Origin of the sequence: Streptomyces malaysiensis subsp. samsunensis, from assembly GCF_024519315.1 — a bacterium.
In the GTDB taxonomy this organism is placed as follows: Bacteria; Actinomycetota; Actinomycetes; order Streptomycetales; family Streptomycetaceae; genus Streptomyces; species Streptomyces malaysiensis.
Genome location: NZ_JANIIC010000031.1, coordinates 1 through 57,671, shown reverse-complemented (window position 1 = coordinate 57,671; position 57,671 = coordinate 1). Strand labels below are relative to the sequence as shown.

General features: G+C 71.2%; 47 protein-coding genes and 1 riboswitch (1 of these 48 running past the window's edge). Of the genes, 18 read left to right on the top strand and 29 right to left on the bottom strand.

What is annotated here, in order from left to right; all coding sequences use genetic code 11:
- From NQU54_RS25235 to icmA, 4 genes are all read left to right on the top strand, one after another.
- On the top strand, positions 1 to 311 hold the end of the coding sequence (locus NQU54_RS25235; protein WP_257633117.1) for an MFS transporter. Its footprint begins 1,051 nt before the window's first position; the window shows 311 of its 1,362 coding nt (coding positions 1,052-1,362); its start codon lies beyond the left edge, outside the window; it ends in the stop codon at positions 309 to 311.
- Between the two features lie 32 nt (positions 312 to 343).
- Positions 344 to 853, top strand: coding sequence for a MarR family winged helix-turn-helix transcriptional regulator (locus NQU54_RS25230; RefSeq protein WP_257633116.1), 510 nt, complete (start codon positions 344 to 346; stop codon positions 851 to 853).
- 111 nt (positions 854 to 964) lie between these two features.
- Positions 965 to 1,297 carry a DUF3817 domain-containing protein gene (locus NQU54_RS25225; RefSeq protein ID WP_069866756.1) on the top strand — a complete coding sequence of 111 codons (333 nt, stop codon included), beginning with the start codon at positions 965 to 967 and terminating at the stop codon, positions 1,295 to 1,297.
- A gap of 141 nt (positions 1,298 to 1,438) precedes the next feature.
- Entirely contained in the window at positions 1,439 to 3,139 is a 1,701-nt protein-coding gene (gene icmA, locus NQU54_RS25220) for a coenzyme B12-dependent isobutyryl-CoA mutase large subunit (protein ID WP_257633115.1), read from the top strand.
- Here the strand turns inward: icmA and NQU54_RS25215 are convergent.
- On the bottom strand, positions 3,115 to 3,792 hold the full coding sequence (locus tag NQU54_RS25215) for a TetR/AcrR family transcriptional regulator (protein ID WP_069866752.1): 678 nt from the start codon (positions 3,790 to 3,792) through the stop codon (positions 3,115 to 3,117). The two genes, icmA and NQU54_RS25215, sit on opposite strands and share 25 nt — an antisense overlap.
- A 138-nt stretch (positions 3,793 to 3,930) precedes the next feature.
- Between NQU54_RS25215 and NQU54_RS25210 the strand changes: the two genes are divergently transcribed.
- From NQU54_RS25210 to NQU54_RS25195, 4 genes are all read left to right on the top strand, one after another.
- Positions 3,931 to 4,902: a tetratricopeptide repeat protein gene (locus tag NQU54_RS25210; protein ID WP_257633114.1), complete on the top strand. Its 972-nt coding sequence runs from the start codon at positions 3,931 to 3,933 to the stop codon at positions 4,900 to 4,902.
- 564 nt (positions 4,903 to 5,466) lie between these two features.
- Entirely contained in the window at positions 5,467 to 6,084 is a 618-nt protein-coding gene (locus tag NQU54_RS25205) for a DUF6230 family protein (RefSeq protein ID WP_069866748.1), read from the top strand.
- A 137-nt stretch (positions 6,085 to 6,221) separates the two neighbouring features.
- Positions 6,222 to 6,752 (top strand): DUF6114 domain-containing protein, encoded by a 531-nt coding sequence (locus NQU54_RS25200; RefSeq protein WP_257633113.1) that lies wholly within the window; start codon positions 6,222 to 6,224, stop codon positions 6,750 to 6,752.
- Positions 6,730 to 8,097, top strand: a complete 1,368-nt coding sequence (locus NQU54_RS25195; RefSeq protein ID WP_257633112.1) for a hydrogenase expression protein HypF — start codon at positions 6,730 to 6,732, stop codon at positions 8,095 to 8,097. The genes NQU54_RS25200 and NQU54_RS25195 overlap by 23 nt, the downstream gene beginning before the upstream one ends.
- 111 nt (positions 8,098 to 8,208) lie before the next feature.
- On the opposite strand, the gene pyk is transcribed toward NQU54_RS25195, so the two are convergent.
- The 3 genes from pyk to pta form a co-directional block, all read right to left on the bottom strand.
- Positions 8,209 to 9,636, bottom strand: a complete 1,428-nt coding sequence (gene pyk, locus NQU54_RS25190; protein ID WP_257633111.1) for a pyruvate kinase — start codon at positions 9,634 to 9,636, stop codon at positions 8,209 to 8,211.
- A 72-nt stretch (positions 9,637 to 9,708) separates the two neighbouring features.
- Complete coding sequence (locus tag NQU54_RS25185; RefSeq protein WP_257633110.1) at positions 9,709 to 10,854, bottom strand: acetate kinase; 1,146 nt, start codon at positions 10,852 to 10,854, stop codon at positions 9,709 to 9,711.
- Entirely contained in the window at positions 10,851 to 12,956 is a 2,106-nt protein-coding gene (gene pta / locus NQU54_RS25180; protein ID WP_257633109.1) for a phosphate acetyltransferase, read from the bottom strand. Before pta ends, NQU54_RS25185 begins: the two co-directional genes overlap by 4 nt.
- 224 nt (positions 12,957 to 13,180) lie before the next feature.
- Here pta and NQU54_RS25175 point away from each other — a divergent pair, with 224 nt between their 5' ends.
- From NQU54_RS25175 to NQU54_RS25160, 4 genes are all read left to right on the top strand, one after another.
- Positions 13,181 to 14,206 (top strand): ATP-dependent 6-phosphofructokinase, encoded by a 1,026-nt coding sequence (locus tag NQU54_RS25175; protein ID WP_069866736.1) that lies wholly within the window; start codon positions 13,181 to 13,183, stop codon positions 14,204 to 14,206.
- A 373-nt stretch (positions 14,207 to 14,579) separates the two neighbouring features.
- Positions 14,580 to 15,317 carry a hypothetical protein gene (locus NQU54_RS25170; protein ID WP_257633108.1) on the top strand — a complete coding sequence of 246 codons (738 nt, stop codon included), beginning with the start codon at positions 14,580 to 14,582 and terminating at the stop codon, positions 15,315 to 15,317.
- On the top strand, positions 15,263 to 16,585 hold the full coding sequence (locus NQU54_RS25165) for a hypothetical protein (protein ID WP_257633107.1): 1,323 nt from the start codon (positions 15,263 to 15,265) through the stop codon (positions 16,583 to 16,585). The genes NQU54_RS25170 and NQU54_RS25165 overlap by 55 nt, the downstream gene beginning before the upstream one ends.
- Complete coding sequence (locus tag NQU54_RS25160; protein ID WP_257633106.1) at positions 16,576 to 17,739, top strand: hypothetical protein; 1,164 nt, start codon at positions 16,576 to 16,578, stop codon at positions 17,737 to 17,739. Before NQU54_RS25165 ends, NQU54_RS25160 begins: the two co-directional genes overlap by 10 nt.
- A gap of 286 nt (positions 17,740 to 18,025) precedes the next feature.
- On the opposite strand, the gene NQU54_RS25155 is transcribed toward NQU54_RS25160, so the two are convergent.
- The 3 genes from NQU54_RS25155 to NQU54_RS25145 all read right to left on the bottom strand — a co-directional run bounded on the left by NQU54_RS25155 (position 18,026) and on the right by NQU54_RS25145 (position 22,522).
- Positions 18,026 to 18,919, bottom strand: coding sequence for a carbohydrate ABC transporter permease (locus NQU54_RS25155; protein WP_372506021.1), 894 nt, complete (start codon positions 18,917 to 18,919; stop codon positions 18,026 to 18,028).
- Between the two features lie 138 nt (positions 18,920 to 19,057).
- Positions 19,058 to 20,269, bottom strand: a complete 1,212-nt coding sequence (locus tag NQU54_RS25150) for an LCP family protein (protein ID WP_257633105.1) — start codon at positions 20,267 to 20,269, stop codon at positions 19,058 to 19,060.
- A gap of 120 nt (positions 20,270 to 20,389) precedes the next feature.
- Positions 20,390 to 22,522, bottom strand: coding sequence for a bifunctional polysaccharide deacetylase/glycosyltransferase family 2 protein (locus tag NQU54_RS25145; protein WP_257633104.1), 2,133 nt, complete (start codon positions 22,520 to 22,522; stop codon positions 20,390 to 20,392).
- Positions 22,523 to 22,679: 157 nt separating this feature from the next.
- On the opposite strand from NQU54_RS25145, the gene NQU54_RS25140 reads away from it, so the two are divergent.
- Positions 22,680 to 23,465 carry a methyltransferase domain-containing protein gene (locus NQU54_RS25140; protein WP_257633103.1) on the top strand — a complete coding sequence of 262 codons (786 nt, stop codon included), beginning with the start codon at positions 22,680 to 22,682 and terminating at the stop codon, positions 23,463 to 23,465.
- Positions 23,466 to 23,621: 156 nt separating this feature from the next.
- On the top strand, positions 23,622 to 24,734 hold the full coding sequence (locus NQU54_RS25135; protein WP_257633102.1) for an ABC transporter substrate-binding protein: 1,113 nt from the start codon (positions 23,622 to 23,624) through the stop codon (positions 24,732 to 24,734).
- Between the two features lie 40 nt (positions 24,735 to 24,774).
- On the opposite strand, the gene NQU54_RS25130 is transcribed toward NQU54_RS25135, so the two are convergent.
- The 6 genes from NQU54_RS25130 to NQU54_RS25105 form a co-directional block, all read right to left on the bottom strand.
- Positions 24,775 to 26,238 carry an FAD-dependent monooxygenase gene (locus NQU54_RS25130; RefSeq protein WP_257633101.1) on the bottom strand — a complete coding sequence of 488 codons (1,464 nt, stop codon included), beginning with the start codon at positions 26,236 to 26,238 and terminating at the stop codon, positions 24,775 to 24,777.
- Between the two features lie 33 nt (positions 26,239 to 26,271).
- Complete coding sequence (locus NQU54_RS25125; protein ID WP_257633100.1) at positions 26,272 to 26,880, bottom strand: acyl-CoA-like ligand-binding transcription factor; 609 nt, start codon at positions 26,878 to 26,880, stop codon at positions 26,272 to 26,274.
- A gap of 54 nt (positions 26,881 to 26,934) precedes the next feature.
- Positions 26,935 to 28,119: a methyltransferase domain-containing protein gene (locus NQU54_RS25120; RefSeq protein ID WP_257633099.1), complete on the bottom strand. Its 1,185-nt coding sequence runs from the start codon at positions 28,117 to 28,119 to the stop codon at positions 26,935 to 26,937.
- Positions 28,116 to 29,081 (bottom strand): ATP-grasp ribosomal peptide maturase, encoded by a 966-nt coding sequence (gene tgmB / locus NQU54_RS25115; protein ID WP_257633098.1) that lies wholly within the window; start codon positions 29,079 to 29,081, stop codon positions 28,116 to 28,118. Before tgmB (NQU54_RS25115) ends, NQU54_RS25120 begins: the two co-directional genes overlap by 4 nt.
- A 4-nt stretch (positions 29,082 to 29,085) precedes the next feature.
- Positions 29,086 to 29,382, bottom strand: a complete 297-nt coding sequence (tgmA, locus tag NQU54_RS25110) for a putative ATP-grasp-modified RiPP (RefSeq protein WP_102937250.1) — start codon at positions 29,380 to 29,382, stop codon at positions 29,086 to 29,088.
- 65 nt (positions 29,383 to 29,447) lie between these two features.
- A complete protein-coding gene (locus NQU54_RS25105; RefSeq protein WP_257633097.1) occupies positions 29,448 to 29,909 on the bottom strand; it encodes an ATP-binding protein in 462 nt (153 codons plus the stop codon).
- 194 nt (positions 29,910 to 30,103) lie between these two features.
- Here NQU54_RS25105 and NQU54_RS25100 point away from each other — a divergent pair, with 194 nt between their 5' ends.
- A complete protein-coding gene (locus tag NQU54_RS25100; RefSeq protein ID WP_257633096.1) occupies positions 30,104 to 30,985 on the top strand; it encodes a helix-turn-helix domain-containing protein in 882 nt (293 codons plus the stop codon).
- Between the two features lie 3 nt (positions 30,986 to 30,988).
- Positions 30,989 to 31,177: a DUF397 domain-containing protein gene (locus NQU54_RS25095; protein ID WP_257633095.1), complete on the top strand. Its 189-nt coding sequence runs from the start codon at positions 30,989 to 30,991 to the stop codon at positions 31,175 to 31,177.
- Here the strand turns inward: NQU54_RS25095 and tgmB (NQU54_RS25090) are convergent.
- The 8 genes from tgmB (NQU54_RS25090) to NQU54_RS25055 form a co-directional block, all read right to left on the bottom strand.
- Positions 31,119 to 32,090, bottom strand: a complete 972-nt coding sequence (tgmB, locus tag NQU54_RS25090) for an ATP-grasp ribosomal peptide maturase (RefSeq protein WP_257633094.1) — start codon at positions 32,088 to 32,090, stop codon at positions 31,119 to 31,121. The two genes, NQU54_RS25095 and tgmB (NQU54_RS25090), sit on opposite strands and share 59 nt — an antisense overlap.
- A gap of 8 nt (positions 32,091 to 32,098) precedes the next feature.
- Positions 32,099 to 32,290 (bottom strand): putative ATP-grasp-modified RiPP, encoded by a 192-nt coding sequence (gene tgmA, locus NQU54_RS25085; protein WP_257633153.1) that lies wholly within the window; start codon positions 32,288 to 32,290, stop codon positions 32,099 to 32,101.
- 291 nt (positions 32,291 to 32,581) lie between these two features.
- The gene (locus tag NQU54_RS25080; RefSeq protein WP_257633093.1) at positions 32,582 to 32,749 is read right to left on the bottom strand and encodes a hypothetical protein; all 168 of its coding nucleotides are present in this window, start codon (positions 32,747 to 32,749) and stop codon (positions 32,582 to 32,584) included.
- An 8-nt stretch (positions 32,750 to 32,757) separates the two neighbouring features.
- Positions 32,758 to 32,915, bottom strand: a riboswitch (cyclic di-AMP (ydaO/yuaA leader).
- A gap of 249 nt (positions 32,916 to 33,164) precedes the next feature.
- Positions 33,165 to 34,082 carry a carbohydrate ABC transporter permease gene (locus tag NQU54_RS25075; RefSeq protein ID WP_257633092.1) on the bottom strand — a complete coding sequence of 306 codons (918 nt, stop codon included), beginning with the start codon at positions 34,080 to 34,082 and terminating at the stop codon, positions 33,165 to 33,167.
- A 13-nt stretch (positions 34,083 to 34,095) separates the two neighbouring features.
- A complete protein-coding gene (locus tag NQU54_RS25070) occupies positions 34,096 to 35,472 on the bottom strand; it encodes an extracellular solute-binding protein (RefSeq protein WP_257633091.1) in 1,377 nt (458 codons plus the stop codon).
- A 153-nt stretch (positions 35,473 to 35,625) separates the two neighbouring features.
- Positions 35,626 to 36,627, bottom strand: a complete 1,002-nt coding sequence (locus tag NQU54_RS25065; protein WP_069866703.1) for a chitinase — start codon at positions 36,625 to 36,627, stop codon at positions 35,626 to 35,628.
- Positions 36,628 to 36,909: 282 nt separating this feature from the next.
- Positions 36,910 to 37,620 carry a response regulator gene (locus NQU54_RS25060; protein WP_069866701.1) on the bottom strand — a complete coding sequence of 237 codons (711 nt, stop codon included), beginning with the start codon at positions 37,618 to 37,620 and terminating at the stop codon, positions 36,910 to 36,912.
- Between the two features lie 748 nt (positions 37,621 to 38,368).
- Positions 38,369 to 39,991, bottom strand: a complete 1,623-nt coding sequence (locus tag NQU54_RS25055) for a sensor histidine kinase (protein ID WP_257633090.1) — start codon at positions 39,989 to 39,991, stop codon at positions 38,369 to 38,371.
- Positions 39,992 to 40,154: 163 nt separating this feature from the next.
- Here NQU54_RS25055 and NQU54_RS25050 point away from each other — a divergent pair, with 163 nt between their 5' ends.
- On the top strand, positions 40,155 to 41,594 hold the full coding sequence (locus NQU54_RS25050; RefSeq protein ID WP_257633089.1) for a cation:dicarboxylate symporter family transporter: 1,440 nt from the start codon (positions 40,155 to 40,157) through the stop codon (positions 41,592 to 41,594).
- 470 nt (positions 41,595 to 42,064) lie between these two features.
- Here NQU54_RS25050 and NQU54_RS25045 read toward each other — a convergent pair whose 3' ends face one another.
- Positions 42,065 to 42,259, bottom strand: a complete 195-nt coding sequence (locus tag NQU54_RS25045; protein WP_257633088.1) for a hypothetical protein — start codon at positions 42,257 to 42,259, stop codon at positions 42,065 to 42,067.
- A 255-nt stretch (positions 42,260 to 42,514) separates the two neighbouring features.
- Between NQU54_RS25045 and NQU54_RS25040 the strand changes: the two genes are divergently transcribed.
- Positions 42,515 to 45,577 (top strand): AfsR/SARP family transcriptional regulator, encoded by a 3,063-nt coding sequence (locus NQU54_RS25040; protein ID WP_257633087.1) that lies wholly within the window; start codon positions 42,515 to 42,517, stop codon positions 45,575 to 45,577.
- 57 nt (positions 45,578 to 45,634) lie between these two features.
- Here NQU54_RS25040 and glgB read toward each other — a convergent pair whose 3' ends face one another.
- From glgB to NQU54_RS25005, 7 genes are all read right to left on the bottom strand, one after another.
- Positions 45,635 to 47,827 (bottom strand): 1,4-alpha-glucan branching enzyme, encoded by a 2,193-nt coding sequence (glgB, locus tag NQU54_RS25035; RefSeq protein WP_257633152.1) that lies wholly within the window; start codon positions 47,825 to 47,827, stop codon positions 45,635 to 45,637.
- Positions 47,828 to 48,586: 759 nt separating this feature from the next.
- Positions 48,587 to 50,134 (bottom strand): maltokinase N-terminal cap-like domain-containing protein, encoded by a 1,548-nt coding sequence (locus tag NQU54_RS25030; RefSeq protein WP_257633086.1) that lies wholly within the window; start codon positions 50,132 to 50,134, stop codon positions 48,587 to 48,589.
- 468 nt (positions 50,135 to 50,602) lie between these two features.
- Positions 50,603 to 52,339: a maltose alpha-D-glucosyltransferase gene (treS, locus tag NQU54_RS25025; protein WP_257633085.1), complete on the bottom strand. Its 1,737-nt coding sequence runs from the start codon at positions 52,337 to 52,339 to the stop codon at positions 50,603 to 50,605.
- On the bottom strand, positions 52,336 to 54,330 hold the full coding sequence (locus NQU54_RS25020) for an alpha-1,4-glucan--maltose-1-phosphate maltosyltransferase (protein ID WP_257633084.1): 1,995 nt from the start codon (positions 54,328 to 54,330) through the stop codon (positions 52,336 to 52,338). Before NQU54_RS25020 ends, treS begins: the two co-directional genes overlap by 4 nt.
- Before the next feature lie 279 nt (positions 54,331 to 54,609).
- Positions 54,610 to 55,845: a S8 family peptidase gene (locus NQU54_RS25015; protein ID WP_257633083.1), complete on the bottom strand. Its 1,236-nt coding sequence runs from the start codon at positions 55,843 to 55,845 to the stop codon at positions 54,610 to 54,612.
- A gap of 68 nt (positions 55,846 to 55,913) precedes the next feature.
- Positions 55,914 to 56,777, bottom strand: coding sequence for a helix-turn-helix domain-containing protein (locus NQU54_RS25010; protein WP_257633082.1), 864 nt, complete (start codon positions 56,775 to 56,777; stop codon positions 55,914 to 55,916).
- 94 nt (positions 56,778 to 56,871) lie between these two features.
- A complete protein-coding gene (locus NQU54_RS25005; protein WP_257633151.1) occupies positions 56,872 to 57,666 on the bottom strand; it encodes a pectate lyase in 795 nt (264 codons plus the stop codon).
- Positions 57,667 to 57,671: the final 5 nt, after the last annotated feature.

The following is a 57,671-nucleotide window of genomic DNA, read 5'->3' as shown; positions in this document are numbered from 1 at the left end:
CGTCGTTCGGCTGGGCGCTGGCCCTCCAGGTGCTGACCGGCTGCGGTATCGCCTACAGCCTGGGCCTGGACCAGTGGTTCTTCGCCGCCGTACCGGATGAGCTGCGTGGCCGGGCGATGACGGTGCTGACGGCCGGGCTGATGACCGCGCAGGGTCTCGGCATGGCGGTGGCGGGCGCGGTCGCCGAGTTCGTACCGGTCCATGTGGTGGCCGCGGCCGCGGGCGGCTGCGGGGCGCTGTGCTCGCTGCTGGTGGCGCTCGAGGTGCGGCGCACGGTTTCCGGGCCCGCCCGAATTGTGAGATTGGGCTGACCACGATATGACCGGCCGGTAGGGTCGGTGGTGTGCCGAAGCCGCTCAGCCTGTCGTTCGACCCCATCGCCCGCGCCGATGAGCTCTGGAAGCAGCGGTGGGGGTCCGTGCCCTCCATGGCCGCGATCACCTCGATCATGCGGGCCCACCAGATCCTGCTCAGCCAGGTGGACGCGGTCGTCAGACCGTACGGACTGACCTTCGCCCGCTATGAGGCGCTGGTGCTGCTCACCTTCTCCAAGGCCGGTGAGCAGCCCATGTCCAAGATCGGCGAGCGGCTGATGGTCCACCCGACCTCGGTCACCAATACGGTGGACCGCCTGGTCACATCGGGTCTGGTCGACAAGCGGCCGAACCCCAACGACGGCCGCGGCACCCTGGCCTCGATCACCGAGCGGGGCCGTGAGGTGGTCGAGTCGGCCACCCGCGACCTGATGGCGATGGAATTCGGGCTCGGGGTCTACGACGCCGAGGACTGCGGCCAGATCTTCGAGCTGCTGCGTCCGCTGAGGGTCGCCGCGCAGGACTTCGACGAGGACTGAGGACCACCGGCCCGGGACGGCCGGGGACGGCCGGGCCAGGGCGGCCGGGGACGGCCGGTGAAGACCGGGGGCGGCGGAGATCGCCCCGGAACGGGCGGTTACGCTCGGGGCATGAAACGCAGCGTGCTGACCCGCTACCGGGTCATGGCCTACATCACCGCAGTGATGCTGCTCGTGCTCTGCACCTGCATGGTGTTCAAGTACGGCTTCGACACGGGCGAGGACCTCACGCTCGTGGTCTCCCAGGTCCACGGCGTGCTCTACATCGTCTACCTGGTCTTCGCCTTCGACCTCGGATCCAAGGCCAAATGGCCGTTCGGCAAGCTGCTGTGGGTCCTGGTCGCGGGCACCATCCCGACGGCCGCCTTCTTTGTCGAGCGCAAGGTCACCCACGAGGTGGAGCCGCTGGTCAGCGGCGCCGAGCCGGCGCCCGCACAGGTCTGACCCGCACGGTTCCGCAGTGGTCCGCGCGTCCCGTCCGGGTCCGGGCGAGGCGCGCGGCCGGCGCGGTGGCGGCCACCCGATCGGCCGGGTGTGGTGAGTCTCGCGTCGACAATTAGTAGGACGTCCAAGTACTTTTGAACCATGGACGCCGAAGGCATTGAGGCGGGCCGCCGACGCTGGCAGGCCCGGTATGACGCGGCACGCAAGCGCGACGCGGACTTCAGCACGCTGTCGGGGGACCCCGTCGAGCCGGTCTACGGGCCCGCCACGGGCGACACCGTGGAGGGGTTCGACCGGATCGGCTGGCCCGGCGAGTTCCCGTTCACCCGTGGCCTCTACGCCACCGGATACCGGGGCCGGGCCTGGACCATCCGCCAGTTCGCCGGGTTCGGCAATGCCGAGCAGACCAATGAGCGCTACAAGATGATCCTGAAGGCGGGCGGCGGCGGGCTCTCGGTCGCCTTCGACATGCCGACCCTGATGGGCCGCGACTCCGACGACCCGCGCTCGCTCGGCGAGGTCGGCCACTGCGGTGTCGCCATCGACTCCGCCGCCGATATGGAGGTCCTCTTCAAGGACATCCCGCTCGGCGACGTCACCACCTCGATGACCATCAGCGGTCCGGCCGTCCCCGTCTTCTGCATGTACCTCGTCGCCGCCGAGCGCCAGGGCGTGGACATCTCGCGGCTCAACGGCACCCTCCAGACGGACATCTTCAAGGAGTACATCGCACAGAAGGAGTGGCTCTTCCCGCCCGAGCCGCATCTGAAGCTCATCGGCGACCTGATGGAGTACTGCTCCGAGGGCATCCCGGCGTACAAGCCGCTGTCCGTCTCCGGCTACCACATCCGCGAGGCCGGTTCGACGGCCGCGCAGGAGCTCGCGTACACCCTCGCCGACGGCTTCGGCTATGTGGAGCTCGGCCTCTCCCGGGGGCTGGACGTCGACACCTTCGCGCCCGGGCTGTCCTTCTTCTTCGACGCGCATGTGGACTTCTTCGAGGAGATCGCCAAGTTCCGCGCCGCCCGCCGGATCTGGGCCCGCTGGATGCGCGATGTCTACGGGGCGACCACCGAGAAGGCGCAGTGGCTGCGGTTCCACACCCAGACCGCCGGGGTCTCGCTCACCGCCCAGCAGCCGTACAACAACGTCGTACGCACCGCGGTGGAGGCCCTCGCGGCGGTTCTCGGCGGCACCAACTCCCTGCACACCAACGCCCTGGACGAGACCCTCGCCCTGCCCAGCGAGCAGGCCGCCGAGATCGCCCTGCGCACCCAGCAGGTGCTGATGGAGGAGACCGGGGTCCTCAATGTGGCCGATCCGCTGGGCGGTTCCTGGTACATCGAGGCGCTGACCGACCGGATCGAGGCCGACGCCGAGAAGATCTTCGAGCAGATCAAGGAGCGCGGCCGCCGTACGGTGCCGGCCGGGCAGGAGCCGCGGTGGCCGATCACCGCCGGCATCCTCCAGGGCATCGAGGACGGCTGGTTCACCGGTGAGATCGCCGAATCCGCCTTCCGCTACCAGCGGGCCCTGGAGAAGGGGGACAAGAAGGTCGTCGGCGTCAACTGCCACGAGGGCTCGGTCACCGGCGATCTGGAGATCCTGCGGGTCAGCCACGAGGTCGAGCGCGAGCAGGTGCGGGTGCTGGGCGCCCGTAAGTCCGGCCGTGACGAGGCCGAGATCGCCAAGGGGCTCGAGGCGATGATCGCCGCCGCCCGTGAGGGCTCCAACATGATCGGGCCGATGCTGGCCGCGGTGCGCGCCGAGGCGACGCTCGGCGAGATCTGCGACGCCCTCCGCGACGAATGGGGTGTCTACACGGAGCCGGCCGGCTTCTGAGCCCCCTCCGGGGCGGGCCCGGTGGCCGCCGTGCCGCCGGATTCCGCCCCGGTCAGCCCGTACAGCAGCAGATCCGTGAAGTCCCGCGCCCAGCGCGGGTCCACCGGTTCCGCGCTGACCAGTAGCCGGTGGAGCACCGTCCCGGCCACCGCGTCGAAGATCAGATCCGCGTTGCGGGCGGCCGCCTCCGGGTCCTCCTCGTACGGCAGCTCACCGCGGAGCCGGGCCCGCTCCCGGCCGACCGTGACCAGCCGCTTCTGCCGGTCCACGATCGCCGAGCGCACCCGGCACCGCAGCGCCTCGTCATGCATGGCCTCGGCGATGACGGCCATCAGCGCGGTGCCCGTCTCGGGGCGCTCCAGCAGCGTCCCCAGCCGGATCACCGCGGCCTCCACATCGGCGTGCAGACTGCCGTGGTCGGCCGCTTCCAGATGTTCGTCGAAGACCGCCGCGACCGCGTCCACCACCAGCTCGCACTTGCTCGCCCAGCGGCGGTAGAGCGTGGTCTTGGCGACTCCCGCACGGGCCGCCACATCGCTCAGCGTCAGCTTGGCCCAGCCCAGTTCCATCAGGGCGGCACGCGTGGCGCCCAGGATGGCGCGGTCGGCCTCGGCGCTGCGCGGGCGCCCGGTGCGGCGTGCGGACGGGCTCATGCGCGGCACCCTACCCGCCAGTACCGCACATCGTCCCGGGTGAGTTACGCTACGGCTCGTAGCGTAAGGGTGTGCCACGGCCGGGCCATCGGCCGGTGCGCTTTTCCCTTCGCCGTGGGAAGAGGGGAGGATGGGACCATGCAGCCACGGAACATGTCCATGAGTGGAGTGGTCGACCTCGCCGCGGTGAAGGCGGCCGGAGAAGCGAAGCAGAAGGCGGAGCGGGCACGGGCCGAGGCGGCCCGTACCGGGGGCGGAGTCACGCCCGGCCGTCTGATCTTCAATGTCGACGAGGCGGGTTTTCAGCAGGACGTCCTCCAGCGCTCCACCGAAGTGCCGGTCGTGATCGACTTCTGGGCCGATTGGTGCGAGCCGTGCAAGCAGCTCGGCCCCGTCCTGGAGCGGCTGGCCACGGAGTACGCGGGGCGGTTCGTCCTCGCGAAGATCGACGTCGACGCCAACCAGATGCTCTTCCAGCAGTTCGGTGTCCAGGGCATCCCCGCGGTCTTCGCGGTGATCGCGGGCCAGCCGGTGCCGCTCTTCCAGGGCGCCGCGCCCGAGGCACAGATCCGCCAGGTGCTGGACCAGCTGATCCAGGCCGCGGAGCAGCAGTTCGGCATCGTGGGTACACCTGTCGAACCGGGCGCCGAGGCCGAGGCCGACGAGCAGGTCGAGCAGGCCGTGCCCGAGTCGCCGCGGGACATCGCGCTCGCCGCGGCCCATCAGGCGCTGGACGCCGGTGACCTGAGCGGTGCGGTGCGCGCGTACCAGAACGTGCTCGCCGACGACCCCGCCGACGAGGAGGCCAGGCTGGGCCTGGCCCAGGCCCAGTTGCTGGAGCGCGTTCAGGGCGTGGACGCCACCCAGGTGCGCAAGGCGGCCGCGGAGAGCCCCGCCGATGTCAAGGCCCAGATCGCCGCGGCCGACCTCGACCTGGTGGGCGGTCATGTGGAGGACGCCTTCGGGCGGTTGGTGGAGGCGGTGCGCCGTACGGCGGGTGAGGACCGGGACGCGGCCCGCGTTCATCTCCTGAGTCTGTTCGATGTGATCGGCGGTGAGGACCCCCGAGTGGTGGCGGCGCGCGGCGCGTTGGCGCGGGTGCTGTTCTGACCTCCGGCTCCTCAAACAACACAGCGACCGCTCTTTACCAAAACTTGGTAAACGCGGTCGCTGTTACTGCCAGTAAATGCAGACCGGGCCTTTGTCCGGTCTTGGAGTAAATCTCCCTCTCTTTCCGGTCACCGTCCGGCGACCCTGCGTGCCCGATCTCGACCGTCCTGCCGCAGTTCGGTTATCCGTCCGTTACTCGCTAGTAACGAACCCCTTGTGCCCAAGCCGCGAATGGACCACGATCGGCCAAGCTCGGTCCATCCCCCCCGGTAGCTCGGCATCCGGTCGGCGCGTCGGTGTGGTTGGGTCCCCACCGGGCAGGTCGGCGGCAGTGGCGCCGACCGTGGACAGGGGGGTCTCTGCCCACAAGGCAGGGCCTGTCCAGGAGGTTGCGCGAGATTGCGTGGCCAGTGGTTGTCGCTCGGGGGTGATCGCCGGTGTTTCGGGTGCGGTGTGCGCCTGTGAGACGTGGGCGCTCTCCTTCCCGAGGACGTAGCACTTCTCCCATCCCAGGTCCGGGGCCTCGCCCCGGCCGGAGATGTACGTCCGAGAAGGAGGAAAGTCATGGAGTCCGTGGCTCGTGGCGGCACCAGATGGAAGCGGTTCGCCGTTGTCATGGTGCCGAGCGTTGCTGCCACGGCCGCGATCGGCGTCGCCCTGTCCCAGGGTGCGCTCGCGGCCTCGTTCAACGTGTCCGGTCAGCAGTTCAAGGTCTCGGTCGACCGGCTCGACGGCACCGGGTTCGCGCAGTACGGCGCGCTTGACACCCAGCACGGGGGCAAGAACGTCCCGGTGGCGGTGTCGGCGTTCAAGAGCGCGAAGCTCAAGGGCCTTTGCCAGTCCGTCGTGATCCCGGTCCCGCTCTTCGGCGATGTGTCGCTGAAGCTGTCGGCCGGCAACGGCAGCAAGCAGGTCGAGGCCAAGAACCTCTTCATCGATCTCGACCAGCTCGATGCGGACGCGACGTTCCGTGGGATCGACATCGGTGTCGCGGCCGGTGACATCAACAAGGGTCCCAGCATCAAGAAGGGCGACAAGGCCGATCCCGGTTCCTTCGCCCAGCAGGCCGATTCCGCGACGCTTGTCGGGGTGAAGCAGACCGCCTGGGCGACCAGCGCGGGCACGTTCAAGCTCTCCGGCCTTTCGATGAAGGTCAGCAAGGGCAAGAACGAGTGCTTCTGATCCGCTGAGCTGAAGGGTGGGGGGCCGCGGCGCTGCCCCTCACCCGGGCATCGACCAGCAGCGCGTATGCGCCACGCTAGTACTGCTGTAGAACAACCGCGATCACACCGATCGCCAGCCCCAGGGAGCTGTTTTCGATGAGTGCCGAGTCGCCGGGGGCGAGTGACCGCATCAGCCGTTGGCGGGAGTCCTTCAGGGCATGGCGCTGGCAGCGCCCGTTCTGGGCCGGGCTGTTGAGCCTGCTGGCGGGTGTACCGATCATGTACTTCCCGTACAACAACGTCAACGCGGGCGGATTCACCATCAACATGTCCACCACCGCCGGATCAGCCTCGCTGATCATCGGGGTGCTGTTGGTGGTCCTGGGCCTGACCATGTGGTTCCAGCCCATGGTGCGGGTGTTCGCCGGAGTCGCCACGATCCTGCTCGGCCTGGTGTCGATCCCCGTCTCGAACATCGGCGGCTTCCTGATGGGATTCCTGCTCGCGCTGTTCGGCGGCGGCATGAGCATCGCCTGGGCACCCGGTGAGGCGCCCTCCGCGCGGCCGGCCGAGGGGCCGGGGGCCGCACCAGAGCACGACGGGAACGGTGAGAGCGTGCCGGAGCCGGCCGGGGCCGGGTCCGCACCGGACCAGGAAGCCAGGAATGGGAGGCACCGTGCGGGGTGAAGACCGACCCGAGCAGCCGGAGGGAGTGAGCCCACGCCGGGTCAGAACCGGGCCGCGGCACGCGGCACCGAAGAAGTCGGTACTCACCCGCCTTCAGGTGCCCGCCGGCAAGGCCATAGCGCTGGCCGCCATGCCGACGGCCGTGCTGATGGGCATGGGGCTCACTCCGCAGCTCGCCTCGGCCAGCCCTAGGCCCGAGGACCGGTACAAGGCCGGGCCGTGTGTGTCCCAGCCGGACGAGGCGGACAAGGAAGACGCCAAGGGCGAGAAGGACGCTTCGGAGTCCAAGCCCGAAGAGAAGGACGGCAAGGACGCCAAGGACGCCGCGGATTCGAAGGGCTCGTCCGAGAAGGGCTCCCAGGACGGCTCCAAGGGCTCCGAGGAGTCCTCGGACGGCCAGGCGTCCCGGGAGGACAAGGCCGCCCCCACGACGTCTCCGTCCGGTTCCCCCTCCGCGCCGTCGTCCGACGCCGGGGAGGAGCCGAAGGAGCCCTCGGCCTCGCCGAGCCCCTCCGAGTCCAAGAACCCCTTGGACCCGCTGGGACTCGGGGACGCGCTCCACGACATCCTCACGCCCGAGGAGAAGGCCGAGCAGGAGTCGGCCGAGCCGAGCGGCTCGCCGAGCCCCTCGTCGAGCGCCTCGCCCAGTTCGTCCCCGTCCCCGTCCCGGTCCTCCGGGTCCAAGTCTTCCGACCAGCCCGCCGATCCGGTCAAGGACACGGTGGACACGGTGGGCAAGGGCGTCAAGGACACCGTGGACGAGGTGGGCAAGACCGTCGACGACGCCAAGGACAAGGCGGACAAGGCGCTTCCCAAGCCCTCACCGTCCGCCTCGAAGGGCGAGGGCGGCAAGGAGGCGTTCCCCTGCCCGGAGTTCGACGCCGACGCGTACGACAACGCCGAGACCGACCCGACCGCGAACCTGCTGCCCGAGGACCCCTGGACCCTCAAGAGCACGCTGCTCACCCTGCACGGCCTGGACTACGCGGGCATCGTGGAGGTCAAGACGCAGGGCGGGCAGATCAAGAAGGTCCTGAAGTTCACCGCCTCGGCCGTGGACATCAAGGATCTGCACCAGCTGGTGGTGGGCCCGGCCGGGACCACCACACATGTGCAGGCGCGCGAGGGGTCCACCTCGACCATTCGCAACGGCACGGTGACCATGTACACCGAGGAGCTGAAGGGGAACCTCCTGGGGCTCATCCCGATCACCTTCAGCCCCAAGAGCCCGCCGCCGGTGAACATCCCCGAGGTGTTCTTCACCGATGTCACGGTCAAGCAGGCCGGTCAGTTCGGCGGCGATCTGACCGTACCGGGTATGCATCTGTTCAAGACCGGGGAGTGACCCGGGACCGTACGGACCCGTTCGGGAGCCGCACACCCTCCGCGAGGAGGGAACCGCCTGCGGGCACCGCCTCCATTCGGAGACGGTGCCCGCAGGCGCGTTTCGGCGCCGCTACTGGCTCGCGCCGCCCAGGTGGTGCACCCGGACCATGTTGGTGGTGCCGGGGACGCCGGGCGGCGAACCGGCGGTGATGATCATGGTGTCGCCCTCGGCGTAGCGGCCCAGCTTCGACAGCTCGGCGTCGACCAGGTCGACCATCGCGTCGGTGTGCTCGACATACGGCACCACGAAGGACTCCACGCCCCAGCTCAGCGTGAGCTGGTTGCGGGTGGCCACATCGGTGGTGAAGGCCAGGATCGGCTGCTGGGCGCGGTAGCGGGAGAGCCGGCGGGCGGTGTCGCCGGACTGGGTGAAGGCCACCAGCGACCTGGCGCCCAGGAAGTCGGCGATCTCGGCGGCCGCGCGGGCCACCGAACCGCCCTGGGTGCGCGGCTTCTTGCCGGGCACCAGCGGCTGGAGACCGCGCGACAGCAGCTCCTGCTCGGCGGCCTGGACGATCCGGGACATCACCTTGACCGTCTCGACCGGGTAGGAGCCGACCGAGGACTCGGCGGAGAGCATCACCGCGTCGGCGCCGTCCAGGATCGCGTTGGCGACGTCGGACGCCTCGGCGCGGGTCGGCCGGGAGTTGGTGATCATCGACTCCATCATCTGGGTCGCGACGATCACCGGCTTGGCGTTGCGGCGGCAGAGCTCGATCAGCCGCTTCTGCACCATCGGGACCTTCTCCAGCGGATACTCCACCGCGAGGTCACCACGGGCCACCATCACCCCGTCGAAGGCCGCGACGACCTCCGTCATATTGGCGACCGCCTGCGGCTTCTCCACCTTGGCGATCACCGGCACCCGGCGGCCCACCTCGTCCATCACCCGGTGGACGTCCCGGACGTCGCCCGCGTCCCGGACGAAGGACAGGGCGACCATGTCGCAGCCCATCCGCAGGGCGAACCTCAGGTCCTCGATGTCCTTCTCGGACAGCGCGGGCACATTGACCGCCGCACCCGGCAGGTTGATCCCCTTGTGGTCGGAGATCACCCCGCCCTCGATGACGATGGTCCGCACCCGGGGGCCCTCGACCGAGGTGACCCGCAGCTCGACATTGCCGTCGTTGATCAGGACCTGGTCGCCCTTGGACACATCGCCCGGCAGACCCTTGTAGGTGGTGCCGCAGATGGTCCGGTCGCCCTCCACGTCCTCGGTGGTGATGACGAACTCATCACCGCGGACCAGCTCCACCGGCCCGTCCTTGAAGGTCTCCAGACGGATCTTGGGGCCCTGGAGGTCGGCGAGGACGCCGACCGCGTGGCCGGTCTCCTCCGATGCCTTGCGGACGCGGTGATACCGCTCCTCGTGCTCCGGGTGGCTTCCGTGGCTCATGTTGAACCGGGCCACGTTCATCCCAGCCTCGATGAGGGACTTCAGCTGGTCGTAGGAGTCGACGGCGGGGCCCAGAGTGCAGACGATTTTGGAACGGCGCATGAGGCAGATCCTATCGGTTTGTTTCGGAGCGGAATATTTCAGTCATGGGCACAGCGGAGCGGATGGCGGAGACTAGGCGCTGACCAGGTCGAACGTCTGGCTGGCGATCTCCAGCTCCTCATCGGTGGGCACCACGGCCACCGCGACCCGGCTGGACTCGGTGGAGATCAGCCGTGCCGTGGCGGAGCGCAGTGTGTTGCGGACGCCGTCCACCTCGATGCCGAACGCGGTGAGGCCGCGCATCGACGCCTCCCGCACCGCCGCGGAGTTCTCCCCCACGCCGGCGGTGAACGCGATGGCGTCCACCCGTCCGAGCACCGCGGCGTACGCGCCCACATACTTGCGCAGCCGGTGGATGTAGATGTCGAAGGCGAGCTGGGCGGCCTGATCGCCCTCGCCCATCCGGCGGCCGATCTCGCGCATGTCGTTGTCCCCGCACAGCCCGGCCAGCCCGCTGCGCTTGTTGAGCAGCGTGTCGATCTCATCGGTCGACATGCCGCCCACCCGGGACAGATGGAAGATCGCCGCCGGGTCGATATCCCCCGAACGGGTGCCCATCACCAGCCCCTCCAGCGGGGTCAGCCCCATCGAGGTCTCCACACAGCGGCCGCCGCGCACCGCCGAGGCGCTGGCCCCGTTGCCCAGGTGCAGCACGATCGTGTTGACCTCCGCGGGGTCCTTGCCCAGCAGTGCGGCGGTGGCCCGGGAGACATAGGCGTGCGAGGTGCCGTGGAAGCCGTAGCGCCGCACCCCCCAGCGGTCGGCGGTCCGCACGTCGATCGCGTAGCGCGCCGCCGACTCCGGGATGGTCGAGTGGAACGCGGTGTCGAAGACCGCGACCTGCGGCAGGTCCGGGCGCAGCGAGCGGGCCACCTTGATCCCGGTGACATTGGCCGGGTTGTGCAGCGGGGCCAGTGGGATCAGCTTCTCGATCTCCTCGACCACCTCATCGGTGATCAGGGTCGGCTCGGTGAACCGGGTGCCGCCGTGCACCACCCGGTGGCCGACCGCCGCCAGCTCGGGCGAGTCCAGGCCCAGGCCCTTCGCGGCCAGCTCGTCGGCCACCTGCTTGAGGGCCGCCGCGTGGTCGGCGACGGGTCCCTCACCGATCCGCTCCACGATGCCGGAGGCCGGACGGGACCCGTCGGCCATGTCCAGCAGCTGGTACTTCACGGACGAGGAGCCGGAGTTGAGGACGAGCACTCGGGAGCCGTTCACGCGGACTGCGCTTTCTGTGTCGGGGACGCCGTTGCGGTGGACTGGGCCTGGATGGCGGTGATCGAGACGGTGTTGACGATGTCCTGTACGAGTGCCCCGCGGGACAGGTCGTTCACCGGCTTGCGCAGACCCTGGAGCACCGGGCCGACCGCGACGGCGCCCGCCGAGCGCTGGACGGCCTTGTAGGTGTTGTTGCCGGTGTTGAGGTCCGGGAAGATCAGCACGGTGGCCTTGCCCGCCACCTCGGACTCGGGCAGCTTGGTCGCCGCGACCGCGGCGTCCACCGCCGCGTCGTACTGGATCGGGCCCTCGACCAGCAGATCGGGGCGGCGCTCGCGGACCAGCTCGGTCGCCTTGCGGACCTTGTCCACATCCGCGCCGGAGCCCGAGGTGCCGGTGGAGTACGACAGCATCGCGATCCTCGGCTCCACCCCGAACCGGGCGGCGGTCGTCGCCGACTGGATGGCGATGTCCGCGAGCTGCTCGGCGCCCGGGTCGGGGTTGACCGCGCAGTCGCCGTACACCAGCACCCGGTCGGCCAGGCACATGAAGAAGACCGAGGAGACGATCTGGGCGCCCGGGGCGGTCTTGATGATCTCGAAGGCGGGCCGGATGGTGGCGGCGGTGGAGTGCACCGCGCCCGAGACCATGCCGTCGGCCAGTCCCTCCTGGACCATCAGGGTGCCGAAGTAGGAGACATCGGCCACCACGTCGTACGCCAGCTCGTAGGAGACGCCCTTGTGGGCGCGGAGCTTGGCGTAGCCCTCGGCGAAGCGCTCCCGCAGTGGCGAGGTCTGCGGATCGATGATCTGGGCCTCGGCGAGCTGGATGCCGAGTTCGGCGGCGCGCTTGCGGATCGCCTCCTCCTCGCCCAGCAGTGTGAGATCGCACACATCACGGCGGAGCAGTACGTCGGCGGCGCGCAGCACCCGCTCCTCCGTGCCCTCGGGCAGCACCACCCGGCGGCGGTCGGACCGGGACCGCTCGATCAGCTCGCGCTCGAACATCATCGGGGTGACCCGGCTGGAGCGGCCCACCGAGATGCGCTCGGTCAGCGCGGCGGTGTCCACATGCCGTTCGAAGAGGCCCAGCGCGGTCTCCGCCTTCCGCGGCGAGCTCGCCGTGAGCTTGCCCTCGATGGCGAACAGCTCGGCCGCGGTCGGGAAGGACCCGCCCGCCACCGACGCCACCGGGGTCCCCGGGGCCAGCCGCGAGGCCAGCGCCAGGATGTCCGGTCCCGGCCGCTCGGCCAGGGTGAGCAGCACCCCGGCGATCGGCGGGGAGCCCGCGCTGTGCGCCGCGAGCGCGCCGACGATCAGATCCGCGCGGTCCCCGGGCGTCACCACCAGACAGCCCTCGGTCAGCGCGGGCAGGAAGGTCGGCAGCATCGCGCCGCCGAAGACGAAGTCCCGCACATCCCGGGAGAGCCCGGTGTGATCGCCGAGCAGCACCTCGGCGCCCAGGGTGCGGACGATCTGGGAGACGGTGGGCGCCGACAGGGACCCGTCCTCGGGCAGCACATAGCTGGGCACCGGCAGCTTGGCGGCCAGCCGCTCGGCGATGGCCCCGCGGTCCGCGGGCGTCACCCGGTTGACGACCACGGCGACGACATCGCAGCCCTGCGCCTCATAGGCGCGGTAGGCGTTGTGCGCCTCGGCGCCGGCCGATTCCGCGGTCTGCTTCTGGCCGCCGACGACCGCGATCACCGAGGCGCCGAACTCATTGGCCAGCCGCGCGTTCAGCCCCAGCTCGTCGGGGAGGCTGGTGGCCGCGTAGTCGCTGCCCAGCACCAGGACGTAGTCATACGCGTCGGCGATTTCGTGGAAGCGGCCGACCAGCTGCGAGACCAGTTCGTCGGTGCCGCGCTCGGCCTGGAGCGTGGCCGCGTCGTCGTACGTCATACCGAAGACGGACTCCGATGACTGGCCGAGCCGGTAGCGCGCCCGCAGCAGCTCGAAGAGACGGTCGGGATCGTCGTGCACCAGGGGGCGGAAGACGCCGACCCGGTCGACATGGCGGGTCAGGAGCTCCATGACTCCCAGCTCGACGACCTGGCGTCCGTCGCCACGCTCGACCCCCGTCACGTACACGCTGCGTGTCACGCGTGCTCTCCGTTCCTCTGGCGTTCGTTCGTCGGTCGTTGGCCGGTGTTTGCGTTGTGTGCGCATCACGGACACAAATTGGCCACATTGGGTGGCCCAGTCCTCTTGACAATACCTGCGACCCTGATTAAGGCGCTTGTCGCTCGGGGGATACAGCACCACCCGGCCCATGAAACAATCGGACTGGCTCACATCTACCCGTAGGGAGCAGGAGACACAGCACGATGCGCATCGGAGTTCTCACCGCAGGCGGCGACTGCCCCGGTCTCAACGCTGTGATCCGGTCGGTGGTGCACCGCGCGGTCGCCGGCCACGGAGACGAGGTGATCGGATTCGAGGACGGTTTCAAGGGGCTCCTCGACGGCCGTCACCGCAAGCTGGACCTCGACGCCGTCAGCGGCATCCTCGCCCGCGGCGGCACCATCCTCGGTTCCTCCCGACTGGAGCGCGCCCGGCTGCGCGAGGCGTGCGAGACCTCGAAGGACCACGCCCGGGACTACGGGATAGATGTGCTGATCCCGATCGGCGGTGAAGGCACGCTCACCGCGGCGCGGATGCTCTCCGACGCGGGGCTGCCGATCGTCGGCGTCCCGAAGACGATCGACAACGACATTTCCTCCACCGACCGCACCTTCGGCTTCGACACCGCCGTCGGCGTCGCCACCGAGGCCATGGACCGGCTCAAGACCACCGCCGAATCCCATCAGCGGGTCATGGTCGTCGAGGTCATGGGGCGCCACGCGGGCTGGATCGCGCTGGAGTCCGGAATGGCGGGCGGCGCCCACGGCATCTGCCTGCCGGAGCGGCCCTTCGAGGTCGACGGGCTGGTGAAGATGGTCGAGGAGCGGTTCGCCCGCGGCAAGAAGTTCGCCGTCATCTGCGTGGCCGAGGGCGCGCATCCGGCCGAGGGCGCCATGGACTACCAGAAGGGCGAGATCGACCAGTACGGCCATGAGCGGTTCACCGGTATCGGCAACCGCCTCGCGGCCGAGCTGGAGCGGCGCCTGGGCAAGGAGGCCCGCCCGGTCATCCTGGGCCATGTGCAGCGCGGTGGCACGCCCACCGCGTACGACCGCGTGCTGGCCACACGCTTCGGCTGGCACGCCGTCGAGGCGGCGCACCGCGGCGACTTCGGCATGATGACCGCGCTGCGCGGCACCGACATCACGATGGTGCCGATCGCCGAGGCGGTCACCGAGCTCAAGACCGTTCCGGTCGACCGCATGGACGAGGCCGAGTCGGTCTTCTGATCCGGCACGGCCCCGCTCTCCCCTCGCTCTCCGTCTTCTCCGTTGTTCACCGGCCGTGGCGGCCTTGACCATCCCCCCGTGGAAGGTCAAGTCCGCCACGGCCGTGTGCCGTTGGCGAGGTTCAGCCTTGAACAGGCGGCCGGAGTGAACAAGGCTGTTCCGTGTCCGGGACATGTTCCGGAGCAGTCCCGGACAGGGCCGGGACACCTGGGTGGGGGACACAAGGGCGGGGGAGACAACCACAGATGGCCGATGCCGACAGAGCTCCGGATCCACGGCGGGCGCGGAGCGCGAACGAGTTCATCACCGCGCTGCAAGCGCTCAAGGACTGGTCCGGCTGACCTATCGGGAACTCTCCGCACGGGCCGACGCGGTGGGGGACGTACTGCCGCGCAGCACGGTCGCCAATATGCTCGGGCGCGCCACGCTGCCCCGCGAGGAACTGGTCGCGGCCTTCGTACGGGCCCGTGGTGTGGGACCCGCGGAGCTCACCGTCTGGCTGGCCGTCCGCAAGGACCTCGCGACCCGCGCCGGCGAACCGGGCGCGGGCCCCCTCCCGGACGCCGCCGCGCCGCCCGCCTCCGGCCCTGGCGGGGCGCCGGACCTCAGCCGGGTCGGGTCGTTGGATTCGCTGGAGCCGCGCGAGCACGGTGAGCCCGCGCCGTTGGCCGCCGCCTCCGCCTCCCGTACGGCCGAGGCGGGTGCCCGGCGCTCCCGGATGCCGATGCTGAGCGCCGCGCTCGGGCTGACCATCGTCGTGGCCGCCATCGCGGCGGTGCTCGCCTGGCGGGCGCATGACGGCGGCGGTGGGGGCGGTGAGGGGCGCGGCGGACGGGTCGACAAGGGCGGGTCCGTGGCGGTCTCCCCGGACGACGCGGCGCCCGCGCCCGGGAAGTACCGGATCCGGGCCGTCCACTCCTCGCTGTGTCTGTCCGAAGGAGCGGCCCTCCGGGGCGGAGGGGTAGCCCGCGCCGCCTGGGCCGTCCCGCTCCTCTGGTACTGTCCCCGCCTGATCAAGGGGGAACTGGTCAGGTTATGTGAGGAGTTACGGGCGGGATGCGTGGTTTATGGGGCCGTGTGTGGCAGCGCCGCACGCCCTTTGTCGTACTGATGGCGGTGGTGGGGATCGCGGGAGCCGTCCTCGTGACCCGGGACACCGGCGGCGGCCATCTCGCCGCCAACCGGGCCCAGTTGCGGAAGGCGTGCGACGGCACCCTGCCGTACCGGGACCTCGAACGGCTGGTGCGTGACGAGCGGCCGGGCGAGCTCGGACAGCACGGCACGGTGCTCGCCCCCGGTCAGCAGAGCCGCTCGCTGCTGGACTGCTCGCTGTCGTGGGGAGACGGCCACGGGGTCACGGTCCACGCCGAGGCGCTGGTCTCCGATGTGCCCCAGCCCGTGCGGACCCGGGACCTCCTGGAACCGGCCGGTGGCCACGGCACGTTCGTGGCGCCGGGCACCACCGGCCAGTACGGCAAGTGGGGAGCCTGGCTGGTGGCCGACTGCCTGGGCGGGCTCGGCGGCCGGGTCCGGCCCACCACCGATCTGTATGTGACGGCCCGGGTGACCGATGGGACTGACGGGGCCGATGGGGCCGACGGGGCTGATAGGACTGACGGGTCGACGGCGGCGCGTGGCAAACCGGGCCGCGCCACCGCGCTCCTCGGCTTCCGTACCGCCGTTCATGTGGCCAACGCCCTCACCAAGGCCCAGCACTGCGGCTCCGGCCCGCTCATGACGCCGACCGCCGTGCTGGACACGGACGAGACCCATGGCGCGCCCGGCCGGGGCCTGCGCAAATGCGAGTGGATCGACGGCTCCTCGCTCCCCGGTGTCGCCTCCGGCACCTGGACCACCCTCGGCGATCTCCAGGAGTCCACCGGTCTGAGCGCGTGCGCGGGGGAGTGGGACGCGGAGAAGAACGCCGGAGAGCGCCCGCACCCGAAGGAGTGGCAGATCACCGAGGTCGACGCGGCCAGCTGGTCGGGCGTCCTCGGCCGGTCGGCCTACAACTCCTACGAACGCGAGGGCCATGTGCCCGGGTGGGGCGCGCAGCAGGACAAGCGCCCCTCCGAGGCGGACGCGGGCTCCGATACGCGGCAGGAGGACCGCGTCTCCGCCTACTCCGGACGGCCCCAACTCGCCCTGTGGGCACGCTCGGTGTGCGGCGGCCGCACCACCTACCACCGGGTCGCCGTCTTCCCCGAGATCCGGCTCGAGGACGGCGAGACGGCCGTCATCAGCGGCAAGGACCGTGCCAGGCTGTCGACCGCCGCGCGTACGGTCCTCGACCGCTATCTCGACGCCGAGGACGGCTGGCCCGCCTCCGCGGACTGCCGCGACACCACGGTGCTCGGGGAGGTGGAGCAGTGGCACTGACCCGACCCGCCCTCACCCGGCGCCAGGTCCGGGCCCTGGTGGCCGTCGCGGTGGCGCTGGCCACTCTCACCGGGGCGTTCGTCTGGTTCTCGGGCAGCGAGGACCGGGCGCTGGACGGCGCCTGCGACGGGGTGCTCCCCACCGGCGAGGTCCGCGCGCTGCTCGGCGGCGACGAGGCCGGACTGGATGTGACCAACCGCACCGAGGGCACCTTCGGCGGGAAGGCCGCCAAGACCGGGCAGGGCGGCGGCAAGCGGGCCAACACCCTCTCCGTACGCTGCCGGATCGCCGCCGAGGGCACCGGCCACATCGCCGTCTCCATCGCGGGCTCGCCCCGCCCCCGCGCCGAGTACGGATACGGCGAGCTCTACACCGCCGTACCCGCCCGGCGCACGCTTCCCGTCCCCCTCGGCCACGGCTGGTCCGGTCTGTTCGCCACCGAGACCGCACGGCTGGACGACGCCGAGGACGGCACGGCCACCACCGCCGTGCTGCTCGACTGCGCCCGGCGCGGCGACAGTCTGCTGATCACCGTCGAGACCGCGCTGCGCGGCGCCACCACCCTCGACGACCCCGCCGTACGCCCCGACTTCGTCCGCACCGCCACGGCCACCGCCCGGGCGGCCAACGACCACTGGGGCTGCGGTGCGCGCCTGGGCAAACCGGTCCGTACGGTCGGCCTGCCGGTGAACGAGGACGAGTACGAGCCGCTGCTCGGCGCGGGCGGCACCTGCGCGGCCGTCCCCACCGCCGCGCGCTCCGCCGTCTCCACCGCCCGCGAGACCGCCCGCGACCGCGCACCGCTCGAGAGCTGCGTCCTCGGCACACGCGACGGCTCACCGCTCTACCGGCTGGAGGCGTACTACGGCCCCTACGCGGAGGACGCCCGCTCCCAGTACACCCGGGACTACGACTACGAGAACGTGACCCCCGCCGAGAAGCCCGCAGGACGGCTCGGCCGCAGCGCCTACTGGGCCGGTGCCACCTGCCCCCACGGCGCCGAGTCCGCCCTCTACCTCATCCGCGCCGACGCCGCCGACGGCGAGACCCGCCGCCGCCCCGACCTCGCCTACGAACGCGCCGCGCTGGCGGCCTTCGCCGCCGCCTCGGCCGAACACCACGGCTGCGCGGCGCCGACGTTGCCCAAGGGCTGAACCACCGGCCGAACGAGGGGTTGTCCGCCGGATCCTGACGCCTGCGGCGGGCTGCTCCCCTCCCCGCCCCTTCCCACAACTGGGGCTCCGCCCCAGACCCCGCTCCTCAATCTCCCCCAGCTACCGCTGGGACGTGCCCCCTGGAGGGGCTGGATGGCGGGGCTCAGCCCCAGGCTCCGGGGTCCAGGGGCGGGAGCCCCTGCCACGCGGCGGAGCCGCATATCGATGCTGCGGGAAGGGGCGGGGAGGGGAAAGATCGGCCGGGCACCCCGTGGCGACCGCGCCGTCATCCCTTGACGGCGCCGCCCAGGGCGAAGCCGCCGCCCAGGCGGCGGGAGATCAGCACATAGAGCAGGAGCACGGGCGTGGAGTAGAGGATCGAGAAGGCGGCCAGCTGGCCGTAGACCACCTGGCCGTAGTTGCCGAAGAAGGTGAAGATCGAGACGGACGCGGGGAGCTGTTCGGGGGAGAGCAGCAGCATGAAGGGGACGAAGAAGTTTCCCCACATCATGATGAAGCTGTAGATCATCACCACCGTGATGCCCGGCCCCATCAAGGGCAGGATGACCCGGGTCAGGCTCTGGAGCCAGGACGCGCCGTCGGTCCACGCCGCCTCCTCCAGGATCACCGGCACACCGTCCATGAAGTTCTTCATCAGCCAGATGGCGAACGGGAGTTGGGAGGCGGCGAGGAAGAGCGCCGTACCGTACATGGTGTCCACGAGGTCCACCTGGACGAAGAGCCCATAGACCGGAACCATGATCGCGGTGATCGGCAGACAGGTGGTGAAGAGCACCGTCAGCAGATACGGGCGCACGATCCGGGAGCGGAAGCGGGAGAGGGGATACGCGGCGAGGGCCGCGCAGGCGACGGTCAGGACGGTGGCGCCGCCGCACAGGAGCAGGCTGTTGAGCATGGGCGTGAAGGTGATCTCGTCCGTCCACACCGCCGAGAAGTTCTCCATCGTGGGGGCGCCGGGAGCCGAGACCCGCAGGGTGGCGTCGCTGTCGATGGAGGCCAGGACCAGCCAGGCGAGCGGCAGCAGAAACGCGGCCGCGACCACCAGCAGCGCGGCGTCGGCGGCCAGCCGGCGGCGCAGCCGCGGGGACCAGGCGGGCCGGGGACGGGACTTGGCGGAGCGGGGCCAGGTGCGGGCGGGGCGGGCGGAGAGCGCGGACAACCTCGGACCTCCTCGCGCGCTTGCGAGCGCAGTCGATCAGCGTCCGTCCATGAAACCCGCTGCCCTACGCCTGGGGGAAGACGCGTGCGCGGATGGCGCGTGCGTGGACGGCGCGTGCGTGGGCGGCGCCTTAACGCTTCACCGGGAGGCGGGCGTGACCGGCTGGTCGTTCCGCAGCTGGTCGAAGAGTCGCCGCGCCTGGGTCTCGTTCCACTGCACGGCGCTGCCCTTGGCGGTCCGGAGGTTGGGGTTGGACACCGGGACGTTGAGCTGCTTGCCGTTGCCCGAGGTGACGCCCTTCACCGCGTCGAACATGGACATCAGGGTCGGCAGCCCCATGTCCTTGTCCACGATGAGCGTGTCCAGACCCGCGCGTACGGTCGGGAAGGCCGCGAACGGGTTGGCCAGGACACCGGGTGTGGCCGCCTTGTTGGCGAGGGCGGCCAGGAACTTCTGCTGGTTCCGGGTGCGGCCCAGGTCGCCCTCGGCCTCCTGCTTGCGCTGGCGGACGAACGCGAGCGCCTTCGCGCCGTCGAGGGTTTGGCAGCCCTTCTTCAGGTCCAGCCCGGACTTGGGGTCCTTGATGTCCCGGTCCACGCACATCCGTACCCCGCCGACCGCGTCCACGACGTCCACGAACCCCGAGAAGCCGATCTCCGCGTAGTGGTCGATGCGCAGCCCCGTGTTGCGCTCGATGGTCGAGACGAGCAGATCGGGGCCGCCCATCGAATAGGCCGCGTTGAGCTTGTTCTGGGACGGGTTGTAGCGCCTGCCGGTCTCGGGGCGGACGAAACCGGGGATGTTCACCCAGGAGTCGCGCGGCAGGCTCAGCATCGTGGTGCCGGCCGAGCCGGTGTGCAGCACCATCATCGAGTCGGTGCGGCGGCCCTCGGCCGAGCCGGTGCGCAGGCTCTTCCTGGCCTCCTCGGAGAGGCCCTCCCGGCTGTCGGAGCCCACGACGAGGTAGTTGGTGCCCTTGCCGGGAGGTGGGCGGTCCGGCGACCTGCCGAGGTCGACCTCGCGGTTGAGCTGGGCGTCAGCCCAGACGTAGGCGCTGCCGGAGGCGAGGAGCAGCGCGGAGACCGCCACGATGGCCAGCCGGACGATCCGGCGGCGCCGGCTGAGGGGCTCCTTGGGGGCGCGGCGCCGGACGGTGGGGGCGGGGGCCGGGGCGGGTGCGGGCGCGGGGGCCGGGGTGCTGGTCTCCTGGCCGGTCCGGTAGGGGGCCGGTCTGGTGGGGACGCCCTGGGTCGCGGACGCGGGGATGCTCTGCGTCTCCGCCGTGGAGATCTCCCAGGCTCGCCCCGACGGCCGGTTCGCGGCGGCCCACCCGTCCAACCGATCGCTCATGGGCGGCAGTCTGCCGAGGGGCTGGAGGGGCCGCCGTCCGTTCATAGAGGTATGACAACTTCGCCCCGGCGTTGAACGCCGACCCGGTCGTCATCCGTCATGCCGTCACGCCGCCATCCCTCACCGCGATGTCAGGCTCCGGTACGCGGGCGCCTCGCCGAGCGTCTGGGCGGCCGTCCCGGAGCGCCGGCTGCGGTGCCACCGCAGCCGTGTCCCGAGCAGGAGGGCGACCACGGACTGGATGACCACCAGATACATCAGCTGCCGGTAGACGAAGAGCTGGAACGGCAGCGACCACAGCGCCCGTATCCGCTCACCGTCCAGCCGCAGCGCGTATCCGGCACACGCCGTCTGGACGGCGAGATAGCCGAACCACACCCCGGCCGCCTCCGCCGGGTCCCGGAAGAGCGCCCCGTACAGCGCGAAGAGGTCGATCACGGGCGCCAGCAGCGGCAGCAGCACCTGGAAGAGCGTGAGATAGCTGAGGCCCCGGCGGCCGAACCGCCCCACCGAGCCCAGCGAGATCACCGCGCGGCGGTGCTTCCACATGGCCTGGAGCGTGCCGTAGCCCCAGCGGTAGCGCTGGCGCCACAGCTGGCGCAGGGAGGTGGGCACCTCGGTCCAGGCGATGGCGGTCTCCTCGTAGACCACCCGCCAGCCGGCCCGCCACAGCGCCATCGTGAGGTCGGTGTCCTCGGCGAGGGTGTCCTCGCTGACCCCGCCGACACCCATCAGCGCGTCCCGGCGGAAGGCCCCGATGGCGCCGGGCACGGTCGGCATGCACTCCAGCACCTCGAACATCCGGCGGTCGAGGTTGAATCCGAAGACGTACTCCAGGTGCTGCCACCTGCCCAGCAGACCGCGCCGGTTGCCGACCTTGGTGTTGCCGCTCACCGCGCCGATGGCCGGGTGGGCGAGCGGCTGGATGAGCTGGTGGACGGCGTCGGGTTCGAAGACTGTGTCGGCGTCGACCATCACCACGATGTCGTGGCGGGTGTGCGCCAGGCCGGTGTTGAGGGCGGCGGCCTTGCCCGCGTTGGGCTGGCGGACCACCAGCACCCGGGGGTCGTCGACGCTCGCGGCGATATCGGCGGTCCGGTCCGTCGAGCCGTCGTCGATCACGACGACCTGGAGGCGCTGATGGGTGGAGGCGAGCAGCGAGCGGATGGTGGCCTCGATGCCCGCCTCCTCGTTGTAGGCGGGGATGAGCACCGTCACCGGTTCGTTCACCTGCCGCAGCCAGGGCGCGCCGGGCCGGGAGCGGGTCAGCCGCCGGACATGGGTGCGGGCGAACAGCACGAGCATCAGCAGCCGCAGCACCCCCAGCGCCCCCGCGATCCCCAGCACCCAGACCATGGTGGACACAAAGCCCCGGCCGATGGCCGCGACCCAGATCAGCGCCTTGCCCTCCCAGCGTTCGAGGCCGGAGACCGGGACGTCGACCGGGGGCACGCCGAGCCCGCCGGTCACGGTGGTGAACTTCCTGGCCCGCGGGTCCTTGAGCAGCTTCTCCGTCTCCTGGTACGCGGTGTCCGTCTGGCTGAACTGCCGGACCACCCCTTGCGAGGGCTTCCGGCCCGATCGGTCGGCGGCGACCAGCGCGTAGCCCTCCGCGGCGACGCGCCGCGCGGCCTGCCACTCGTCGCCGCACAGCGTGTCCACATCGGTGGTCAGCGGCAGCCGCAGCAGCCTCGGCTGGACCCCCACCGAGCCCGCCAGCGCCGACTCGGTGAGGGACAGCTCCATCCGGGAGCGGGTGGGGGAGGCCGTGCCCATGTCGGCGCCGGTGTAGGTGTTCGATCCGATCTCATGGCCCTCGGCACGGATCCGGCGTACGAGTTCCGGGTGCTTTGCCGCCTTGGCGCCGGAGACGAAGAACGTGGCCCGCGCGTCGTATCTGCGCAGCAGGTCCAGCAGGCGCGGGGTCTGGACCGGGTCGGGCCCGCCGTCGTAGGTGAGCGCCACCGTTCCGGCGGGCATGCCCACGGTCCGCACCCGGTCGCCGTTGATCTGCACCACCGGCCCGCCGTCGGCCAGGGCCCGCGGCACCGGGCTGGCGCAGGGCCGCCGTGTCTTCGCCGCGTCGACCTCGTGGTCGGTCCAGCCCTGGAACATCAGCAGGCCGAACATGGCGGGCAGGACGAGGAGCAGGAGCAGCCAGTGCGCGCGCGGGTCACGGGACCGCTTGTGCCGGCCTCCTCGGGTCAGGTGGCTTGGTTCCTGGCGTTTTTTCGACCGGTTGCCCTCAAACATGGTTGGCCGCACCGTAGTTGGGAGGCAGGGAGCGGGGCCGGTGAAGCAGCGGGAATGGATAAGAAATCCCGGGACGCTCCCCGCCGCCCCGCCGGATCGCGTAGTGAGCGCCCGGAAGCGGCCGCCGCCGCGGGGCGGCTCTGCTTGACTGGCGCGCATGACCTCTGCCGACTCGTCCGTCTTCGAGACCACCAGGCCCGCGTCCGCCGACTACCTCACCCGGCTCGTCGCGAGCGACGCCGGACGCGACTACAAGGGGCGGATGCTGGACGCGCTCGACCTCCGGGCCGGGCTGGCCGTCCTGGACGTGGGGTGCGGCCCCGGCACCGATCTCCCCGCCCTCGCCGAGGCGGTCGCCCCCGGCGGTACGGTCATCGGGGTCGACCGCGATCAGGAGATGCTGGACGGGGCGGCGGCGCGCACCGCCGCGCATCCGTGCGTCGAGCTCCGGCGGGGCGATCTCCACGCCCTCCCCCTGGACGACGCCGTGGTGGACCGCGCCCGCACCGACCGGGTGCTCCAGCATGTGGACGATCCGGCGCGGGCCCTCGCCGAGTTCCACCGGGTCCTGCGGCCCGGTGGACGGCTGGTGATGGGCGAGCCCGACTGGGACACCCTCGCCGTCGACCACCCCGACCCGGCGCTCTCCCGCGCCTACACCCGCCACATCACGGAGCGGGTGGTCCGCAACGCCGCCATCGGCCGCCAGCTCGCCCGTCTCGCCACCGGCGCCGGGTTCCGCGTGCCGGAGGTCATGCCGGTCACCCAGGTCTTCCGCGATGTCCGCTCGGCGGACCGGGTGTTCGGGTTCGAGCGCACCACCCGTCGTGCCGTCGGGGCCGGGTATCTCACCGAGGCGCAGGCGGCCGAGTGGCTGGATCATCTGGCCCACGGCCCGTTCCTCGCCTCGGCGACGCTGTATGTGGTTGTGGCGGAGGCGTAGCCGACCGTGCCCTCGACGCGGGCCGGTGGGAGCTCGGCGGACGGGTAATCGGTTGCCCGTCGGCGAGGGTGGCGGATGCAATGTCCGGCATCGAGCCGCACCTGCGATGTCCGGCATCGAGCCGCAGCCGAATCGTCATACGGGAGACGCCCGCGCATGAATACGCCGCCATCGCCACCTGGAGTGGAACGGACCGACGGATCAGCCGTCCGGATCGGCGCTCTCGTTCCGCTGACCCGGCCCGGCTGGGTCGAGGCGGGCCGGCACCTGCTCGCCGGACTCGAGCTGGGCGTGCGCGAGGTCAATGACACCGGCGGGATCGCCGGAAGGCCGCTGGAGCTGGTGGTCCGGGACACCGCGGCCGATCCGCGGAGGGCCGCGGCGGCTGTGGATGAAGTGGCCGGACTGGGCGTGGCCGCCCTGGCTGGGGAGTATCACAGCGTCGTCGCTCGTGCCGCCGCCGCCAGGGCCGACGCCCTGAGCCTGCCGTTCCTCTGCTCGTCAGCGGTTCTCGACGCGCTCACCGAGCAGCCGACGGAATGGGTCGCGCGGCTCGCCCCGGCGCAGTCCCACGGCTGGAAGATCTACGCGGACTTCCTCCTCGGCGCGGGCCACAGCCGTATCGCCGTGGCCGCCCAGCCGAGTGTCTACTGGGCGTCCGGGACCCGCGTTCTGCGGGACCACCTCGCTCCACGCGGCGGCGCCGTCATCGAACTCGACATGGGCGCGCTCACCCCCACGGCGGTGTGCGATGAACTCGTCGGCCATCGCGCGACAGCCCTCCTTCTGCTGGTCGGCCACCCGGAGCCGGCGGTGCCGATCGTCCGGGCCGTCCGCCGCGACCCGCGTCTCGCCGAGGTCATGATCGGTGCTCCGGCCGGGCAGCCGGAGTTCGCCGGATGGGCGACGTCGCTGGGCGACGACGGCACCGCGATCCCGTTCCTGCGCTATCTGCCCGAGCGCCTCGGCCCACTCGGCACACGGGTCGGGACGGCCCTGCGCGAGCGGCTGGCCGAAGCGCCCTCCTTCGTCGCCTTCGAGGGCTACGACACGGTGGCCGTCCTCGCCGATGTGCTGCGTTCGCACGGCGCGGACCGGGCGCGTATCGCGGAATCCTGGCCGCGGGTCACGGTCGAGGGCACCCGCGGGCGGATCCGGTTCTCCCGCACACCGGACATCAGCGTGTGGCAGTGGGCTTGGGCGCCGGTCCAGGTGGTTGACCGGGATCCGGCGGAACCCGAGCGCTTTCGGATCCTGCACACCGGCTGAGGGCGCACGGAGGTTCCGACCGCCCGGAGCCGTCCGAACCTCAGGCGGGCCTGAACCAGGTGGCCAGCGCCTCGTGCAGCCCGTCGTTCGTGGCGCCCTGCCAGGCGACGTAGGCGTCGGGCCGGAGCAGCAGCGCGGTGTCGAGGCCGGGGACGGTCACGGTGTCGACGTGGGCCGACCAGGGGCCCGGGTCGAGAGTGCCGGTGGGGTCGAGCAGCAGCGTGCGGGCGGTGCGGGTCAGATCGCGCAGACCCGGCAGGTCCGGCGCCCAGTGGCCGACGAGCGGGCCGGTGGCCGGGCCCATGTCGTAGGCGATGTCCGCGCCGGAGAGCATCCGCGCGATGTGCTGCCGTGTCGTGGGCTGGTCGAGCAGTTCGCCGAGCAGTTCGCGCAGCGCCGTCACATCGCCGCCCGGCCGGGTCAGCAGCGACTGCGCCTGGGTGTGCATGGCGACCCGCCGCGCCGCGGGGTGCCGCTCCGAGCCGTACGTGTCGAGCAGCCCCTCCGCCGCGTGGCCGCGCACCTCGGCGGCCAGCTTCCAGCCGAGGTTCACCGCGTCCTGGAGGCCCAGGTTGAGCCCCGGGCCGCCGATCGCCGAGTGCACATGCGCGGCGTCGCCGAGCAGTAGGACACGGCCCGCGCGATACCGCTCGGCGATCCGGGTGTTGCCGCCGAACAGCCGCCTCATCAGATGCGGTCCCGGCCCGGTCGGCGGGCCGAGGGTGATGTCCGCGCCGAGCACCCGGCGGGCGCTGGCCCGCAGTTCGTCCAGCGATGCCTCGCCCTCGGCAGGCTGTCCCCATTCCACGGTGATCAGCTTCGGGTCACCGTCCTGGGACGGCGCCCAGGCGATCAGCCCCCGCTCGGTCCGCAGATGCTGGAACGGCGGTACGACGCCGAAACCGGGCACGGTCAGGCCGCCATCGGCACGGACCGCGTCCGGGGGCACGCTCACATGTCCGGTGCGCGACACCGAGTCGTCCGTCGTCACACCGGGGAACGCGATCCCGGCGAGTTTCCGGACCGCGCTGCGTCCGCCGTCTGCGCCGACCACGAACTCCGCCTCGATCGGGGCCTGTTCGCGCAACTCGACCGTCACCGACTTCTCGCCCTGCGTCAGGCCGATCACCTCGTGGCCACGGCGGATGTCGACGCCCAGCTCGGCGGCGCGCTCGGCGAGCATGCGCTCGATCCGGCGCTGCGGCACCAGGAGCGTGTAGAGCGGGTTGTCCGGCAGGTCGCCCAGGTGGAGCGGGAACGCGCCGAAGGTGAAACGGTCCGCCGGCTCGGGCGGCGTGGGCACGGTACCGGGCGCGAGCAGCCGCTCGTACAGCCCGCGCCGGTCGAGCATGCGGATGACCTGGCCCACGAGGCCGTTGGCGCGCTGAGCGTCGTGCGGTTCGGTGAGGCGTTCCAGGACGACCGGGCGCACACCGGCCAGGGCGAGTTCGCAGGCGAGCATCAGCCCGTTGGGCCCCGCGCCCGCGATGACGACGTCAATCATGAATTCCCTTTCCAGGCAGGGGAAATGGAGGATTTACGGGGTGGAAAGCCCCGCCCCGATCCTGGCGAGGGCGTCCGTGAGCAGGTCGTTCACCGGCACGGATGGACCGGTGCGGAGATGGTGTGCGATGACGGTGTTGACCGCGCCCATGACCGCGGAGGCGACGAGGTGCGGGTAGAGGTCCCGCTCGGCGTCGCCGCCGATGCGTTCGGCGACGGCCACGGCGATCTCGGCCTCGGTGACGGCCCCCGCCCGCAGCATCTCGCCCCGCAGGGCGGGCTCCTCCACCATCACCCGCACACCCGCCGTCCACTGCGCCGCGTCGGTGGCGGGCGGATGCGCGACCGCCTCCTCGTCCGGCTCGAACTGCCGCAGCACGGAGTGGGTGACCGCGTCCCACAACGGCCCCTCCGGCCGCTCGCGCAGCGCCTCCGCGATGCGCAGACAGCGGTCGAGATGGCGGAAGGCGATCGCCTCGGCCTTGCTCGAAAAGTAGTTGTTGAACGTACGCGGCGAGACACCGGCGGCCTCCGCGATGTCCTCCACCTTCACCTTGTCGTACCCACGCTCCACGGCCAGCCGCACGGCGGCCCAACTGAGTGCCGCATGCGTCTGGGCCTTCTTGCGCTCTCGTAGCCCCATGGGCCGAGCGTAACAAAATTTGCGTGCCCCGCAAATCTGCGGGGCCCGCAAGTTTTAGGCGATGAGAGGCCAGCGACGTCCGTCCGGAATGTGCCACGCGTAGTGGTGTCCGTCGGCTTCGCGGGCGTAGCCGAAACGGTCCTGAGCGGGGCGGCCGTGCTCGTTCCACCACTGCCAGGCGGTTTCCGCCTGCCGCCACAGGTCCGCGCTCCCGCCGTACGTGACGGTGGTGGTGTCTTCATCGGCGATCGGGGCACGTGCCCATGTGCCGTCGTGCTGCTGGAGTTGGAGCGACATGGCGCCGGTCTCGTCGTCCACGTGATAGACCAACTCGCCACCGGGAAGGTGGAAGGCGAGCAGCAGCCGGAACGGGTAGTGCGCGCGGATGTCGGTGGCGGTGAGGGCGGCGGTACGGGATCCCGCTCGGGGTGCGTAGGGTGCCCGCTCGAGGCGCGGGTAGGTATGAGCGTCACCGCGGGCGGCCATGAAACGTCCGGCCGTGGTGGTGAAGCGGCCCAGGACGCGTTGCTCTTCATCCACTGTCAGGTGGACCAGGCCACCCTCGATGCCCATGGACACGTCGGCGAGGATTGTGCCGCCGGGGCGGGTCTGCTCGATCCAGGCAGCGGGGATGCGGGGAACCGAGCAGGTCGCGATGGTGCGGTCGAACGGTGCGTGCCCCGGGAAGCCCTGTTGCCCGTCTCCAGCGGCGAGGTGCGGCAGGTAGCCCGCGGAGGCGAGCCGGCCACGGGCGGCTTCGACGAGCGCGGGGGAGACGTCGATGGAGTGCACAAGGCGATCGCCCAGCCTGGCGCACAGCAGAGCGGCGTTGTACCCCGTGCCGGTACCGACTTCCAGCACTCGGTGGCCTTCCTCCACGGCCAGGTCCTCCAGCATCCGCGCCATGAGGCTGGGCAATGTGCTGGAGGATGTCGGAATTCCGGTCCACGCTTGCTCGTCGACGCGTTCGGCCGTGTCGGGGTCGAGCGCCGTGACGAGGGTCTGGTCGCTGTAGACGGCGGCTTGCCAGGCGTCACGGTCGGCCGGGTCATGTCGACGCCATACGGTGATGCCCCTGTTGTCGACCTCCTGTCCGTACCACTCGGGCACGAAGATATGCCGCGGCACACTGGCGAACGCGTCGGCCCAGGCGGCCGAACGGATCGCTCCCACCCGCTGCAATTCCTCCACCAGCGAGTGCAGTCGCGGTGGCGCTCCGTCGGAGCGAGGGACCCTCACGTGGCTACTCCTTGCAGTTCATCGGCGATGGCTTCGGCGATGGGCAGACCCGTGGCGCCTTGAATCCAGTCCCATTGCCCACATGGATTCGCCTCCAGGAACGTCCATGCGCTCGATGGTGAGACGACGAAATCGACGGCGGCGAAGCGAAGGCCCAGGCGGTCCATCAGGCAGCGCACCCCATCGGCGATGTCCGTGGGCGCGTCGGTCCGGCGATAGGTGAGGGAACCGTAGTCGCTGCGCCAGTCCTCATGCCCTCGGGCGCTCCCGGCATGGACTTCCGCCGCGAGCAGACGGTCGCCTGCGATGGTGAGCCGGACCTCGTACGCCTTCTCGACCCAGGCTTGGAAGAGATGGGCGGTGGTGTCGATGCCGCGTAGATCGACCAGGTCGTGCGGGGAAAGGCGACGGGTGTAGACGGTCTTGAGTTCATTGCCCTCGATGAATACCGGTGAGGCTACGGGTTTGCAGATGATGGGGCCCGGGACGTCCTCGGCGAATGCTCTGACGGCACTGGGGTCGTTCGTCACGAGCGTCGGTGGGATGGCGAGGCCGCACTCACGGGCCGTCGCGAGTTGGATCGGCTTGTACTCGGCGCGAGTCATTGCCGCTGGGTGATTGACCCACCGGGCGTCGAGCGCCGAAATCACTCCGCCGAACCCCGCGCGTGCCTGCGCCGCGGCGAACCGCCGTTCAGCCCCGGACATTCCGTCCGCGAGACGGAACTGATGAGGTGCGCGGAAGTAGACGGCCTCGATGTCCGAGAGCTCGACAGCCCGATGAGCGTTGGCGAGTCCGCCGGACCATCCTCGATGGGTGTCGATGCGCCCTGCGAGGACGGTCTGCTGCGGAAAGTCCGCGGTGTCCATACGGAACACCCGCGCCCCTCGATGGGCGAGTACGCTCACGACCCGGTCCGTCGGCCAGTCGTCGCGGGCGGCGATCACGAGGATGGTGGCCATGACCTCAATCCTTCGGGCCTTCGTCGAGCGGCGGAGGATTGGTCATGTTGCCGTCGGGGACGGTGGGGGTGTGAGTCGCCATGTACGGCAGTGGGCCGTCGTAGAGGCCGATCGACATTTGTGATTCCTCATCGTAGACGGCCGCTGGTTTCTCGATCGCCTGTGCGGAGTCGGGCACACGGGCGAAACGAAGAATCCATGGGCGCGTGGTGGAACCCGAGGGCTCCTCGTCGCTCTGCGGAATCCGCTCGCCATGGGCTAGGAGCGGAAATGCCTCACGTGGATGCGCGAACGTGGTCACTGCTTGCTGTCCTTTTCCTCGCGATGGTCGAAGGGGCAGAACCAGTGTGGTTCCGCACCCCTTGGTTACGGCTCGTTTGTGCATCGGTCGGCAGGGAGTGCGGCGGTCAGGTCCAGTTCGGCCCAGATCTCCTTGCCGGTGGTGCGCTCGCGTACGCCCCAGCGGTCCGCGAGGGCGCGGACGATGAGCAGGCCGCGGCCGTGCCTGTCGCGGGGCGATGGGTGGCGGGGCCGGGGGAGTCGCTCGCCCCGGGGGTCGGATACGGCGATGCGCAGACGGGTTTTGGTGAGCGTCAGCTGGACGCGGAAGAGCCGCCCGGGGATGCTGCCGTGCCGCATGGCGTTGGTGGCCAGCTCGGACACGATGAGCGCTACATCGTCGGCGAGCGCGGGATGGCCCCAGTCGGCGATCAGCCGCGCGGCGTGCCGGCGGGCCCTGGTCACGCTTATCGCTGTCGGGACGTAGTCGATGCGGCCCTCGTCGATGACGGGGTCCGGGGTCCGGGGGTCTCGGGGCGCGAATGCCATCACGTACCTCCAGTGGGCAGGGCAGGGCGGAGTGAGTCCGCCAACTGACGTCCCTGTGCGAGCGGTTCATCACGGACCGTAGCCCTGTGTGCGTGATCGGTTCAACTCAACTGAGGAAAATTCAACCGATCTCGCTTGCGGGGGTGGCTCGTTACGCTCCAGACTGGCGTCACATCACGGAGGAGAGGTGCGCGGTGACAGAGGGTCAGTCCACCCAAGGGAACAGCACATCAAGCGTCTTGGGGAGGAGACTGGGCGCCGAGCTGATGAGCCTCCGGACCCGAGCGGGCTTGACGCAGACGCACGCGGCGAAGGCGCTGAGCGCTTCGACCGGCAAGGTCGCCAAGATGGAGGGCGGGTGGGTTCCCATTCGGGACCCGGATATCCGGGCGCTGTGTGAGCTGTACGGTGCGAGCGACGCTGAGATCGTGGGTCCGCTATTGGAGCTTGCACGCATCGACCGCGAACGCCGCAAGGCGAAGGGCTGGTGGAACGACGTCACGCTCACAAGGACGATGAGGGAGTACGTACCCCTTGAGAACGCGGCCACGACCGTCAAAACGTGGCAGGTGTCGTTGATCCCTGGTCTGCTCCAGACCCCGGACTACATGCGGTCGTTGCGGCGTGAGTGGGTTCCAGGCGATCACCCGGATCAGGTCGAGGCGTTCGTCACCTCCAGGGCTGCTCGTCAGCAGAGACTTTCCGGGGACGAACCGCTCCGCCTCTGGGCCGTGGTCTCGGAGGCGGCGCTGCGTGCCCCCGAGGCCGAGGCCGCGATGTTACGGAAGCAGTTGACGAGCCTCCTCGACTGGAGCGAGCGCCCTAACATCACGATTCAGGTGCTTCCCTTCGGCGCCGGGATGAGTCGAGCGCTCGCGGGCTCCTTCAACGTTCTCTCCTTCGCCGAGCCGGGTGCCATGGACGTGGTGTTCCTGGAATTGGCGTTCTCCACGACATGGGTCGAGGGTGGCGAAGGCGCGGCGCAGCACGTAAGACTGTTCGAGGAGACTGCGCGGGGCGCGCTGCCCGAGGCTGAGTCCCGAGCCTTCATCGGGGCACTCATCAAAGGACTGTGAGCTGTGACAACCTTCGTCTTCCGTAAGTCGAGCTACAGCGGTGGCGAGGAAGAGTGCGTCGAGGTGGCTACGAACGTGCCCGGGGCCGTGGCGGTACGTGATTCCAAGGACCCCGGGGGTCGAATACTCCGGTTCACCCCCGCCGCCTGGGGGGACTTCCGGGCTGCCCTTGCCGAGGGGCTGGTCGATTAGCCAGCCAGGCCGCGACGGTCTCGGCGAGAGGCTGGCCGGTCTCCAGCTCGATGAAGCCGAACTGCCCGCCCTGGTTGCACTCCAGGAACCACCAGGTGCCGTCATCGTCCTCGGCGAAATCGAAAGCGCCGTAGGCGAGCTGGGTGAGAGACATGTAGGCATGGACGGCCCCCACGATTCGGTCGGGTATGCGAGCCGGAGACCAGAGGGCGCCGTTGTCGGTGAAGCGCCCGTCGACCTCCTTGGGGTCGGACAACTTCCGGGCGGCGGACAACTCGTCTCCGACACAGGTCAGCCGGATGTCCGCACGCTTGGGTATGCGCTGTTGAAGAAGGGTCGGGCCGGCTGCCACTCCTGCGAAGTCGGCATCCGGATCGACACGGGTGGTGGGAAGCGCCATCGGCGGGTCATCGGGGTGTGCCCCCGAAACCGACTTCACGACGAGATCCCGGTACCGGGCGGCGAAGTCGCGTGCGATCTGCGGGAAGGTGGTGATCAGTGTGGGAGGCACCGCGAAGCCACTGTGGTGGGCGACACGCAACTGCCAGGGCTTGCGGCGGGCCTGCTCGGCCGCGACCGGGTGGTTCATCCAGCGCGTGCCCGTCGAGTGCAGTGTTCCGTACAGGGCGTGTTCGGACTCGGCCGTGAGCCATTCGGACAGATGGGTGGTGTGCGCGGCCGGGCGACCGGGTCTGCGTACCCATATCGAGCGCAGTCCGGTCATGCTCACCACCCGGTCACCGGTCGACAGGTGACCGTGGAAGTCGCCCTGGGCGTACTCCGCTGACAGGCTGACCTGGCCGGGGAGGTCGGCAGGGTCCAGGCGCACGACCGGGACACCCCGATCGTGCAGGACCGACACCACCATGTCCGTGGTCACATCCTCGGCACAGGTCAGTATGAGGACCGTCATGGGGCCCGTCAGTCGTCGAAGTGGGTCTTGGAACCCGCCGTGGAGCAGGTCGTGCTCGTCGCCAGCAGCAAGGCGTGGTCGCTGGTGGCCGGGCGGCCGTCGGGCAGGACGTTCCACTGCCGTCTGGGGTCATAGGCGTAAGGGATCACGATGGGCGGGGGCGCGGCGGGGCGGGCGTAGTTCAACGCGAAAGGCTTCATCATGTCTCCTCCTGTTTGACGGAAGGCGCATCAGGTTCCGAGCTCGCTGAGCGACAGACGGCCGCGCCGACCCGCGGGCCCGCCAAGCCGGTAGCGACCCCGCTCCGTCAGGCGCGACGCTGGGGAGCACGGCTCGCCACCGGCCGCGTGCTCGTGCGTAGATGGGTGACCCCGCTGTACGGCTGAGGTCGCACCGGTCCGCGGCCTTCTTCGCTCACTGTGTGGAGAAACCGGAAAGGCGGCCGGCACCGCACCGCGGCGTCCGGCGGAGTCTTCGGCTCAGGTGAGGTGTCAGTCGAACGTGTTGGTCCAGTCCGTCGGCACCTCGACGCTGTCGTCGGCGCCCCTTGCGGCGGGGGCGGACAGGACGAGGGGCTCGCCGGCCGAGGAGGCGCGGCGGAGGAGGCGCCGGGCGGCGCTTCGAGGGCATGGGGAGCGGTGTTGTCCGACTACAGACATCAGGGTGGCTCCGTACTCCGGAACGCCTGCGAGGTGAGCTGTCGGGTTCGGGCTGGAGATTCGCCCGGCCGTGTGCTTCCACGGCTTCACCCCTAGCCGTCCGGAACGTGCTTTCCCGAACGGCGCAAGTGGGTCCCCCGCTCCTGCCCGACGGTGTGATGACGTGCTGCCGCGCGCCGGTGGGCAGGATTCGGCGGCCCGGCAACGCGGTGTTCGCTTCTCGAACGCCGAGCACGCTAGAGGGACCTCGGTTCGAACACAAGCCCTTCACAAGTGGACTCGGGCGAACTCGTTCCTTGCGCGGTCGAGTTCGGGATGGATAAGTGTGACATGCCTGATAACGAGGACACGGTTGTGCGTTTGGTGTGTCGGCAATCACTCTCCGTCCGGCGCATGCTCCGCCGACCGGCGGCGCTCAGACCTCCTCGCGCATCAGCCGCAGGTACACCACCGAGAACAGGGCCCCCACCAGCAGCAACAGCAGTGCCACCGCCGTGCCGTAACCGATCAGGGACTTGTTGAACGCCTGGTCGTACATGAAGACCGGGAGCGTCTGGCTGCGGTTTCCGGGGCCGCCTCGGGTCATCGCCCAGATGAGGCCGAACACCGACAGGGTCTGCAAGGTGTTCAGCATCAGATTCGTGCCGATGGAGCGGCGGATCATCGGCAGGGTGATGTGCCAGAAGCGGCGGAGGCCACCGGCGCCGTCGACCTGCGCCGCTTCGGTGATCTCCTTGGGGATCTCGGAGAGTGCGGCGGAGTAGACGAGCATCGAGAACGCCGTGCCGCGCCAGACGTTGGCGAAGGACACGGCGAGGATCGGCAGGGTGTAGAGCCAGTTCTGGGACGGCAGGCCCAGCCAGTCCAGCAGCGCGTTGAGCGTGCCCTCGCGGCGGAAGAACGCGTACAGCAGGAAGCCCGCCACGATCTCGGGGACGACCCAGGCCGCGATGACGATCGAGCCGGTGAGCGTCCGTATCGGCCGGGAGGCGCGCTGCATCAGGGCGGCCAGGGCCAGACCGAGGGTGTTCTGGCCGACGATGGAGGAGAGAAGCGTGAAGACGAGGGTGAGGACGACCGCGTTGCGGAAGTCGTCGTCGCCGAAGGCGCGCCGGAAGTTGTCCAGGCCCACGAAGTCCGTGGAGGACGCGCCCGTCAGCTGCATATTGGTGAAGGCGATATAGACGCAGTAGGCGATCGGGCCGCCGAGGAAGAGCAGCAGCAGAACGGTGGCGGGGGCGAGCGGGAGCCAGCGCAGGGGGCGGCCGCGACGGGGGCCCGGCCGGGCCGGGGTCTTTGTCGGGGCCGCCGCCACCTTGGTCGCGGTTGCCATCGGCGGCCGGCCCTCAGCCCTGGCCGCCCGCCGCCACGGTGGCGCCGTCGGCGATGGACTTCAGCTGGTCGTCGTAGCCCTTCGCGGCCTTCTCCGGTGAGGCGTCACCCGTGGTCGCGGCCTCCATGGCCTCGCCGATCGCCGTGGACACCTGGGGGTAGACGGGGGTGGTCGGGCGGTAGTGGGTGTACTTCACCAGGCCCGTGAAGAAGGTGATCCCGGGCATGGAGGAGGTGTACTTCGGGTCCTGGGCGACGTCCTTGCGGACCGCGATCTGGGCATCGACGATGTCCCAGGTGACCGCGTTGTCCTTGGTCTGGAGCTGTTCGATGAACTTCCAGGCCAGATCGGGGTTCTTGGACTTCGCGCTGATCGCCCACGTCCAGCCGCCGGACATGCTGACCTTGCCGGGCGCCTGCCCGTTCTGGGTGGGCATCGGGGCCTGGCCGAGCGTCTTGGACCACTCGGGCCAGGGCTTGCCGCCGGTCTTCAGCCAGTTCTGGCCGAGCCAGGAGCCGTCGAGGGCGATGGCCAGCTTGCCCTCGGGGAGCCATTCGCTGAAGACGGTGGTGCCGACGTTGGGGTCGAGGGCGTCGGAGATGTCCGGGCCGAGCTTCTCGGAGTAGACGGTCCTGAGGAAGCCGAGCGCGTCGCTGAAGCCCTTGCCGCCGGTGACCCACTTCTTGGCGCCGGGGTCGTAGAGCGGGGTCCCGCCCGCCTCGCCCGTGCCGTACAGCAGCATCTCGAACCCCTGCATCACGGAGGTCTCGCCCGGGGCCTTGCCGGTGTAGACGTTGAGCGGGGTGACGCCGGGGACCTTCTTCTTGATCGTGCGCGCCGCCTGGAGGATCTCGTTCCAGTTCTTCGGGGACCAGTCGGCGGGCAGCCCGGCCTTGGCGAAGATCTCCTTGTTGAACCACAGGCCACGGGTGTCGGTGCCGTCCGGGACGCCGTACGTCTTGCCGTCATCGGCCTTGGCCGCCGCCTTCGCGGTGTCGACGAACTGGTCCCAGGTCTTCCACTTGTCCAGATACTCGTCGAGCGGGCGCAGATAGCCCGCCTTGATATCGGAGTTGATCCGGAAGGTGTCCTCGTAGACCAGATCGGGCGCGGTCTTCGGGGACCGCATCATCTGCTGCACCTTGGTGGCGTAGTCGTTGTCCTGCGCCTGGATCGGGATCAGCTTGACCTTCTTGCCGGGGTTGGCCTTCTCGAACTGCTTCTTGACCTCGGCGAGATGGTTGTCCTTGAAGCGGATCTTGTTGTCGGTGGAGCGGTTGTAGGCGACCTTGACGGTGTCCGGGTCGCTGCCCGAACCGCCACCGCAGGATGTGAGTCCCGCGGTGGCGGCGAGGGTGGCGGCGAGGATCAGTGGGGCGGTGGGGCGCACGGGCACGACCTCCTTGCTGGCCTCTGTGGGCTGCGGGCTGACCGTAAGGTCGGCTTCAACGGAAGGTCAATCCCCGTGACCTGGATGGTCACTTGATCGAGCGTCGCCGCCCGGTGGGGAAGGGGTCGGGCCCAGCCGGTGGCCGTGCCGGTCTCACCCGTTGTAGCCCGCGAGCACCTTGGTGAAGTCGTAGGTGCCCTGGTCGATTCCGCTGCACGCGTCCCCGCCCGTGCCGGAGCCGCACTTGCGGTCGCGGTTGAGCGACCAGAAGCTGACGCGGGCCAGGTGGTGGCTCTTGGCGTAGGAGACCATGTCCTTGAAGTTGTTCAGGGTTATGGTCTCGCCCTCGACGTCGGTCTTGCCGTTCATCGAGGAGAAGCCGACCTTGCGGTAGGCGGCGTCGGAGGAGAGGCCGTACGCACTGGCCACGGTGTTCTTCAGGCCGTCCACCGAGGACTTGGTGGCCGCCGCCATGTCGATGGCGCCCTGGCCGAAGTCGAACGGCATGACCGCCCAGCCGTCCACGTCGAGCCCGGCGGTGGCACCGCGCTTGACCAGGTCCTTGCCGTTGGCGTCGGGGCCGGAGGTGGTGGTGCCGAAGGTGATGTACACCTTGATGCCGCTGTTCTTCTGCTTGACCGTCTTGAGCGCGTCGATCACCCGCTGGCGGACCGTCGCGTTCTCGAACTCGGTCGATTCGATGTCGATGTCGATCGACTTGAGCTGGTAGGCGTCGATGACCTTCTGGTACGCGCCGGCGAGCGCGGAGGCGGACGAGCACTTCTCGCCCAGCTTGTTACCGCTCCAGCCGCCGAACGAGACGGTGACATCGCCGCCTGCGGAGCGGATGGAGTTGATCGTGGACTGGTCGTTGCCGCCGGTGAGCGCGCGGGAGCCGTCCCACTTGGGGTTACAGCCGCCGTCGGAGAGCATGAACGCCATCGTGAACTGGGTGGTGCCGGTCGCCGACATGACGTCCGTGGCGTTGGGCGGGGAGCCCCAACCCAGGTAGAGGTAGGGGCCGTTGAGCCCGCTGGGGGCTGCGGCCGACTGCGGCGCCGCCTGGGCGGTGGCCGCCGCCGTGGTCGCGCCCGCGGCGAGCAGGCCGACGGCGGCGGCGAGGGCGAGCCTGCGGTGAGGCTTGGAGAGAGGCATGGCTGACGGAGCCTCCTGGGTGGGGGGTGGGAGGAAAACTGGGTTGAGAAGGTGTGAGCGAGGCTGAACCTAGCGAGGCGGCATGGCCGCGACAAGATGTCGGATAGGAAACTTTCCTATCGGGTTCGCCGTCAGTGCCTGGGCGTTGGCCGCTCATGCCCGCCGCGGCGCCTTGGCGCCGACTGCTGACGCCTGCTGCGGCTCCTCGATGTCGGCCGCTGACGCCTGTTGCGGCGCCTCGGCTCGGCCGCTAATGCCTGCTGCGGCGCCTCGGCTCGGCCGCTAATGCCCGCTGAGCCAGCGGTACAGCAGCTCGGGCCGCCCGATCTGCCCGTAGTGCGGGGCGCGGGCGGCGCGCCCGGCCTCCACCAGATGTTCCAGATAGCGGCGGGCGGTGATCCGGGAGATCCCCACGGACTCGGCGGTCGCCGCGGCCGAGATCCCCACCTCCGCCGCGCCGCGCAACGCCTCGGTGACCGCGTGCAGGGTGGCCTGGGTCAGCCCCTTCGGCATCGCCGCCGGCTGCGGTGCCCGCAGCGCGGCCAGCGCCCGGTCCACCTCGTCCTGCCCGCTGGCCTCGCCCGCGGTCGCCCGGAACTCGGCGTAGCGGAGGAGTCGGTCCCGGAGGGTGGAGAAGGTGAACGGTTTCAGCACGTACTGCACGACGCCGAGGGATACCCCGTCCCGGACCATCGCCAGATCCCGGGCCGAGGTGACCGCGATCACATCGGCCCCGTTCCCGGCCGCGCGCAGCGCCCGTACGAGCTGGAGGCCGTGCCCGTCGGGGAGGTAGAGATCCAGCAGCAGGAGGTCGGCGGGCGTCCGCTCCAGCAGCCGCTGGGCGTCACCGCCGCTGCGTGCGGTCCCGACGACGGTGAAGCCGGGGACGCGGTCGACATACATCCGGTGCGCGTCCGCCGCGACGGGGTCGTCTTCGACGACGAGAACCCGGATCGCCGCCGGATCCCCCGGTCTCGCCTGCGGCGGGCTCATGGACGGATTCCTCTCGAAATGCGATACGCGCGGAAAGCTCAGGGCTCCAATTTACGGAGGGTAACTGGTGGTGGCCAGATCTCTACGGTGACGATTCCCCTACCACCGGCGCGGTGGGCGTTTTGCCGTCTGATGCGCCGTCCCGGCGCGGCCGAGTCCGGCCGCCCGGCGGCGGGCGACGCCCCTGATGACGGGGGTGCCATCCGGCGGGTCCGGCGGGTCCGGCGTGATCTGCTGCCGCTGGTGCCTGGCCGGGTGGGTCGTCCCCGTCGGCGCTCGGGCTCCCCGACGCCCATGCTCGCGGTTGGCCGGATCCGGCCGCCCGACCACGGGCGGCGCCGCCCGAGGCCGTGCCCGTGCGGGGGCGGATCCGGCCGCCCGGCGGCTGGGGTGGCGGGCGGCGTCCCGGCTGGTGAACCGCGGCTCGGTCCTGGGCGACGGTCGGTGGGCCCCCGTGTCGGGTGTGGGTGGGCCCGTTCGGCCGGGTCTGCCCGGCGTATGCCCCCGCCCGTGCGGGGCGGATCCGCGGGCGGGCGGTGTCGGGCCCACCGGGCCCCGCGCCTCGGGCCCGGTGCCCCGTGCCTCGGGCCTCGGGCACCGCGCCCCGCGCCTCGGGCTCCGGGCCTCGGGCCCGGTGCCCCGTGCCTCGGGCCCGGTGCCCCGTGCCTCGTGCCTCGGGCTCCGGGCTCCGTGCCTCGTGCCCCGCGCCTCGGGCCCCGGCGTTCGGGCGGGGGCGTCGTTGGGGTGGTCACGGTGTGGGGGCCGGGGTGGTGAGGGGGAGGCGGACGGTGAAGTCGGCGCCGCCGTCTTCCGAGGCCGATACCTCCACCGTGCCCGCGTTTCGGCGGGCCGCCTGCTGGACCAGGGCCAGGCCCAGGCCGCGGCCCGGCGACTTCGTGCTCCAGCCGCGGCGGAAGACGTCCTCGGTCGCCGCCGGGTCGAGTCCGGCGCCGGTGTCCGTGACGCGGAGCGTCAGCTCGCCCGCGTCCGCGCGGGCGGTGACCGTGACCCGGGCGCTGCGGGGGGCCTCGTCGTTGCCGACGCCCTCGGCGGCCGCGTCCGTGGCGTTGTCGATGAGGTTGCCGAGGATGGTCACCAGGTCGCGGGCGGGCAGCCCGGGTGGGAGTACGCCGTCGTCGATGCGGCTGTCGGGGGCGAGGACGAGCTCGACGCCGCGCTCGTTCGCCTGCGCCGCCTTGCCCAGCAGCAGCGCGGCCAGCACCGGTTCGGCGACCGCCCCCACCACCTGGTCGGTGAGCGCCTGGGCCAGCTCCAGATCGGCGGTGGCGAAGTCGACCGCCTCGTCCTCCCGGCCCAGTTCGATCAGGGAGACGACGGCGTGCAGCCGGTTCGCGGCCTCATGGGCCTGGGAGCGCAGCGCCTCGGCGAAGCCGCGCAGCGAGTCCAGCTCGCCCGAGAGCGCCTGGAGCTCGGTGTGGTCGCGCAGGGTGACGACCGTGCCGCGCTGCTCACCGCTGCTCACCGGTGAGGTGTTGACGACCACGACCCGCTCCGCCGTCAGATGCAGCTCGTCCACGCGCGGCTCGGTGGCCAGCAGGGCGCCGGTCAGCGCGGGCGGCAGGCCCAGTTCGGAGACGTCGCGGCCGACGGAGTCCTCGGGCAGGCCGAGCAGCTCCCGTCCGCCGTCGTTGATCAGCGCGATCCGCCGCCGCCCGTCGAGCATCAGCAGCCCTTCGCGCACGGCGTGCAGCGCGGCCTCGTGGTAGTCGTGCATCCGGCTCAGCTCGGCCGCGTTCATCCCGTGCGTATGGCGGCGCAGCCGGGCGTTGATGACATACGCGCACAGCCCGCCGACGGCGAGCGCGGCGGCCGCCACGACGAGCAGCGCGAGCAGCTGGCGGCGCACCTGGGCGCTGATGGTCTCGACGGTGATTCCCGCGCTGACCAGCGCGGTGATCCGGCCGCCGGCGCTGTGGTCGCGCACCGGCGCGACCACGCGCACGGAGGAGCCGAGCGTGCCCGTGTAGGTCTCGGCGAAGATCCGGCCGCGCAGCGCGGGCCCGATGTGGCCGAGATAGGTGGCACCTATCTGGCGCGGATCGGGGTGGGCCCAGCGGACGCCGTGGGTATTCATGATCGTGACGAAGGTGACGCCGGTGTCCCGGCGCACCTTCTCCGCGTACGGCTGGAGCCGGGCGGTGGGGTCCTCGGACCGTACGGCCTCGGCGACCGACGGGGAGTCGGCGACGGCCGCGGCGGTGGCGGTCGCCCGCTGCTGCGCGGCCTCCACCGCCTGCTCGCGGTCGGTGACGTAGGCGAAGACGGCGCATCCGGCCACCAGGGCGGCGACCAGCACGACCTGCATGGCGAACAGCTGGCCGGCCAGGCTCCGGGGGCGGGGGATGCGCATGGCCATCAGTCTGCACACGCGTCTTTGTGTGAACGAAATGAACGGAAGGGTGACCCCCGTCACAGCGTGGGGCATAGTCGCCGGGACCGTTCAAGGCGGTGTGCGAGCCGCACACAGTACAGCGCCGGGACAGTTGGACGGCAGAACAGAAGGAGGCAGCACCGTGGCTGCGGACACCACGCCGCCCGCATCGGGACGTACGGAGCCCGAGCGGACGAAGCCGAAGAAAGAAAGGATTCACTACCTCTACCTCGCCGTGATCGGCGCGGTGGCGCTCGGCATCCTCGTGGGCTTCGCGGCCCCCGATACGGCGGTGGAGCTCAAGCCCATCGGCGAAGGCTTCGTCAACCTGATCAAGATGCTGATCTCGCCGATCATCTTCTGCACGATCGTGCTCGGGGTCGGCTCGGTGCGCAAGGCGGCGAAGGTCGGCGCGGTCGGCGGTCTCGCGCTGGGCTACTTCATGATCATGTCGACCGTGGCCCTCGCCATCGGTCTGGTCGTGGGCAACTTCCTCGAGCCGGGCAGCGGCCTGCACATGAGCCATGAGGCGGCCCAGGCCGGGCAGAGCCAGGCCGACGGCGCCAGCGAGTCCACGGCGGACTTCCTGCTCGGGATCATCCCGGGCACGCTGGTCTCCGCCTTCACCTCGGAGAAGGTGCTCCAGACCCTGTTCGTGGCCCTGCTCGCGGGCTTCGCCCTCCAGGCGATGGGCAAGGCGGGCGAGCCGGTGCTGCGCGGTGTGGGCCACATACAGCAGTTGGTCTTCAAGATCCTGTCGATGGTCATGTGGGCCGCCCCGATCGGTGCCTTCGGCGCGATCGCCGCCGTGGTCGGCGAAACCGGTCTGGACGCGCTCAAGGCGCTCGCGGTCATCATGATCGGCTTCTATGTGACCTGTGCGCTCTTCGTGTTCCTCGTCCTCGGGACGATCCTGCGGCTGGTCGCGGGCGTGAACATCTTGCTGCTGCTGAAGTACCTGGCACGGGAGTTCCTGCTGATCCTGTCGACGTCCTCCTCGGAGTCGGCGCTGCCGCTGCTCATCGCGAAGATGGAGCACGCGGGCGTCAGCAGGCCGGTGGCCGGTATCACCGTCCCCACGGGCTACTCCTTCAACCTGGACGGCACCGCCATCTACCTGACGATGGCCTCGCTGTTCATCGCCGAGGCCATGGGCGACCCGCTCTCCATAGGCCAGCAGATATCCCTCCTCGTCTTCATGATCGTCGCGTCGAAGGGCGCCGCCGGTGTGACCGGCGCGGGCATGGCGACGCTGGCGGGCGGCCTCCAGTCGCACCGGCCGGAACTGGTCGACGGCGTCGGCCTGATCGTCGGCATCGACCGCTTCATGAGCGAGGCCCGCGCCCTCACCAACTTCGCGGGCAACGCGGTCGCCACCGTCCTGGTCGGCACCTGGACGAAGGAGATCGACAAGGAGCGGATGAACGAGGTCCTCGCCGGACGGCTGCCGTTCGACGCGGAGGGCTTCGCCCGCGACGGGGGCGGCCACGGCCCGGCCGCCGACGGCTCCGAGGGAGCCGAGGGCAAGTCCCTCCCCGAGCGGCGTGACGGTGACACGGCGAAGGAGCACGCGCCCGCCTGACACCCCACGCGCACCACGGCCCTGCCCTCCTGAATCGGGGCAGGGCCGTTGGCGCGTCACGGACGAGCGCCGACGGGCGGGTTCACGGCGACACGACGACGGCCGTGTCGTGGCCGCACGACGACGGCCGTGCCATGGCCGCACGACGACGGCCGTGTCGTGGCCGCATGACGTCAGCCGTGTCATGGCCACACGCAAATGGCGTCCCGCGTCTTCCCCCCGTTGGAAGACGCGAGACGCCGGCACCGGCCCCGCTTCCGATGCCCTCTTGGCGGTCCCTCGGCGCCGAAGTCCCCCTAAGCGGATCGGCGGAAGTCGGCCGCGGTTCGGTGGCGCCCCGAAGGGGCGCGGGGCTGTGTCGATATGCGGCTCCGCAGCGGCTGTGTCGATATGCGGCTCCGCCGCGTGGGACCAGCCACGACGGCGCCGCGGACGATCGACGGCAGGTCGGGGCACTTCCAGCGAAGCCCTTAGCGCTCGCCGTCCGGTGCGCGGAGCAACTGCTCCGGAAGGGCCGTCCACTCCGGACCCTCGCGCAGGGGTTTGACCCAGGCGATGTTGCCGCCGGTGTCCACGTAGGCGACCCGGCCCATGGCCTCGCGTTCGAGGTCGTAGACGAGCTCGCCTATCCGAGGTGTGCTGCGTGTTCCTCCAGCGGTGGTCATGAGCCGCCTCCTCGGCACCTCACTGCCATACCGTCCCCCGTTCATCGTCGGAAGAGGGCCCCGGGACCGGACAGTTCCCGCCGGTCGCCGCGAACGACGCGGTGACCGGGGAGAGCTTGTGGTGCCCATGTGACCCTCGATCACCCCTAGGGTCCTACGGGTCGCTGATATCCCGCTGATGCCTCGCTGACCCGAACCCGTGGGTAGGCTTCCAAGTGGTCACAGTGAAATCTCTGGTACCAACGGGGGCAGTGCGTGGATGGGACCGAGTTTCGCCTGTTGGGACCGGTCGGAGTATGGCAGGGCGAACGTCCGCTGGGGCCGACCGCCGCACAACAGCGGTCTGTCCTGGCGATGTTGCTGATGGCCTCCGGCCGTTTGGTGTCCGTCGACAGGCTGGTGTTGGCAGTATGGGGCGAAGACCCGCCGGGGTCGGCGCGAAACGCCGTACAGGTACAGATTTCCAAGCTGCGGCGGATCCTTTCCGCCCTGCCCGGGGCCGAGTTGACGACATCGGCGAAGGGCTACTCCCTCACCGTCGCGCGTGAGCAGGTCGATCTCCACCGGTTCCGCGATCTGGTGCGGGCCGCGCGCGAGGCCCCCAAGAACGTCGCGGCCGCCGGGGCCGCCGAGGACCCGGCGGCCGCCGAGGACCACGCCGGGGAACTGCTGCGCTCCGCGCTTCAGTTATGGCGCGGGCCCGCGCTGGCGGATGTCGCGGGCGGCTGGCTTCCCGAGACCCTGGGCACCGGTCTGGAGGAGGAGCGGCGTACGGCGGTCGAGGAGTGCGCCGCGATCGATCTGCGCTCCGGGCGGCATCACGAGGCGGCCGCGGAGCTGTCCGTCCTGGTGGCCGAACACCCTTTGCGGGAGCGCTCGGTGGCGCTGCTGATGGAGGCGCTGCGGCGCTGCGGCCGGCGGGCCGACGCCCTCGCGCTGTTCCGCTCCACCCGCCGCAGGTACGTGGAGGAGCTGGGCATCGAACCCGGTGACGAGCTCCAGCGGCTCCACCGGCAGGCGCTCGAGGACAGCCGGGACGGTCGGGAGGGCCTCGACGTCCTGGACGGTCGCGACGGCCGGGCCGGGGACCCGTCGGGCAGGTCCGGCCCGTCCGGCGCGTACGGGAACGCCCCCGCCGCGCCGCCGACACCCGACGCCACACCACCCGCCGCGGCCCCCGACGAGGCCCCCGGGCCCGCCGCAGGGCTCGTCGACGGACCGGCCGTCGAACCGGTCGCGGGACCCACCCCCGAGCCGATCTCCGTCGTCACCGCCGTACCGCAGCAACTCCCCTCCGACGTCGCCCACTTCACCGGCCGCGAGCGTGAGCTCGCCGGGCTGGACGCCCTGCTGCGCACGGGCTCGGGCGACGGCGGGAGCGGGGGACGCGCGCCCACGGCCGCGGTGATCACCGTGATCGCGGGCAGCGGCGGCCTCGGCAAGACGACCCTCGCGGTGCACTGGGCCCACCGCGTCCGCGACCGGTTCCCCGACGGGCAGCTCTATGTGAATCTGCGCGGCTTCGGCCCCACCGACGCGGCCCTGACCGTCCCCGAGGCGGTCCGGAGCTTCCTGGACGCCTTCCAGGTGCCCGCCCACCGGATCCCCGCGACCGTCGAGGCGCAGACCGCCCTGTACCGGAGCCTGGTGGCCGACCGCCGGATGCTGATCCTGCTCGACAACGCCCGCGACGCCGAGCAGGTGCGGCCCCTGCTGCCCGGCTCCCCCGGCTGTCTGGTGGTGCTGACCAGCCGTAACGAGCTCACCGGCCTGGTCGTCGCCGAACAGGCCCAGCCGCTGCCGCTGGATCTGCTCGACCGCGACGAGGCGCGCGAACTGCTGATCAGCCGGGTCGGCGCCGAGCGGGTGGCCGCCGAGCCCGAGGCGGTGGAGGAGGTGATCACGGTGTGCGCCGGGCTGCCGCTCGCGCTCGCCATCGTGGCCGCCCGCGCCGCCACCCACCCCCGCTTCGGCCTGGAGGCGCTCGCCGCGGAGCTGCGCGACGCCCGCGGCAGCCTCGACGCGTTCGAGGGCGGGGACGCCACCACCGATGTCCGGGCCGTCTTCTCGTGGTCGTACCACACCCTGGGCGGCGACGCCGCCCGGCTGTTCCGGCTGCTGGGCGTCCACGCGGGCCCCGACATCGCGGCCCCCGCGGCCGCCAGCCTGGTGGGGATCCCGGTGCCACAGGCCCGCCGGCTGCTGATCCAGCTGACCCGGGCGCATCTGATCACCGAGCGCGCCCCCGGCCAGTACGGCTTGCACGACCTGCTGCGCGCCTACGCCATGGAGCTCACCCACGCGTACGACACCCGGGAGGAGCGCCGCACCGCACTGCACCGGGTGCTCGACCACTATCTGCACACCGCCGTGGCCGCCGGGACGGCCTTCACCCCGCACCGGGAGCCGATCGAGGTCGAGCCGGTCCGGCCCGGTGTCGACGTGGGCGAGTTCAGGGGGCACGGACAGGCGCTGCTGTGGTTCATCCTGACCTATCCGGCGCTGATGGCCTCGCTCCAGCAGGCCGCGGAGGCCGGATTCGAGACCCACGCCTGGCAACTGGCCTGGTCGCTCATGGAGTTCCTGGACCAGCGCGGCCACTGGCATGACCAGCGCACCGTGCACCGGATCGCCCTGGGCTCGGCCCACCGCATCCGCGACCTCACCGGCCAGGCCCACTCCTGCCACGGCCTGGGCCTCGCCGATCTGCGGATGGGGCGCTACGACCGGGCCCGCGGCCATCTGGTGCGCGCCATGAACCTGCACCGCGAGACCGGCAGCGCCGTCGGCCAGGCCCTGGCCCATGTCGCGCTCAACCTCGCCAGCGAGCGGGAGGGCCGCCATGACGAGGGGCTGCACCACGCGCTGCGCTCCCTGAAGCTGTACCGGGCGGTGGGCCACCGCAGCGGCGAGGCGTACGCCCTGAACAACGTCGGCTGGGCCTACGCCATGCTGGGCGACTACCAGCAGACCCTCGTCCACTGCGAGAAGGCGCTGACCCTGCTGCGCGAGGCCGGGGACCGGCGCGGGGAGTCCGCGGCCTGGGACAGCCTCGGCTACGCCCATCAGCACATCGGCGACCACCAGCAGGCCATCAGCTGCTACCGGCACGCCGTGGAGCTGCGGCGCGGCCGGGGCGAGCGGGTCCGGGAGGCGGAGTCCCTCCACCGGCTCGGCAGCGCACAGCTGGCCGCCGGGGACCGGACCGGGGCCCGCCACAGCTGGCAGCGGGCCCTGACCCGGTTCGACGCCCTCGGCCACCCCGACGCCCACCGGGTCCGCGACGGGCTCGCCCGGCTGGGCGGGCCCGACGGATGAGGGGACGTACGGACCGGGTGGGGCATGTGGAGCAGGCGGACGACCGGGCCGGGCGGCTCAGGCGGGCCGCAGCCAGATCGTGGCCAGCGGTGGCAGCACCGGCAGGATGGAGACCGGCCGCCCGTGCCACCCCGTGGGCTCGGCCTTCAGCGGTTCGGCGTTGACCACACCGCCGCCCCCGTAGCGCCGGTCGTCGGTGTTGAGCACCTCGCGCCACACCGGCACCGACTCCGGCGCCCCGATGCGGTACTCATGCCGGACCACCGGTGAGAAGTTGCTGATGGCGAGCAGTGGTGAGCCCTCGGCGTCGAAGCGGAGGAAGGCGAAGACATTGTCCTCGCGGGCGTCGCCCTCGATCCAGGAGAAGCCCTCGGGGTCGGTGTCCCGCTGCCACAGCGCGGGCGTGGCCGCGTACACCTGATTGAGGTCGCGGACCAGATCGCGGACGCCCCGGTGGTCGGGCTCGGCGGAGTACGACGGGTCCAGCAGCCACCAGTCCGGGCCGTGTGCCTCCGACCACTCCGCGCCCTGGGCGAACTCCTGCCCCATGAAGAGCAGTTGCTTGCCCGGGTGGGCCCACATGAAGCCGAGGTACGCGCGGTGGTCGGCGCGCTGCTGCCACCAGTCGCCGGGCATCTTCGACACCAGGGCCCGCTTGCCGTGCACCACCTCGTCGTGCGAGATCGGCAGCACATAGTTCTCGCTGTACGCGTACACCATCGAGAAGGTCATCTCATGGTGGTGGTGGGCGCGGTGCACCGGCTCATGCGCGAGATAGGCCAGCGAGTCGTGCATCCACCCCATGTTCCACTTCAGCCCGAAGCCCAGGCCGCCGAAGCCGCTGGGGCCCACATGGTGGGTGGCGCGGGTGACCCCGTCCCACGCGGTCGACTCCTCGGCGACGGTGACCACACCCGGGCAGCGGCGGTAGACGGTCGCGTTCATCTCCTGGAGGAAGGCGACCGCGTCCAGGTTCTCCCGGCCGCCGTGGGCGTTGGGCGTCCACTGGCCGGGCTCGCGGGAGTAGTCGAGATAGAGCATGGAGGCGACGGCGTCCACCCGCAGACCGTCGATATGGAACTCCTCGCACCAGTAGACGGCGTTCGCCACCAGGAAGTTGCGCACCTCGTTGCGCCCGTAGTCGAACTCCAGCGTGCCCCAGTCGGGGTGCGCGGCCCGCAGCGGATCCGCGGGCTCGTACAGCGGACGGCCGTCGAACTCCGCCAGCGCCCAGGCGTCCTTGGGGAAGTGCGCGGGCACCCAGTCCACCAGGACCCCGATCCCCGCCCGGTGCAACGCGTCCACCAGGTGCTTGAAGTCGTCCGGGCTGCCCAGCCGGGCCGTGGGCGCGTAGAAACCGGTGACCTGGTAGCCCCAGGAGCCGCCGAAGGGATGCTCGGCCACCGGCATCAGCTCGACATGGGTGAAGCCGAGGTCCTTGACGTACGCCGGGAGCTGCTCCGCCAGCCGGCGGTAGGTCAGCCCCGGCCGCCAGGACGGCAGATGCACCTCGTAGACGGAGAACGGCAGCTCATGGACGCGCCCGCCCTCCCGGCGCGCCATCCACGCGTCGTCGCCCCAGCGGTGGTGCGAGCCATGGACGACGGAGGCGGTTGCGGGCGGGCACTCGGTGCGCCGCGCCATCGGGTCGGCGCGCAGGGAGTGGCCGCCGTCGGGCCGGGCGATCTCGAACTTGTAGAGCGCGCCCTCCCCGACGCCCGGCAGGAACAGCTCCCACACACCGCTGCCGCCCAGCGAGCGCATCGGCAGCGCGGTGCCGTCCCAGTAGCTGAAGTCGCCGGTCAGCCGCACCCCGAGGGCATTGGGCGCCCAGACGGTGAAGCGGGTGCCGGACACGCCCTGATGGGTCATCGGATGCGCGCCGAGCGCCCGCCACAGCTCCTCATGACGGCCCTCGCCGATCAGGTGCAGATCGAGTTCGCCGAGCGCGGGCAGGAAGCGGAACGGGTCGTGCAGCTCCAGCTCCGCGTCCTCGTACGTCACCAGCAGCCGGTAGTCCGGGATCTCCCGCAGGGGCAGCACCCCGGAGAACAGCCCGTCCCCCTCGGCCCGCAGCCGCGCGCGCAGCCCCGCGGCGGCGACGGTCACCGACCGGGCGTACGGGCGCAGGGCCCGGAACAGCACCCCGCCGCGCACCGGGTGGGCGCCGAGCAGGGCGTGCGGGTCGTGGTGCGCCCCGGCCAGCAGCCGCCGCCGCTCGTCGTCCCCCAGCGCGGGCGCCGCCCGCACCCCCCGCTCGTCGTACGCCTCGTCCCGGGGCTCCGCGGGCTCGCCGCCACCGGCCACGGGCCGCCCGGCGACCCGCGAAGGCCCGGCCGCGCCACCGGACTCCTCCTGCCGCTCCTCGTGCGGCTCCTCGTCCACGCGTGGGGCACGCGGCACGGGCGCCGAGCCATACGACACTCGGGCGGGGGCTCGCCGGTCCGGCGCGGGCTTGATGCCCGCCGACTCGGCGGACGCGGGGTCTTGGCGGACGGCCGGTGCCGGGGCGTTCTCGGGGCCCTGGTGCCCCGCTGCCGTGGGCGCTTCCCGGGGACCGGCCGCGGCGGCCGGGCGCGGACGTGTGGCCGCCGTCGGGCGCTCCGCGCCCTCGCCCGGCTCCGGCTTGTGGCGTGCCGGGGTCCCGGGGCCCGGGTGTGCTGCGCGGGGCTCGGGCCATGGGCGGGGGCGGCCGGGGAGAAACGTGGAGGGGACTGCCGGGACCGCCGGGGCCGCCGGGCCGGTCGGGGCGCCGGGGGCGGCGGGCGGATGGCCCGGTCCCTTGTCGGACGGGTGCTGGCCGGACGGCGGTCGTGCGGTCACGGGGTGGTCCTCCCGGGGGTGTCGGGGGTCGGACGGGACTGTCAGAAGCGGGGAATCGGGTAAGCGGGGGAGCGGGGAACGGGCGGGGCGGTGGGGCCGCGGTCCGGGGACCCGGGTCCCCGGGGAGCCCGGTCCGAGTCCGGACCGGCTCCGGGGCACGGTCCGGAGCCGTCCGCGGCCCCTGGGTCAGGCGCGGGGCGCGGCCAGGCGGCGGATGGCGGTCATCGGGACCGAAAGCCAGTCGGGGCGGTGCCGCGCCTCGTAGAGCACCTCGTACACGGCCTTGTCGGTCTCATGCGCACGCAGCAGCTCCGGTTCGTCGCGCGGATCGGCGCCGGACGCCTCCGCATAGCCCGCGCAGTACGCGGCGCGGGTGCGGCCGGCCCACTCCTGCGGGCGTTCATGGCGTCCCACGGCCGCCGCGTAGTCGAAGGACCGCAGCATGCCCGCGATGTCGCGCACCGGCGGCTGCGGTCGGCGGCGCTCGGCCAGCGGGCGGGACGGCTCGCCCTCGAAGTCGATCAGCGACCACCGCCCGCCTCCGCTCCCGGCCTCGCCGTCGTCCCCGGTCAGCAGCGCCTGCCCCAGGTGCAGATCGCCGTGGATGCGCTGGGCGGGCCAGGTGCGGCCCGCGTGCCCCAGCGCGGCCAGGTCCTCGTACGCGCCGTGCAGCGCCGCGCGGTACGGCTGGAGGGCGGGCACCGCGGCGGCGGCCGAGTCGAGCCGCTCGCTCATGGCCGCGGCGAGATGTTCGATCTGCGGGCGGCGCAGTACGGAGGTGGGCAGCGCACGGGCCATCGCCAGATGCACCTCGGCGGTCGCGTGCCCCAGCGCGCGGGCGGCGTCGGTGAAGTCGCCCCGGGCGGCGAGGGCGTCCAGCGCGAGCTGCCAGCCGTCCCGGGAACCGGCCAGGAAGGGCTGGAGCACCCCGAGGGTGAAGGGTTCGGGCCGTGGCCCGGCGCCCTCGGCCGGGGGTTCGGCCTCGAACCACGCGGCGGGCGCGGGCACCCGGGCGCAGCCGGTGTGGGCGAGCGCGAGGGGCAGTTCCAGGTCGGGGTTGGTGCCGGGGCTGACCCGTCGGAAGAGCTTGAGAATGTACGTATCGCCGTAGACCACCGAGGAGTTGGACTGCTCGGCGGTCATCACCCGGGGCGTGAGCGCGGAGGGGATCGCGCTGGACGGCTCCCGTACGAAGCGCAGCGGGCCGAGCCGTCCGGGCATCCGCAGCCGCTCCAGCAGCAGGGTGGTGAGCCGGGGGTCGAGCAGCGCCTCGTACACCGTCTGTCCGTCCAGCGGCCCGCCGCTGGGCCTGCCGATGAGCGCGGGGGCGAGCGGCGGCGGAAGGGCGGGGCGCGCCCCGAGCAGGATCTGGTAGCAGTCGCTGGCCGCCGTCCCGCGCCGGTGGCCGCAGCCGGAGCCGTGCCGGTGGCCGGGCGGCTCCGGCTGCTGGGCGCGGATCAGCAGATGGAGCAGACCGGGCGTGGTGCCGCCCGACCGCCACGGCAGCAGCTCGGTCGCGGAGACCAGCGCGAAGCCGGTGACGGGACGGCCCTTGCCCGCGAACCAGCGCTGCCGGGGCAGCCACTCGGCGAGCAGTGGCGCGAGCGAGGTGAGCAGCCCGGACGGGCCCGCGGTGGCGGCCGCGGCCGTGCGGGCGGCCGATGTCGGGGGCTGGTCCCGCGGTACGGCGGTCGGCGGGTGGTGTGCCCCCCGGGAGAGCGGAGCTTCCGGCATGGCGTCGCGTCCTTTCCCCGGGCACACGACAGATCAGGGCAAAGTGTCCCGGATTGCGGCATTGACTGTGCGACGGTGCGGGACGTGTCGGGTGAGGATCGTCCGTACGGCGAGCTCGGTGTACGCGATCCGGTCCGCCGGAGGCGGATGTGAGTATCAGGGTGCCCATGACGGGGGGTCGAAAACGCCCGTACGCGCCCGAGATGGACGCGTACGGAGGGTCTGCCCGGAGCGGGGGCCGTGCGCCGGCCGAAACCACACGGCGGTCTTGGCGCCTGCGGCGGGCTGTTCCCCTCCCCGCCCCTTCCACAGCATCGATATGCGGCTCCGCCGCGTGGCTGGGGCTCCGCCCCAGACCCCGCTCCTCAATCGCCGGAGGGGCTGGAAGGCGGGGCTCCCGGCCCAGAGCCCGGGGTCCAGGAGCGAAGCCCCTGGTAGCGGGAAGGGGCGGGGAGGGGAAAGCATCGCTCAGTCGACCCAGTGCCCCACCGCTTCGCTGCGCCGCAGCCGGAACCAGTAGAAGCCGTGCCCGGCCAGGGTCAGCAGATACGGCAGCTCGCCGATGGCCGGGAAGCGGACCCCGCCGATCAGCTCGACCGGATGGCGCCCGGCGAAGGACTGGAGATCGAGCTCGGTGGGCTGGGCGAAGCGCGAGAAGTTGTTCACGCACAGCACCAGGTCGTCCTCGCCGTCCCGGGTGGAGGGGGCCTCGCGGAGGAAGGCGAGGACGGCCGGGTTGGAGGACGGCAGCTCGGTGAAGGAGCCGAGCCCGAAGGCGGGGTTCTGCTTACGGATCTCGATCATCCGGCGGGTCCAGTGCAGCAGCGAGGACGGGCTGCTCATGGCCGCCTCGACATTGGTGACCTGGTAGCCGTAGACCGGGTCCATGATGGTCGGCAGGAACAGCCGCCCCGGATCGCAGGAGGAGAAGCCCGCGTTGCGGTCGGGGGTCCACTGCATGGGGGTGCGCACGGCGTCGCGGTCGCCGAGCCAGATGTTGTCGCCCATGCCGATCTCGTCGCCGTAGTAGAGGATCGGCGAACCGGGCAGCGACAGCAGCAGCGCGGTGAACAGCTCGATCTGATTGCGGTCGTTGTCCAGCAGGGGTGCCAGCCGTCTGCGGATGCCGATGTTGGCCCGCATCCTGGGATCCTTGGCGTACTCCGCGTACATGTAGTCGCGCTCTTCGTCGGTGACCATCTCGAGCGTCAGCTCGTCGTGGTTGCGGAGGAAGACGCCCCACTGGCAGCCGGAGGGGATGGCGGGGGTCTTGGCGAGGATCTCCGAGACCGGATAGCGGGACTCGCGCCGCACCGCCATGAAGATGCGCGGCATCACCGGGAAGTGGAAGGCCATATGGCATTCGTCGCCGCCCGCCTCGTAGTCGCCGAAGTAGTCGACGACGTCTTCCGGCCATTGATTGGCCTCGGCCAGCAGCACGGTGTCCGGGTAGTGGGCGTCGATCTCGGCCCGCACACGCTTGAGCAGCTGATGGGTGCGCGGGAGGTTCTCGCAGTTGGTGCCCTCCTCGGCATACAGATATGGGACGGCGTCGAGCCGGAATCCGTCGATGCCCAGGTCCAGCCAGAAGCGCAGGGCGGCCAGTACCTCCTCCTGGACGGCCGGGTTCTCGAAGTTGAGGTCCGGCTGGTGCGAGAAGAAGCGGTGCCAGTAGTACTGCTTGCGTACCGGATCAAAGGTCCAGTTGGACGCCTCGGTGTCGACGAAGATGATCCGCGCGTCCTGGTACTGCTTGTCGTCGTCGGCCCAGACGTAGTAGTCGCCGTACGGTCCGTCCGGGTCGCCGCGGGACTCCTGGAACCACGGGTGCTGATCACTCGTGTGGTTCATGACAAAGTCAATGATCACGCGCATCCCGCGCTGATGAGCGGCGTCGACGAACTCCACGAAGTCCGCGAGGTCCCCGAACTCCGGCAGTACGGCGGTGTAGTCCGAGACGTCGTAGCCGCCGTCGCGCAGCGGTGAGGCGAAGAACGGGGGCAGCCAGAGGCAGTCCACGCCCAGCCATTGCAAATAGTCCAGCTTGGCCGTCAGACCCTTGAGGTCGCCGACGCCGTCGCCGTTGCTGTCCTGGAAGGAGCGGACCAGGACCTCGTAGAAGACCGCGCGCTTGAACCAGTCGGGATCGCGGTCGCCCGCGGGCGTGTCCTCGAAGGTGTCCGGTACGGGCTCGTTGACGATCATGTTGTGGGTGACCCTCCGATCGGTGAGGACGGTCGCAGGGACAGCACATGTGCCGGAGCCATATCCCGCCCCGGCTCCAGGCGCACGTAGTTGTCCCTGCCCCAGTGATAGGTCTCGCCGGTGAGCTCGTCGCGCACCGGGACGGACTCATGCCACTCGAGGCCGAGTTCCGGCATGTTCAACGAGACCGTCGCCTCCTGGGTGTGGTGAGGGTCGAGGTTGACGACCGTGACCACACACGAGTCGCCCGCACGCTTGGAGTAGACGATGACGGAATCGTTGTCGGCGTGGTGGAATCTGAGGTTGCGCAGCCGGCGCAGGGCGGGATGGCGGCGGCGCACCCGGTTCAGCCGGGTGAGCAGCGGGGTGATCGATCTGCCGTCGCGCTCGGCGGCCGCCCAGTCGCGCGGCCGCAGCTGGTACTTCTCCGAGTCCAGGTACTCCTCGCTGCCGGGGCGCACCGGGGTGTTCTCGCACAGCTCGTAGCCCGCGTAGACGCCCCAGGCGGGGGAGAGGGTGGCGGCGAGCACGGCGCGCACCGCGAAGGCGGGCCGGCCGCCCTCCTGGAGGTAGGCGTGCAGGATGTCGGGGGTGTTGACGAAGAAGTTGGGCCGCATCCAGGCGGCCGCGTCCCCGGACAGCTCGGTGAGGTAGTCGGTGAGCTCCTGCTTGGTGTTCCGCCAGGTGAAGTAGGTGTACGACTGGTGGAAGCCGACCGCGCCGAGGGTGTTCAGCATCGCCGGGCGGGTGAACGCCTCGGAGAGGAAGAGCACATCGGGGGCGGTGCGGTGGATGTCGCCGAGCACCTTCTCCCAGAAGACCACCGGTTTGGTGTGCGGATTGTCCACACGGAAGATCCGCACCCCGTGCGCCATCCAGAAGCGCAGCACCCGCTCGGTCTCCCGGACCAGACCGTGGAAGTCCCGGTCGAAGGCGAGCGGATAGATGTCCTGGTACTTCTTGGGCGGGTTCTCGGCGTACGCGATGGTGCCGTCGGCGCGCTGGTGGAACCACTCGGGGTGCTGGGCGACCCAGGGGTGGTCCGGAGAGCACTGGAGCGCGAAGTCCAGCGCGACCTCCATGCGCAGCTCACGGGCGCGCGCCACGAAGTGGTCGAAGTCCTCCAGGGTGCCGAGGTCGGGGTGGATCGCGTCGTGGCCGCCGTCGGCCGAGCCGATGGCCCAGGGCGAGCCCACGTCGAAGGGGCCTGCGGAGAGGGTGTTGTTGGGGCCCTTGCGGAAGGCGGTGCCGATGGGGTGGATCGGCGGCAGATAGACCACGTCGAAGCCCGCGGCGGCGATCGCGGGCAGCCGCTCGGCGGCGGTGCGCAGGGTGCCGCTGAGCGGCCGCCGCCCCTCGGTCACCCTGGCGCCTTCCGAGCGTGGGAAGAGCTCGTACCAGGAGCCGAACAGCGCACGCTCCCGGTCCACCTGGAGCGGCATGGGGCGCGAGGAGGTGACCAACTCCCGCAGGGGGTGGCGGTCGAGGGCGTCGGTCACATCGGGCGCGAGCGCCGCGGCGAGCCGGTCGGCCACCGGGCGGCGCTCGTCGCGCAGCCCGTCGACGGCGGCCAGCACCGCCTCCCGGCCGTCGTTCTTGGGCACTCCGGCGGCGGCCCGCTCATGCAGCAGGGCGCCCTCCTCCAGGACCAGATCGGTGTCCATCCCGGCCGGGACCTTGATCCGGGCGTGTTGGCGCCAGGTGGCGATCGGATCGCTCCACGCCTCGACCGTATACGTCCAGCGGCCGGGCGCGCCGGGGGTGATCTCGGCGCCCCAGCGGTCGGTGCCGGGGGCGAGTTGACGCATCGGGGTCCAGGGGCCCGAGCGGCCGGACGGATCGCGGAGGACCACATTGGCGCTGACCGCGTCATGGCCCTCCCGGAACACGGTGGCGCTGACCTCGAAGGTCTCGTCCACCACCGCTTTGGCGGGGCGGCGGCCGCAGTCGATCAGCGGGCGGATATCCAGAATGGGAATGCGACCGATCATAGGATCACCTGACGGCGTTGCGGATGGAGGTGCTGGGGCGGCTTTTGTCCTTTGTATCGGTTTTGCCGCCGGGCGATGGGTTGCGGGCATGACAGCTCCTGTCCGCGTTCACTCTGGTGGGCGGATGGGGTCGGCCATGGGGGGCGCGCGTGGAAAGCCTTCCCCTGCGGAATGGGGAGACAATCCGGGTTTCCGTGAACGACCGGTTCGTAACGCCGGGTGCATGAATCGGCCCCGCCCGTAGGCGGGGCCGTCCACATGACGCGTGCCGGCGCTACGTCAGTTGGCTATCAGCAGCAGACGGTTGGGTGAGCCCGCGCCCGCGCCGCGCACCCGGCCCCTGCTGGCCCCGGCCGTCAGCGCCGCCCCGACCTCGGCCGGAGTGGCGAGGCGATGGCCGGCCAGGTACAGCGCGGCGGCGCCCGCGACATGCGGGGCCGCCATCGAGGTGCCGGACAGCGTCCTGGTCGCCGTATCGCTCGCGTCCGACGCCGAGACGATCCGGTCGCCCGGTGCGAACAGGTCAATTCCCGGGCCCCAGTTGGAGAACCCCGAGCGCCGGTCGGCGCGGTCGGTCGAGCCCACCGTGAGCGCCCCGGCCACCCGGCCCGGGGAGAAGGACCCGGCCGGCCGGTCCTGATTGCCCGCCGCCACGGCGAAGACCAGACCGGCGGCGATCCCCGTCCGCACCGCCGCGTCCCACTCCGGCAGCGGAGTGGCGGACGCCGAGCCCAGGCTCAGATTGACCACCGCGGGCCGCCTGGCGTGTCGCAGCACCCAGTCCATACCGGCCAGCACCTGCGCGATGGTGCCCTCGCCCCGGTCGTCCAGCACCCGGACCGCCACGATCGCCGCCTTCTTCGCCACCCCGTAGCGGCTGCCCGCCGCCGTGGCGGCCACATGGGTGCCATGGCCGTTGCCGTCCTCGGCCACCGGATCGTCGTCCACGAAGTCCCAGCCGGAGCGGGCCCGGCCGCCGAAGTCCTCGTGCGAGACGCGGACCCCGGAGTCGATGACGTAGATCGTGGTCCCGCGTCCGCCGCCGCTGGGCGCGGTGTACGCCCTGTCCAGCCGCCGGTCCTGCTGGTCGATCCGGTCCAGGCCCCACGGCGGCCGCGCCCGCCCGTGCGGCGGGGTGGACGGCGGATGTGCCCGGGTCCACCGCAGGGACACCCGCCCGTCCCGGGTCACCGAGGCGATACGCGGATCGGCCGCGAGACGCCGGGCCTGCGCCGCGCTCGCCCGTACCGCGTAGCCGTTGAGCGCGCTGCGGTAGACCCGGCCCACCCGCGCGCCGTACCGCTCGACCAGCGCCCGGCCCGTCCCGGACGCCGCCGCGGGCACTCCCGCGCCCCGCTTCAGGGCGACGATATAGCCGTGGGTCCCCGCCCCGCCCGTGGCCTGGACCCCCTGTGCGGGAACGGTCTGAGCGGGCGACAAGACCACCAGGACCACCGCGACGACGGCGGCCGGAGCCGCCACCCTCCGACGGCGGCCCGAGGATGCGCATGCCATGGAACGATCCCCTCCCCAACTCGACGGCGCAAGCCTGGCGTGGGACGAAAGATCCCGACAAGGGCGCATCAGGGGGCGTGGAACGCGCCGGTCTCCCTCGACAGCAGCCGCAGCGCCGCCTCCGACGGCGACCCCGGCTCCGCCCCGTACATCAGCAGGCACTGGCCCCCCGAGTCCGGCAGCCGGGTCATCTCGAAGTCCAGCTCCAGCGACCCCACCAGGGGGTGGTGGAAGGACTTGGTGCCGAAGGCGCACCGGCGCACCGGGTGGCGCGCCCACAGCGCCGCGGACTCCCCGCTCTTCATGGTCAGTTCGCCGACCAGCTCGGCGAGCCGCCGGTCGTCCGGGTGCGCCCCCGCCACCACCCGCAGCGAGGAGACCGCGCGCCGCGCCTCGCCCTTCCGGTCCGGATACAGCTCCCGGGTGTGCGGATCGAGGAACAGCATCCGCTGGGGGTTGGGCCGGTCCCCGGGGTGCTCGGGCGCGTCGGCGGGCAGATGCCCGGCGATCAGGGCGTGCCCCAGCGGATTCCACGCCAGGACGTCGAAGCGGAGGTCCAGGACCACGGCCGGTACGCCGTCCATCGCGGCGATCAGCCGCCGGGTCGCCGGGCGCGCCGACGGGGGCCGTGGCGCGGGACGTCGGCCGGTGCGCGGCGGACGGGCCAGATTGCCCAGATGCGCCCGCTCGTCCGGGGTCAGCCGCAGCGCGCGGGCGACGGCGTCCAGCACCCCGTCCGAGGCGCCGGTGGACTGGCCCTGCTCCAGCCGGGTGTAGTACGCCACGCTCACCCCGGCCAGCTGCGCCAGCTCCTCGCGGCGCAGCCCCGGGACCCGGCGCCGGGTCCCATACGCGACCAGGCCGACGTCCTCGGGGCGCAGCCCGGCGCGGCGGGTGCGCAGAAAACTCCCCAGCTCGGCTGGTGTGTCCATACCCACCAGTGTCCGGCACGGGCACGCGCCGTGCCTGTCCCTGTGAGGGTCAGGCACGGCGCGCGGTCATCCGGACGTCACTTGTAGGTGATCGTCACTTGTAGGTGATGTCCGACGAGCTGTACTTGCAGTAGGTGCCGTCCGGGCCGCTGCCGTTCTCGGTGGGCTCCTTGCCCGTGTTGTTCCCGATGTACTTCTGGCACGGGACGATCTTCTTGCTGCTGTCCCCGATGATCGTGATGCCGCGCAGGGTCAGCGAATCGCCGTAGTTGGTGTTGATCCCGCCGATGGTCTTGCCCGGGGCGGTGACCTCGGTGTCGCTCACATTGATGGTGCGCTTGTACTGCGACGAGCAGTTGCCGCAGGAGCGGACCAGCTTGCCGAAGTCCTGGACCGCGAAGCCCGAGATGTTGAGCGTGCCGCCGCCGTTGAACTGGAACACCTTGTCCGATGCCTTGCGGGCGCCGCCGCCGATCACGTTGTACGTCTTGCCGGTGCCCCGGAAGGTGGCGGCGTCCTCGCCGACGTCCTCCCACCAGACGTTCTGGAGCGTGCAGCCGCCCTTGCAGTGCACGCCGTCGGCGGCCGGGGAGCCGAGGATGACGTTCTTCAGGGTGGCGCCGTCCGCGAGCTCGAACAGCGGGTCCTGGCCCTCGTCCTGGCCGCCGGAGCCGAGGTCGCCCGAGCCGTAGTAGCGCTTCATACCACCGTCCGTGGTCCCGCTGACGCTGATGGTCTTGGTGACCGCCTGCGGGCTGCCGCTGGGGGTGGGCCAGGTGGCGGCGGATGCCGTGGGCAGCGTCAGACCGGTGGTGATCGCGCCCGCGGTGAGGGCGATGGCGCCGAGGGCGCCGACTGCCGCCCGGTGCCTGGTGCGTTGTCCAGCCATGCTGA

Bases quoted from the DNA above. Each gene is read 5' to 3' on its own strand.
- NQU54_RS25175 (WP_069866736.1), top strand. From the start codon at position 13,181: ATGCGCATCGGAGTTCTCACCGCAGGCGGCGACTGCCCCGGTCTCAAC.
- NQU54_RS25075 (WP_257633092.1), bottom strand. From the start codon at position 34,082: ATGGCAACCGCGACCAAGGTGGCGGCGGCCCCGACAAAGACCCCGGCC.
- pyk (WP_257633111.1), bottom strand. From the start codon at position 9,636: ATGCGCCGTTCCAAAATCGTCTGCACTCTGGGCCCCGCCGTCGACTCC.
- NQU54_RS25015 (WP_257633083.1), bottom strand. From the start codon at position 55,845: ATGGCATGCGCATCCTCGGGCCGCCGTCGGAGGGTGGCGGCTCCGGCC.
- tgmB (WP_257633094.1), bottom strand. From the start codon at position 32,090: ATGACGGTCCTCATACTGACCTGTGCCGAGGATGTGACCACGGACATG.
- icmA (WP_257633115.1), top strand. From the start codon at position 1,439: ATGGACGCCGAAGGCATTGAGGCGGGCCGCCGACGCTGGCAGGCCCGG.
- NQU54_RS25215 (WP_069866752.1), bottom strand. From the start codon at position 3,792: ATGAGCCCGTCCGCACGCCGCACCGGGCGCCCGCGCAGCGCCGAGGCC.
- NQU54_RS25030 (WP_257633086.1), bottom strand. From the start codon at position 50,134: ATGCCGGAAGCTCCGCTCTCCCGGGGGGCACACCACCCGCCGACCGCC.
- NQU54_RS25130 (WP_257633101.1), bottom strand. From the start codon at position 26,238: ATGATTGACGTCGTCATCGCGGGCGCGGGGCCCAACGGGCTGATGCTC.
- NQU54_RS25045 (WP_257633088.1), bottom strand. From the start codon at position 42,259: ATGACCACCGCTGGAGGAACACGCAGCACACCTCGGATAGGCGAGCTC.
- NQU54_RS25145 (WP_257633104.1), bottom strand. From the start codon at position 22,522: ATGTTTGAGGGCAACCGGTCGAAAAAACGCCAGGAACCAAGCCACCTG.
- tgmA (WP_257633153.1), bottom strand. From the start codon at position 32,290: ATGAAGCCTTTCGCGTTGAACTACGCCCGCCCCGCCGCGCCCCCGCCC.
- NQU54_RS25105 (WP_257633097.1), bottom strand. From the start codon at position 29,909: ATGGCATTCGCGCCCCGAGACCCCCGGACCCCGGACCCCGTCATCGAC.
- NQU54_RS25010 (WP_257633082.1), bottom strand. From the start codon at position 56,777: ATGGACACACCAGCCGAGCTGGGGAGTTTTCTGCGCACCCGCCGCGCC.
- NQU54_RS25140 (WP_257633103.1), top strand. From the start codon at position 22,680: ATGACCTCTGCCGACTCGTCCGTCTTCGAGACCACCAGGCCCGCGTCC.
- NQU54_RS25065 (WP_069866703.1), bottom strand. From the start codon at position 36,627: ATGCCTCTCTCCAAGCCTCACCGCAGGCTCGCCCTCGCCGCCGCCGTC.
- NQU54_RS25060 (WP_069866701.1), bottom strand. From the start codon at position 37,620: ATGAGCCCGCCGCAGGCGAGACCGGGGGATCCGGCGGCGATCCGGGTT.
- tgmB (WP_257633098.1), bottom strand. From the start codon at position 29,081: ATGGCCACCATCCTCGTGATCGCCGCCCGCGACGACTGGCCGACGGAC.
- NQU54_RS25135 (WP_257633102.1), top strand. From the start codon at position 23,622: ATGAATACGCCGCCATCGCCACCTGGAGTGGAACGGACCGACGGATCA.
- NQU54_RS25210 (WP_257633114.1), top strand. From the start codon at position 3,931: ATGCAGCCACGGAACATGTCCATGAGTGGAGTGGTCGACCTCGCCGCG.
- NQU54_RS25005 (WP_257633151.1), bottom strand. From the start codon at position 57,666: ATGGCTGGACAACGCACCAGGCACCGGGCGGCAGTCGGCGCCCTCGGC.
- NQU54_RS25080 (WP_257633093.1), bottom strand. From the start codon at position 32,749: ATGTCTGTAGTCGGACAACACCGCTCCCCATGCCCTCGAAGCGCCGCC.
- NQU54_RS25195 (WP_257633112.1), top strand. From the start codon at position 6,730: ATGGGAGGCACCGTGCGGGGTGAAGACCGACCCGAGCAGCCGGAGGGA.
- NQU54_RS25150 (WP_257633105.1), bottom strand. From the start codon at position 20,269: ATGAGCGATCGGTTGGACGGGTGGGCCGCCGCGAACCGGCCGTCGGGG.
- NQU54_RS25205 (WP_069866748.1), top strand. From the start codon at position 5,467: ATGGAGTCCGTGGCTCGTGGCGGCACCAGATGGAAGCGGTTCGCCGTT.
- NQU54_RS25055 (WP_257633090.1), bottom strand. From the start codon at position 39,991: ATGCGCATCCCCCGCCCCCGGAGCCTGGCCGGCCAGCTGTTCGCCATG.
- NQU54_RS25020 (WP_257633084.1), bottom strand. From the start codon at position 54,330: ATGATCGGTCGCATTCCCATTCTGGATATCCGCCCGCTGATCGACTGC.
- NQU54_RS25125 (WP_257633100.1), bottom strand. From the start codon at position 26,880: ATGGGGCTACGAGAGCGCAAGAAGGCCCAGACGCATGCGGCACTCAGT.
- treS (WP_257633085.1), bottom strand. From the start codon at position 52,339: ATGATCGTCAACGAGCCCGTACCGGACACCTTCGAGGACACGCCCGCG.
- NQU54_RS25200 (WP_257633113.1), top strand. From the start codon at position 6,222: ATGAGTGCCGAGTCGCCGGGGGCGAGTGACCGCATCAGCCGTTGGCGG.
- NQU54_RS25165 (WP_257633107.1), top strand. From the start codon at position 15,263: ATGCGTGGTTTATGGGGCCGTGTGTGGCAGCGCCGCACGCCCTTTGTC.
- NQU54_RS25225 (WP_069866756.1), top strand. From the start codon at position 965: ATGAAACGCAGCGTGCTGACCCGCTACCGGGTCATGGCCTACATCACC.